At 71.0% G+C, this 57,671-nt stretch carries 49 protein-coding genes and 1 pseudogene (2 of these 50 only partly in view); 21 read left to right on the top strand and 29 right to left on the bottom strand.

What is annotated here, in order from left to right; genetic code table 11:
- From ACFYW8_RS20585 to ACFYW8_RS20575, 3 genes are all read left to right on the top strand, one after another.
- Window positions 1–190, top strand: the end of a protein-coding gene (locus tag ACFYW8_RS20585; RefSeq protein ID WP_365870680.1) for a purine-nucleoside phosphorylase. Its footprint begins 635 nt before the window's first position; the window shows 190 of its 825 coding nt (coding positions 636–825); the start codon falls outside the window, past its left edge; it ends in the stop codon at window positions 188–190.
- Window positions 191–273: 83 nt separating this feature from the next.
- Entirely contained in the window at window positions 274–1,905 is a 1,632-nt protein-coding gene (locus ACFYW8_RS20580; protein WP_389077204.1) for a phospho-sugar mutase, read from the top strand.
- Window positions 1,906–2,075: 170 nt separating this feature from the next.
- The gene (locus tag ACFYW8_RS20575) at window positions 2,076–3,296 is read left to right on the top strand and encodes a hypothetical protein (protein WP_389077199.1); all 1,221 of its coding nucleotides are present in this window, start codon (window positions 2,076–2,078) and stop codon (window positions 3,294–3,296) included.
- Between the two features lie 203 nt (window positions 3,297–3,499).
- On the opposite strand, the gene ACFYW8_RS20570 is transcribed toward ACFYW8_RS20575, so the two are convergent.
- Window positions 3,500–4,177 carry a PH domain-containing protein gene (locus ACFYW8_RS20570; RefSeq protein ID WP_365870682.1) on the bottom strand — a complete coding sequence of 226 codons (678 nt, stop codon included), beginning with the start codon at window positions 4,175–4,177 and terminating at the stop codon, window positions 3,500–3,502.
- Between the two features lie 344 nt (window positions 4,178–4,521).
- Between ACFYW8_RS20570 and ACFYW8_RS20565 the strand changes: the two genes are divergently transcribed.
- From ACFYW8_RS20565 to ACFYW8_RS20550, 4 genes are all read left to right on the top strand, one after another.
- Window positions 4,522–5,421 carry a class I SAM-dependent methyltransferase gene (locus ACFYW8_RS20565; protein WP_389077196.1) on the top strand — a complete coding sequence of 300 codons (900 nt, stop codon included), beginning with the start codon at window positions 4,522–4,524 and terminating at the stop codon, window positions 5,419–5,421.
- 115 nt (window positions 5,422–5,536) lie between these two features.
- Window positions 5,537–6,493, top strand: a complete 957-nt coding sequence (gene deoC / locus ACFYW8_RS20560) for a deoxyribose-phosphate aldolase (RefSeq protein WP_365870923.1) — start codon at window positions 5,537–5,539, stop codon at window positions 6,491–6,493.
- A 6-nt stretch (window positions 6,494–6,499) separates the two neighbouring features.
- Window positions 6,500–7,957 (top strand): aldehyde dehydrogenase family protein, encoded by a 1,458-nt coding sequence (locus tag ACFYW8_RS20555; protein ID WP_389077193.1) that lies wholly within the window; start codon window positions 6,500–6,502, stop codon window positions 7,955–7,957.
- The gene (locus tag ACFYW8_RS20550) at window positions 7,958–8,863 is read left to right on the top strand and encodes an aldehyde dehydrogenase family protein (protein ID WP_389077189.1); all 906 of its coding nucleotides are present in this window, start codon (window positions 7,958–7,960) and stop codon (window positions 8,861–8,863) included.
- Between the two features lie 174 nt (window positions 8,864–9,037).
- Here the strand turns inward: ACFYW8_RS20550 and ACFYW8_RS20545 are convergent, their stop codons facing one another.
- Entirely contained in the window at window positions 9,038–9,445 is a 408-nt protein-coding gene (locus ACFYW8_RS20545; protein WP_365870686.1) for a hypothetical protein, read from the bottom strand.
- A gap of 227 nt (window positions 9,446–9,672) precedes the next feature.
- Here ACFYW8_RS20545 and ACFYW8_RS20540 point away from each other — a divergent pair, with 227 nt between their 5' ends.
- Complete coding sequence (locus tag ACFYW8_RS20540) at window positions 9,673–10,311, top strand: uridine kinase (protein WP_389077181.1); 639 nt, start codon at window positions 9,673–9,675, stop codon at window positions 10,309–10,311.
- A 373-nt stretch (window positions 10,312–10,684) separates the two neighbouring features.
- Here ACFYW8_RS20540 and ACFYW8_RS20535 read toward each other — a convergent pair whose 3' ends face one another.
- Window positions 10,685–11,479 (bottom strand): SigE family RNA polymerase sigma factor, encoded by a 795-nt coding sequence (locus tag ACFYW8_RS20535; protein WP_365870688.1) that lies wholly within the window; start codon window positions 11,477–11,479, stop codon window positions 10,685–10,687.
- 296 nt (window positions 11,480–11,775) lie between these two features.
- Here ACFYW8_RS20535 and afsQ1 point away from each other — a divergent pair, with 296 nt between their 5' ends.
- From afsQ1 to ACFYW8_RS20510, 5 genes are all read left to right on the top strand, one after another.
- On the top strand, window positions 11,776–12,453 hold the full coding sequence (gene afsQ1, locus ACFYW8_RS20530; RefSeq protein ID WP_037625670.1) for a two-component system response regulator AfsQ1: 678 nt from the start codon (window positions 11,776–11,778) through the stop codon (window positions 12,451–12,453).
- Complete coding sequence (locus ACFYW8_RS20525) at window positions 12,450–14,033, top strand: HAMP domain-containing sensor histidine kinase (protein ID WP_365870689.1); 1,584 nt, start codon at window positions 12,450–12,452, stop codon at window positions 14,031–14,033. Before afsQ1 ends, ACFYW8_RS20525 begins: the two co-directional genes overlap by 4 nt.
- Window positions 14,034–14,347: 314 nt before the next feature.
- Window positions 14,348–14,932: a hypothetical protein gene (locus ACFYW8_RS20520; RefSeq protein WP_365870924.1), complete on the top strand. Its 585-nt coding sequence runs from the start codon at window positions 14,348–14,350 to the stop codon at window positions 14,930–14,932.
- Window positions 14,933–14,995: 63 nt separating this feature from the next.
- Window positions 14,996–15,547, top strand: coding sequence for a VanZ family protein (locus tag ACFYW8_RS20515; RefSeq protein WP_365870690.1), 552 nt, complete (start codon window positions 14,996–14,998; stop codon window positions 15,545–15,547).
- Window positions 15,548–15,660: 113 nt separating this feature from the next.
- Window positions 15,661–15,864, top strand: coding sequence for a PspC domain-containing protein (locus tag ACFYW8_RS20510; protein ID WP_365870691.1), 204 nt, complete (start codon window positions 15,661–15,663; stop codon window positions 15,862–15,864).
- Window positions 15,865–16,050: 186 nt separating this feature from the next.
- Here the strand turns inward: ACFYW8_RS20510 and ACFYW8_RS20505 are convergent, their stop codons facing one another.
- Entirely contained in the window at window positions 16,051–16,404 is a 354-nt protein-coding gene (locus ACFYW8_RS20505) for an ATP-binding protein (RefSeq protein ID WP_389077165.1), read from the bottom strand.
- Window positions 16,405–16,547: 143 nt separating this feature from the next.
- Window positions 16,548–17,702 carry an adenosine deaminase gene (locus ACFYW8_RS20500; RefSeq protein WP_389077160.1) on the bottom strand — a complete coding sequence of 385 codons (1,155 nt, stop codon included), beginning with the start codon at window positions 17,700–17,702 and terminating at the stop codon, window positions 16,548–16,550.
- 294 nt (window positions 17,703–17,996) lie between these two features.
- Between ACFYW8_RS20500 and ACFYW8_RS20495 the strand changes: the two genes are divergently transcribed.
- On the top strand, window positions 17,997–18,758 hold the full coding sequence (locus tag ACFYW8_RS20495) for an alpha/beta hydrolase (RefSeq protein ID WP_389077155.1): 762 nt from the start codon (window positions 17,997–17,999) through the stop codon (window positions 18,756–18,758).
- Window positions 18,759–18,822: 64 nt separating this feature from the next.
- On the opposite strand, the gene ACFYW8_RS20490 is transcribed toward ACFYW8_RS20495, so the two are convergent.
- Entirely contained in the window at window positions 18,823–19,785 is a 963-nt protein-coding gene (locus ACFYW8_RS20490) for a LysR substrate-binding domain-containing protein (protein WP_365870695.1), read from the bottom strand.
- A 62-nt stretch (window positions 19,786–19,847) separates the two neighbouring features.
- On the opposite strand from ACFYW8_RS20490, the gene ACFYW8_RS20485 reads away from it, so the two are divergent.
- Window positions 19,848–21,200 carry an MFS transporter gene (locus tag ACFYW8_RS20485; protein WP_389077148.1) on the top strand — a complete coding sequence of 451 codons (1,353 nt, stop codon included), beginning with the start codon at window positions 19,848–19,850 and terminating at the stop codon, window positions 21,198–21,200.
- Window positions 21,201–21,343: 143 nt separating this feature from the next.
- Window positions 21,344–22,420: a sigma-70 family RNA polymerase sigma factor gene (locus tag ACFYW8_RS20480; RefSeq protein ID WP_365870697.1), complete on the top strand. Its 1,077-nt coding sequence runs from the start codon at window positions 21,344–21,346 to the stop codon at window positions 22,418–22,420.
- Between the two features lie 39 nt (window positions 22,421–22,459).
- On the opposite strand, the pseudogene ACFYW8_RS20475 reads toward ACFYW8_RS20480, so the two are convergent.
- The 20 genes and pseudogenes from ACFYW8_RS20475 to ACFYW8_RS20380 all read right to left on the bottom strand — a co-directional run.
- Window positions 22,460–22,636, bottom strand: a pseudogene (locus ACFYW8_RS20475) (STAS domain-containing protein); the annotation flags it as partial.
- Between the two features lie 169 nt (window positions 22,637–22,805).
- A complete protein-coding gene (locus ACFYW8_RS20470) occupies window positions 22,806–24,089 on the bottom strand; it encodes a thymidine phosphorylase (RefSeq protein ID WP_365870698.1) in 1,284 nt (427 codons plus the stop codon).
- A gap of 67 nt (window positions 24,090–24,156) precedes the next feature.
- Complete coding sequence (locus ACFYW8_RS20465; RefSeq protein ID WP_389077139.1) at window positions 24,157–24,570, bottom strand: cytidine deaminase; 414 nt, start codon at window positions 24,568–24,570, stop codon at window positions 24,157–24,159.
- Window positions 24,567–25,832: an ABC transporter permease gene (locus ACFYW8_RS20460; protein WP_389077134.1), complete on the bottom strand. Its 1,266-nt coding sequence runs from the start codon at window positions 25,830–25,832 to the stop codon at window positions 24,567–24,569. The genes ACFYW8_RS20465 and ACFYW8_RS20460 overlap by 4 nt, the downstream gene beginning before the upstream one ends.
- Window positions 25,829–26,953, bottom strand: coding sequence for an ABC transporter permease (locus ACFYW8_RS20455; protein ID WP_389077130.1), 1,125 nt, complete (start codon window positions 26,951–26,953; stop codon window positions 25,829–25,831). Before ACFYW8_RS20455 ends, ACFYW8_RS20460 begins: the two co-directional genes overlap by 4 nt.
- Window positions 26,953–28,644, bottom strand: a complete 1,692-nt coding sequence (locus tag ACFYW8_RS20450) for an ABC transporter ATP-binding protein (RefSeq protein ID WP_365870925.1) — start codon at window positions 28,642–28,644, stop codon at window positions 26,953–26,955. Before ACFYW8_RS20450 ends, ACFYW8_RS20455 begins: the two co-directional genes overlap by 1 nt.
- 243 nt (window positions 28,645–28,887) lie before the next feature.
- Window positions 28,888–29,943 carry a BMP family protein gene (locus ACFYW8_RS20445; RefSeq protein ID WP_389077125.1) on the bottom strand — a complete coding sequence of 352 codons (1,056 nt, stop codon included), beginning with the start codon at window positions 29,941–29,943 and terminating at the stop codon, window positions 28,888–28,890.
- Window positions 29,944–30,257: 314 nt separating this feature from the next.
- A complete protein-coding gene (locus ACFYW8_RS20440) occupies window positions 30,258–31,313 on the bottom strand; it encodes a BMP family protein (RefSeq protein ID WP_389077121.1) in 1,056 nt (351 codons plus the stop codon).
- A 370-nt stretch (window positions 31,314–31,683) separates the two neighbouring features.
- Window positions 31,684–32,904 (bottom strand): M20 family metallopeptidase, encoded by a 1,221-nt coding sequence (locus tag ACFYW8_RS20435; protein ID WP_389077293.1) that lies wholly within the window; start codon window positions 32,902–32,904, stop codon window positions 31,684–31,686.
- A 457-nt stretch (window positions 32,905–33,361) separates the two neighbouring features.
- Window positions 33,362–34,186 carry a phosphate ABC transporter ATP-binding protein PstB gene (gene pstB, locus ACFYW8_RS20430; RefSeq protein WP_389077288.1) on the bottom strand — a complete coding sequence of 275 codons (825 nt, stop codon included), beginning with the start codon at window positions 34,184–34,186 and terminating at the stop codon, window positions 33,362–33,364.
- Window positions 34,187–34,446: 260 nt separating this feature from the next.
- A complete protein-coding gene (locus ACFYW8_RS20425; RefSeq protein WP_389077117.1) occupies window positions 34,447–35,355 on the bottom strand; it encodes a sortase in 909 nt (302 codons plus the stop codon).
- 120 nt (window positions 35,356–35,475) lie between these two features.
- Complete coding sequence (locus ACFYW8_RS20420; protein WP_389077113.1) at window positions 35,476–37,470, bottom strand: Ig-like domain repeat protein; 1,995 nt, start codon at window positions 37,468–37,470, stop codon at window positions 35,476–35,478.
- Between the two features lie 138 nt (window positions 37,471–37,608).
- The gene (locus ACFYW8_RS20415; RefSeq protein WP_389077110.1) at window positions 37,609–40,278 is read right to left on the bottom strand and encodes a hypothetical protein; all 2,670 of its coding nucleotides are present in this window, start codon (window positions 40,276–40,278) and stop codon (window positions 37,609–37,611) included.
- A 77-nt stretch (window positions 40,279–40,355) separates the two neighbouring features.
- Window positions 40,356–42,125, bottom strand: a complete 1,770-nt coding sequence (gene pstS, locus ACFYW8_RS20410; RefSeq protein ID WP_389077106.1) for a phosphate ABC transporter substrate-binding protein PstS — start codon at window positions 42,123–42,125, stop codon at window positions 40,356–40,358.
- Window positions 42,125–43,426, bottom strand: a complete 1,302-nt coding sequence (gene pstA, locus ACFYW8_RS20405; protein WP_389077102.1) for a phosphate ABC transporter permease PstA — start codon at window positions 43,424–43,426, stop codon at window positions 42,125–42,127. Before pstA ends, pstS begins: the two co-directional genes overlap by 1 nt.
- A 1-nt stretch (window position 43,427) precedes the next feature.
- On the bottom strand, window positions 43,428–44,657 hold the full coding sequence (gene pstC / locus ACFYW8_RS20400; protein WP_389077097.1) for a phosphate ABC transporter permease subunit PstC: 1,230 nt from the start codon (window positions 44,655–44,657) through the stop codon (window positions 43,428–43,430).
- A 261-nt stretch (window positions 44,658–44,918) separates the two neighbouring features.
- The gene (locus ACFYW8_RS20395; RefSeq protein WP_365870704.1) at window positions 44,919–45,998 is read right to left on the bottom strand and encodes a hypothetical protein; all 1,080 of its coding nucleotides are present in this window, start codon (window positions 45,996–45,998) and stop codon (window positions 44,919–44,921) included.
- Window positions 45,999–46,036: 38 nt separating this feature from the next.
- Window positions 46,037–46,975: an N-acetylneuraminate synthase family protein gene (locus ACFYW8_RS20390; RefSeq protein WP_389077091.1), complete on the bottom strand. Its 939-nt coding sequence runs from the start codon at window positions 46,973–46,975 to the stop codon at window positions 46,037–46,039.
- Between the two features lie 14 nt (window positions 46,976–46,989).
- Window positions 46,990–48,297, bottom strand: coding sequence for a cytidylyltransferase domain-containing protein (locus tag ACFYW8_RS20385; RefSeq protein WP_389077086.1), 1,308 nt, complete (start codon window positions 48,295–48,297; stop codon window positions 46,990–46,992).
- 76 nt (window positions 48,298–48,373) lie between these two features.
- Window positions 48,374–49,711: a DUF6716 putative glycosyltransferase gene (locus ACFYW8_RS20380; protein WP_389077081.1), complete on the bottom strand. Its 1,338-nt coding sequence runs from the start codon at window positions 49,709–49,711 to the stop codon at window positions 48,374–48,376.
- Window positions 49,712–49,909: 198 nt separating this feature from the next.
- Between ACFYW8_RS20380 and ACFYW8_RS20375 the strand changes: the two genes are divergently transcribed.
- The 5 genes from ACFYW8_RS20375 (at window position 49,910) to ACFYW8_RS20355 (ending at window position 55,936) form a co-directional block, all read left to right on the top strand.
- Window positions 49,910–50,887, top strand: a complete 978-nt coding sequence (locus tag ACFYW8_RS20375; RefSeq protein ID WP_365870708.1) for a glycosyltransferase family 2 protein — start codon at window positions 49,910–49,912, stop codon at window positions 50,885–50,887.
- Window positions 50,884–52,197 (top strand): alpha-2,8-polysialyltransferase family protein, encoded by a 1,314-nt coding sequence (locus ACFYW8_RS20370; protein ID WP_389077073.1) that lies wholly within the window; start codon window positions 50,884–50,886, stop codon window positions 52,195–52,197. The genes ACFYW8_RS20375 and ACFYW8_RS20370 overlap by 4 nt, the downstream gene beginning before the upstream one ends.
- 126 nt (window positions 52,198–52,323) lie before the next feature.
- A complete protein-coding gene (locus ACFYW8_RS20365) occupies window positions 52,324–53,307 on the top strand; it encodes a glycosyltransferase family 2 protein (protein WP_389077068.1) in 984 nt (327 codons plus the stop codon).
- A complete protein-coding gene (locus ACFYW8_RS20360; RefSeq protein WP_389077064.1) occupies window positions 53,304–54,665 on the top strand; it encodes an alpha-2,8-polysialyltransferase family protein in 1,362 nt (453 codons plus the stop codon). Before ACFYW8_RS20365 ends, ACFYW8_RS20360 begins: the two co-directional genes overlap by 4 nt.
- A 107-nt stretch (window positions 54,666–54,772) precedes the next feature.
- Complete coding sequence (locus tag ACFYW8_RS20355) at window positions 54,773–55,936, top strand: acyltransferase (protein ID WP_365870712.1); 1,164 nt, start codon at window positions 54,773–54,775, stop codon at window positions 55,934–55,936.
- A gap of 148 nt (window positions 55,937–56,084) precedes the next feature.
- On the opposite strand, the gene leuE is transcribed toward ACFYW8_RS20355, so the two are convergent.
- The 3 genes from leuE to ACFYW8_RS20340 form a co-directional block, all read right to left on the bottom strand.
- On the bottom strand, window positions 56,085–56,735 hold the full coding sequence (leuE, locus tag ACFYW8_RS20350) for a leucine efflux protein LeuE (protein WP_389077057.1): 651 nt from the start codon (window positions 56,733–56,735) through the stop codon (window positions 56,085–56,087).
- 51 nt (window positions 56,736–56,786) lie between these two features.
- Window positions 56,787–57,365, bottom strand: a complete 579-nt coding sequence (locus ACFYW8_RS20345; protein WP_389077052.1) for a Uma2 family endonuclease — start codon at window positions 57,363–57,365, stop codon at window positions 56,787–56,789.
- 92 nt (window positions 57,366–57,457) lie between these two features.
- A protein-coding gene (locus ACFYW8_RS20340; RefSeq protein ID WP_389077049.1) for a methylmalonyl-CoA mutase crosses the window boundary here: on the bottom strand, window positions 57,458–57,671 show its final stretch. 1,367 nt of this gene lie beyond the right edge of the window; 214 of the gene's 1,581 nt are visible here — the last part of the coding sequence; its start codon lies beyond the right edge, outside the window — the gene reads right to left on this strand; it ends in the stop codon at window positions 57,458–57,460.

Below are 57,671 nucleotides of genomic sequence, written 5' to 3'. Positions count from 1 at the left end.
CATGTCGACGACGCTCGAAGCCATCGCCGCGCGCGAGGCGGGCGCCGAGGTGCTCGGCATCTCCCTCGTCACCAACCTCGCCGCCGGTATGACGGGCGAGCCCCTCAACCACGAGGAAGTCCTCCAGGCGGGCCGCGACTCGGCCGCGCGCATGGGCGAACTTCTGACCCGGGTACTGGATCGTCTGTAGGCGACAGGGTGTTCACCCCCGGTGCCGGGGCGGAACGACCCGGGGTACACGGAACCGTACGACCGAAGAGAGGTGCACCCGAGGTGCAGGACGAACTCATCGCGCGGGCCAAGGCGTGGCTGGCCGAGGACCCCGACGCGGAGACCCGTGACGAACTCGCCAAGCTCGTCGAAGCGGAGGACGTCACCGAGCTGGCCGACCGTTTCGCCGGCACGCTCCAGTTCGGCACCGCGGGCCTGCGCGGTGAACTCGGTGCGGGACCCATGCGGATGAACCGCTCGGTGGTCATCCGGGCCGCGGCCGGACTCGCCGCGTACCTGAACGCCAAGGGCGAGAGCGGCGGACTCGTCGTGATCGGCTACGACGCCCGCCACAAGTCCGCGGACTTCGCCCGGGACACCGCGGCCGTGATGACGGGCGCGGGTCTGCGCGCCGCCGTCCTGCCCCGGCCGCTGCCCACTCCCGTCCTCGCCTACGCCATACGGCACCTCGGCGCGGTCGCGGGCGTGGAGGTCACCGCCAGCCACAACCCGCCCCGCGACAACGGCTACAAGGTCTACCTCGGCGACGGTTCGCAGATCGTCCCGCCGGCGGACGCGGAGATCGCCGCCGAGATCGACGCGGTCCGCGCGCTCGCCGACGTGCCCCGCCCCGACTCCGGCTGGGAGACCCTCGACGAGGGCGTCCTGGACGCCTATCTGGCCCGTACGGACGCCGTACTGGCCGAGGGCTCGCCGCGCGGCGCCCGCACCGTCTACACGGCCATGCACGGCGTCGGCAAGGACGTGCTGCTCGCCGCCTTCGCGCGGGCCGGGTTCCCCGAGCCGGTGCTCGTCGCCGAACAGGCCGAGCCCGACCCGGACTTCCCGACCGTGGCCTTCCCCAACCCGGAGGAGCCCGGCGCGATGGACCTCGCCTTCGCGGCGGCCCGCGTGGCGGAACCCGACCTGATCATCGCCAACGACCCGGACGCCGACCGGTGCGCCGTGGCCGTGAGGTCCGGCGCCGACTGGCGGATGCTGCGCGGCGACGAGGTCGGCGCGCTGCTCGCCGAGCACCTGGTGCGCCGGGGCGCGCGCGGCGTCTTCGCCGAGTCGATCGTCTCCTCCTCGCTGCTCGGCCGGATCGCCGAGGGCGCGGGCCTGCCGTACGAGGAGACGCTCACCGGCTTCAAGTGGATCGCCCGCGTGGAGGGTCTGCGGTACGGGTACGAGGAGGCGCTCGGCTACTGCGTCGACCCCGACGGCGTACGCGACAAGGACGGAATCACCGCCGCCCTCCTCATCACCGAACTGGCCTCCGGGCTCAAGGAGCGGGGCCGGACCCTGCTCGATCTCCTCGACGACATCGCGGTCGCGTACGGGCTGCACGCCACCGACCAGCTCTCGGTACGGGTGGAGGACCTCTCGGTCATCGCGAACGCCATGCGCCGGCTGCGCGAGCAGCCGCCCACGGAGCTCGCGGGCCTGGCCATCACGAAGGCCGAGGACCTGAACCGGGGAACGGACAAGCTCCCGCCCACGGACGGCCTGCGCTACACGCTGGACGGCGCCCGGGTCATCGTCCGGCCGAGCGGCACCGAGCCCAAGCTGAAGTGCTACCTGGAGGTCGTGGTGCCCGTCGGCGGCCACGCCGATCTCCCGGCGGCCCACGCGAAGGCCGCCGAGCTGCTGACGGCGATCAAGCGCGACCTGTCGGCCGCGGCCGGCATCTGAGCCCCCGCCCGGCGGAAGGCGGCCCTCCCGCCGCCTCCGCCGGGTCCTGCACGCACACCCACCCTCTTACGGGTGATTTCCGCGTGGCAGTTGACGCAGCGCTCCCGTGCGCCATCGGACGACCGAGGAACGGTACCCGTAGCGCACCGTCGAGTCCCAGGAGCTGCCGCGTGCCCTCGACCGATTCCCGGCCGACGTCCGCCCCGCCCTACGGCGCCCCGGGCGGGAGCACCCCCGGCGTTCCGGCCGCCCGGCGTGCGCCGGGCGCCTCAGGTCTCCTCGCCGCGGTCGGCGCCTCCCTGCGGCACGCGGCCCCCGCCCTCCTCGCCTACGCGGCCGTCCGCCTCACCGGCCTGATCGCGCTCGCGCTCTGGGCGCACCGCAGGCACCACGGCGTCTGGCCGATCCTCGCGGCGCAGTGGGACGCGCACTGGTACCTCGGCATCGCCGACCACGGCTACGCGCACCACCTCGGCCACGCGTACGACGCGAACAACCTGGCCTTCTTCCCGCTCTACCCGGTCCTGGTCAAGGCGGTCGCGGTCCTGACACCCGGCTCGCGCGCTACGACCGGGCTGGCGATCGCGGTCGGCTGCTCGTTCCTCGCCGCGTGGGGCGTCCACGCGGTGGGCAGTCACCTGCACGGCCGCCGGGTGGGCGTGCTGCTGACCGTGCTGTGGGCGGCCCTGCCGGTGGGTCTGGTCGAGTGGATGGGCTACACGGAGTCGCTGTTCACGGCGTTCGCCGCGTGGGCGCTGTACGCGGTACTGACCGGCCGCCCGGTGTGGGCGGCCTCGCTGGCGGCGCCGGCCGGGCTGACCCGGCCCACGGGGATCGCGGTGGCCGGCGCCGTCGCGCTGACCGCGCTGCTGTCGCTGCGCCGGGGCTTCTCGGTCCGGGCGCTCGCGGCCGCCGCCCTGGCCCCGGCCGGCTGGCTCGCGTACGTCGGCTGGGTGGGCCTGCGGGTGGGCCGCTGGGACGGCTACTTCGCCGTGCAGCGTCTGTGGCACAACGAGTGGGACGGCGGCGCGGAGACCGTACGCCGGCTGCGGGAGGTCCTGGCACAGAACTCGTCGCCCGAGCTGTTCCTGATCATGGTGACGGTGACCCTGCTTGCGGCGGCGGTGCTGTACGGGCTCTGTGCGGGGGACCGCCAGCCGCTCCCCCTCCTGGTCTTCACCGGGATCCTGCTGCTGATCGTCCTCGGCAGCGGCGGCGTCTACTTCCCGCGCGCCCGCTTCCTGCTTCCCGGCTTCCCGCTGCTGCTCCCCCTCGCCCTGCACCTGGCCCGCGCCTCCCGCCGCTTCCGGACCCTGTTCCTCACGGCCGCGGTGCTCGGTTCGGCGTACTGCGGCGCGTACATGGTCCTGGTGTGGCCGAGCGCGCCCTAGAGGCCCTCGGCCGGCGGCTCGCTGTCGCCGGGGTGAAGACAGGAGGGCAGCCGGCCGCCGGCGGACGGGGCGGCCTCGACGTTCAGGTGCCGGCGGGGTGAAGGAATGCCGGCTCCGGCACCCGACAGCGGGGCCGACCCTGCGCCCCGCTGTCGGCCGGTGAAGGACAGTCGGCTCCCCGCAGCCATGGGGGAGCCGGCAGGTCAGCCCGTGACCAGCAGGATCGCGAGCACGACGGCACCGGCGAGCGCGGGACCCATCACCTCGTACGCCCAGCGCACCGTGACCTCGCCCTGGGCACCGCTCGCGGCGGCCCTGGACTCGGCCAGCTCGCGCAGCTCGTTCATGATCTGGTCGGCCTCGGGGCGGGTCGGCGCGTCCGTGACGGCACCCCGGCCGAGGACGGACGGACGACCCAGCGACGACGGACGGCCCTCGCCTCCACGCCCGGCCCCACCCTGCGCCGACGGCCTGGCCGCCTTCTTGCGCGCGCGCAGCGACACGGGCACCGCCCACAGCTGGTACTTCGTGCCGGAGGTGTCGACCACCTCGTTCGAGTAGTGCGAGCGCAGCGAGGCGACCTTGCCCCAGGGGAGCACGATCACGCGGAACGGGTTACGGATGCGCAGCCGGTCCTCGTTCGCGTAGACCGCGGGGCGCAGCGTGAAGGCGGCCACCACGGGGACGACGAGGATCAGCCCGGCGAGCGCCAGCCAGGGGGTGCGGCCGTGTCCGGAGATCAGCGCGTCGATGCCGAGCCAGCCCACGATGAGCAGCAGCAGGACGCCGCCCGCGATACCGGCGGGCGACCGGTAGATCCGGTCCCGGGCCTCGGGTCGCGAGGCGTCCGGAAGGGGTGACTGGTGGTCGGGGGTGGTCATGGTTCCGATTGTGCACGACGCGCGCGACGGACTTGAGCTCGGCGGGGTCTCACTACGGTCGCGAAGACCCTCGCGACACCCTCTTCCCCGGCACCGCCACCACGCCGGACGCGACCGCAGGACCCGCGCCACCCGCCCCGCCACATGACGGGGACGGGGACGGGGCGGGCAGATGACGCGACCCTGCCGCGCCCACGGCAGGCAGAAACAGGAAGCCGTACTCAAGCCGACTCAAGCCGAAGCACTCGCACTCTGGTGACGAGACGGACCTTTCGGTCCGAAACGCCCGGATCGCCGAGGCCTCACTACAGTCTCGGCAACGGCAGGCAAGCACAGGAGGCGGCATGGAACCCACCGGCAGGGCGGCCGACAGGACGGACCGCGAGGCGGCCGGCAAGACGATCGGCAAGGCGGGCGACGAGCAGGCCGCGCGCTGGAACGGCCCGGCCGGGAACGCCTGGGTCGAGGCCCAGGACATGGTGGACGCGTTGTTCGCACCACTGGAGGAACTGCTCGTCGAAGCGGTTCCGGCCGGGCAGGGGGGCCGAGTGCTGGACGTCGGCTGCGGCACGGGCGGCACCACGGTGGCCCTCGCGCGGCGGCTCGGCGCCGAGGGCGAGTGTGTCGGCGTCGACGTCTCCGGGCCGATGGTGGAGGCCGCCCGAGCCCGTGCGGCGCGGGAGGACGCGCGGGCCTCCTTCGTCCGGGCCGACGCGCAGGACCACGTCTTCGAACCCGCGGTCTTCGACGCGGTCGTCTCACGCTTCGGCGTCATGTTCTTCGAGGATCCGGTACGGGCCTTCACCAACCTGCGGCGGGCCGCGAAGGAGAACGCCGGACTGCGCTTCATCGTCTGGCGCGACATCGCGGAGAACACGTTCATGACGACGGCCGAACGCGCCGCGGCACCGCTCCTGCCGGACCTCCCGGAGCGCCGGCCGGACGCACCGGGTCAGTTCGCCCTGGCGGACGCGGACAGGGTGCGCCGGCTGCTGGAGGAGAGCGGCTGGGCCGGGATCGAGCTCCGGCCGGTGGACGCGGCCTGCGTCCTGCCCGAGACGGAGCTGATCCCGTACTTCAGCCGGTTCGGCCCGGTCGGCATCGCCCTGCGCGAGACGGACGAACGGACGCTGCGCCGGGTCGTCGAAACGGTCCGCGCCGCGTTCGACCCGTTCGTACACGGCGCGGAGGTCCGCTTCACAGCGGCCTGCTGGCAGATCGACGCGAGCGCCTCCGGCGGGTGAGCGGGGTTCGGGTGGGGTCCGGTGGGGCAGACGGCCCGCCCCCGGCGGGAAAAACCCTCGGCCGCCCCCGGGGCTGTACAGCCGCTACGCGCGTAGATATGCTCGTCTGGTGACCATGCCCACCTCTGCATCTGCTGCAAACGCACTCGGCGACGTAACCGCGTCCGACAGCACGCTGCGCCGCTTCCTCCACGGGCTGCCCGGCGTCGACGCGGTCGGCCTGGAGGCGCGCGCCGCCTCGCTCGGCACCCGTTCCATCAAGACCACCGCGAAGGCCTACGCCATCGACCTCGCCATCTCGATGGTCGACCTGACGACCCTGGAAGGCGCGGACACCCCGGGCAAGGTCCGGGCACTCGGCGCCAAGGCGGTGCTCCCGGACCCGACCGACCGCACGGCGCCCACCACGGCGGCGGTCTGCGTCTATCCCGACATGGTGGCCGTCGCGAAGGAGGCCGTCGCCGGTTCCGGGGTGAAGGTCGCCTCGGTCGCGACCGCCTTCCCGGCGGGCCGCGCCGCGCTCCCCGTGAAGCTGGCCGACGTGCGCGACGCGGTCGCCGCGGGCGCCGACGAGATCGACATGGTCATCGACCGCGGGGCGTTCCTCTCGGGCAGATACTTGAAGGTGTACGACGAGATCGTCGCCGTGAAGGAGGCCTCGGGCGCCGCCCGCCTGAAGGTCATCTTCGAGACCGGCGAGCTGTCGACGTACGACAACATCCGGCGGGCGAGCTGGCTCGGCATGCTGGCCGGGGCCGACTTCATCAAGACCTCCACCGGCAAGGTGGCCGTGAACGCGACGCCCGCGAACACGCTGCTGATGCTGGAGGCCGTCCGCGACTTCCGCGCCCAGACCGGCGTGCAGGTCGGCGTGAAGCCGGCCGGCGGCATCCGCACCACCAAGGACGCCATCAAGTTCCTGGTCGTGGTGAACGAGACGGCGGGCGAGGACTGGCTGGACAACCACTGGTTCCGCTTCGGCGCGTCCTCGCTCCTGAACGACCTGCTGATGCAGCGTCAGAAGCTGGCCACCGGCCGCTACTCCGGCCCCGACTACGTGACGGTGGACTGATCCATCATGGCTTCCGCATTCGAATACGCACCGGCGCCCGAGTCCCGCTCCGTCGTCGACATCGCGCCCTCCTACGGCCTGTTCATCGACGGTGAGTTCACCGAGGCCGCCGAGGGCAAGGTCTTCAAGACCGTCTCCCCCTCCACCGAAGAGGTCCTCTCCGAGATCGCCCAGGCGGGCGAGGCGGACGTCGACCGCGCGGTGAAGGCCGCCCGCAAGGCCTTCGCGAAGTGGTCCGCGCTGCCGGGCTCCGAGCGTGCCAAGTACCTGTTCCGCATCGCGCGGATCATCCAGGAGCGCAGCCGCGAGCTGGCCGTCCTGGAGACGCTGGACAACGGCAAGCCGATCAAGGAGACCCGCGACGCGGACCTCCCCCTGGTCGCCGCGCACTTCTTCTACTACGCGGGCTGGGCCGACAAGCTCGACCACGCGGGCTTCGGCGCGAACCCGCGCCCGCTGGGTGTCGCGGGCCAGGTCATCCCGTGGAACTTCCCGCTTCTGATGCTGGCGTGGAAGATCGCGCCGGCCCTCGCGACCGGCAACACGGTCGTCCTGAAGCCCGCCGAGACCACGCCCCTGACGGCGCTGTTCTTCGCGGACATCTGCCGCCAGGCGGGCCTGCCCAGGGGTGTCGTCAACATCCTTCCCGGGTACGGCGACGCGGGCGCGGCCCTCGTCGCGCACCCGGACGTGGACAAGGTGGCCTTCACCGGCTCCACCTCCGTCGGCAAGGCCATCGCCCGCCAGATCGCGGGCTCGCACAAGAAGGTCACGCTCGAACTGGGCGGCAAGGGCGCGAACATCGTCTTCGACGACGCCCCGATCGACCAGGCCGTCGAGGGCATCGTCAGCGGCATCTTCTTCAACCAGGGCCAGGTCTGCTGCGCGGGTTCGCGCCTGCTGGTCCAGGAGTCGATCCACGACGAGCTGCTCGACTCGCTCAAGCGCCGCCTGTCGACGCTGCGCCTCGGCGACCCGCTCGACAAGAACACGGACATCGGCGCGATCAACTCCGCCGAGCAGCTCTCGCGCATCACCACGCTCGTCGAGCAGGGCGAGGCCGAGGGTGCCGAGCGCTGGTCCCCGGCCTGTGAACTCCCGTCCTCCGGTTACTGGTTCGCCCCGACGCTCTTCACGAACGTCACCCAGGCGCACACCATCGCCCGCGACGAGATCTTCGGACCCGTGCTGTCCGTCCTCACGTTCCGCACCCCGGACGAGGCGGTCGCCAAGGCCAACAACTCCCCGTACGGCCTCTCGGCGGGCATCTGGACCGAGAAGGGCTCCCGCATCCTCGCCGTCGCGAGCAAGCTCCGCGCGGGTGTCGTCTGGTCCAACACGTTCAACAAGTTCGACCCGACCTCGCCGTTCGGCGGGTACAAGGAGTCGGGCTTCGGCCGCGAGGGCGGTCGTCACGGCCTGGAGGCGTACCTCGCCCCGTCGAGCCCGGAGGGCGAGCGATAAATGAGTGCAGCCGAGAAGTCCGAGCAGCAGCGTCTGAGTGTCTTCAAGACCTACAAGCTGTACGTGGGCGGCAAGTTCCCGCGTTCCGAGAGCGGCCGGGTGTACGAGGTGAGCGACTCCAAGGGCAAGTGGCTGGCGAACGCCCCGCAGTCGAGCCGCAAGGACGCCCGTGACGCGGTCGTCGCCGCGCGCAAGGCGTTCGGCGGCTGGTCCGGCGCCACGGCGTACAACCGCGGGCAGGTCCTGTACCGCGTCGCCGAGATGCTGGAGGGCCGCAAGGAGCAGTTCGTCCGCGAAGTGGCCGACGCGGAGGGCCTGTCGAAGGCCAAGGCGGCGGCCGTCGTCGACGCGGCGATCGACCGCTGGGTCTGGTACGCGGGCTGGACCGACAAGATCGCCCAGGTCGTGGGCGGCGGGAACCCGGTCGCGGGCCCGTTCTTCAACCTGTCCTCCCCGGAGCCGACCGGTGTCGTCACCGTGCTCGCCCCGCAGGAGTCGTCGTTCCTGGGCCTGGTCTCGGTGATCGCCCCGGTGATCGCCACCGGCAACACGGTGATCGTGATCGCCAGCGAGAAGTCCCCGCTCCCGGCGCTGTCGCTGGGCGAGGTGCTGGCCACCTCCGACGTGCCCGGCGGTGTCGTGAACATCCTGTCCGGCCGGACCGCGGAGATCGCGGCGCCGCTGGCCGCGCACCAGGACGTCAACGCGATCGACCTGGCCGGCGCGGACGAGGTGCTGGCCAAGGAGCTGGAGATCGCGGCCGCGGACAACCTCAAGCGCGTTCTTCGTCCACAGCCTGTGGATTACGCGCGGACTCCCGGGACCGAGCGCCTCACGGCCTTCCTGGAGACGAAGACGGTCTGGCACCCGACGGGCTCCCTGGGAGCCTCGGGCTCGTCCTACTGAGCCGCGCCCACCCGCCTCTCGGCGTGCTGACGCGCTGACACGCCGACGCGCTGAGACGCCGGGGCCCCGATCCGTGTCCCCGGGGCCCCGGACATGAGAGAGCCGCGCTTCCCCTCCGTCCAGGGGAAGCGCGGCTCTCTCATGTCCGGGGGCCGTCGACGGCCCGCGCGGGAGTCAGTGCAGGAACCCTGTCACCTGCCCCAGCACCGGCATGTCACCGATCGACTCCGCCTCCGCCACCGGCCCCGTCAGGGCCTGCGAGGACATCGGCTTGAAGTCGGCGACCTGGGTGCCCACGCCGTTGTCGAGCGGGTCCACGCCGGTGCCGGCCAGCGGGTTGGGCTTGAGCGCCGTGACGGGGCCCGTGACATACCCCACGGTGCCGGTCAGGGCCTGGAGGCCCGCTTGCGGGTCGACGTCGCCGAGCGAGGCGGGCCGGGTGCGCAGAGCGTCCACCACGGGGGCCGTGGCCGCGAAGGCCGGAGAGGCCACGGCCGCACCGGCAGCGACCACACCGGCCGCCACGGCGATCCGCGCGGTCGTGCGGGCCAGGGTGTTCTGCTGGGCTGCGTGTCGCGCCATCAGGTTTTCCTCTTTGACTAGCGGAGAGCGGAAAGCGGAGTGCAAGTGAAGCGACACGCAGAGTAGTTGACGGGGATCGCGTCCGGGGCGGTACTGGCGACGGATTCGCCCCTGCGGGTCAACAGGCATATCAGCGCCAGTCGGTCCGAGCGCCGGAGCCGGGGATAATGGCCGGGAGCCGCGCCGACGCGCGGCGCCGCCGAACCCGTCACAGAAGGTACAGACCATTGGGTTCCCCTCCCCCGATACCCGCCCGCGTGGTGCTGCTCTGCGGCCCCTCCGGCTCCGGGAAGTCCCTTCTCGCCGCCGACTCCAGGCTCCCCGTGCTCCGCCTCGACGACTTCTACAAGGAGGGCACGGATCCGACACTGCCCCAGGTCGAGGGCAGCGAGGACATCGACTGGGACCACCCGTTGTCCTGGGACGCGGACACCGCCGTCGCCGCGATCGAGGAGCTGTGCCGTACGGGACGCACGACCATCCCCGTCTACGACATCTCGCTCAGCGCCCGCACCGGGGCCGAGGCCCTCAGCATCGAGCGGACACCGCTGTTCATCGCGGAGGGGATCTTCGCGGCCGAGATCGTCGAGCGCTGCCGTGAACTCGGCGTGCTCGCCGACGCGCTGTGCCTTTCCCGGGGCGCTGTCACCACGTTCCGGCGGCGCTTCGTGCGGGATCTGAGGGAGGGCCGCAAGTCGGTGCCCTTCCTGCTGCGGCGGGGCTGGCGGCTGATGCGTGCCGAGCGCTCCATCGTGGCCCGCCAGGCGGCCCTGGGCGCCCACCCCTGCGACAGGGACGAGGCACTCGGCCGGCTGACGGCCGCCGCGGCCGGACGACAGGCGTCCACCCGCGCGACAGTCGCGTAGCGCGGGCCCCCACCCGGCGAACACCGCTCCGGCGGGAACCCGCGGTCCCGGCTCCCGGCTCCCGGCGAACACCGCTCCGGCGGGAACCCGCGGTCCCGGCTCCCGGCTCCCGGCGGACACCGCCCGGGACCCGAACACAGGGGCCCGACTCCCTTCGGGACCGCGCCCGCCGGCTCCCGGGCAACGAAAAGAGGTCCAGGCGAAACCCCCGTCCGCCTGGACCTTCTTCCGTTTCCCCCGTGCTTTCCCCCGTGGTCCCCCGTGACACGGTTGGCTCCCCGTGACCCGTTTCCCCGTGACCCCGTCGTGCGTCGGCTCCCCCCGGAACCGATTTCCCCCGTCACCGGCTCCCCCCGGAACCGGCCCCAGACCTTCAGGCGACAAGCTCCCCGAAGGACTCCTCCTCGTCACGGCCGAAGCTGAGGACCTCGTCCTCGCGCATCCGGCGGAGCGACCGCCAGATGCTGGACTTCACCGTGCCGACACTGATGTCGAGGATCTCCGCGATCTCCGGGTCGGTGCGGCCCTCGTAGTAACGAAGGACCAGCATCGTGCGCTGGAGTTCGGGCAGCCGGGCCAGCGCCTGCCACAGGACCGCGCGCAGTTCGGTGCCGCGCATCGCGTCCGTGCCACCGGCCGTCTCCGGCAGTTCCTCGGTCGGGTACTCGTTCAGCTTGCGGCGGCGCCACGCGCTGATGTGCAGATTGGTCATGGTGCGGCGGAGGTAGCCCCCGACCGCGGCCTTGTCGCTGATCCGGTCCCAGGCCCGGTACGTCGAGAACAGCGCGCTCTGCAGCAGGTCCTCGGCCTCGAACCGGTCACCGGTCAGGTGGTAGGCGGTTGCGTACAGGGAGGCGCGACGCTCCTGGACGTAGGCGGTGAACGCCGCTTCCGCGTCCACCGTCCCCGCCTCGGAGTGACGCTCCCCCGTGACCTCCCCGTACGCGGCTCCCCCGTGAGCCTTCCCCCCGGCCGTACCCACAGCGGCTGTCGCCGCCGTGCTCTCCCCCGTGCAGGCGTCAACCACCGTCATGTACGCGGTGTGCTGACGCCCGGCGCCGCGATCGCACCCCCGCCCGATCACGGCGCCGGACTTCTCCGTGGCCCGGTTGACGTCATGGAGCCGCGTGACAACTGCGCCAGTGCTGGTGCTGTGCAGCGTGTTCATCTCGCGCCCCCCGTCGTGGAGTCCCGGTTCTTCGGTTCGTTCCGTCGTGCGTCCTGCCTTGTGTCGAAAAGCTTGCCGGGCCCACTTCATGGCCGTGTCCGTCGACTGTCACAGACCTGTCACAGGGGCCGTTCCCGGGCGCGCCACAGCGCGATCACAGAGAAGAGCGGCACGACTACGCAGATGACCAGTTGGGCCGCCATCACCGTCCACGGGGCCCTTCGTTGCACGCGGGAGACGAGTGGGAGCGCTCCAACGGTCGATACCCGAGCATGACATGGGCCAGAATGACGTCCGTGCCTTCCCTGTTGCTGATCGAGGACGACGACGCCATCCGTACGGCCCTGGAGCTCTCTTTGACGCGCCAGGGACACCGCGTGGCCACCGCTGCCACCGGCGAGGACGGTCTGAAGCTTCTGCGCGAGCAGCGGCCGGACCTGATCGTGCTGGATGTGATGCTGCCCGGCATCGACGGATTCGAGGTGTGCCGGCGCATCCGGCGCACGGACCAGCTGCCGATCATTCTGCTGACCGCGCGCAGTGACGACATCGACGTCGTGGTCGGGCTGGAGTCCGGCGCCGACGACTATGTCGTCAAGCCGGTGCAGGGCCGGGTGCTCGACGCCCGGATCCGTGCCGTGCTGCGCCGCGGCGAGCGGGAGGCGAACGACTCGGCGTCGTTCGGCTCGCTGGTCATCGACCGTGCCGCGATGACGGTCACGAAGAACGGCGAGGATCTGCAACTGACACCCACCGAGCTGCGGTTGCTCCTGGAGCTGAGCCGCCGGCCCGGACAGGCCCTGTCCCGCCAGCAGTTGCTGCGTCTGGTGTGGGAGCACGACTACCTGGGCGACTCGCGCTTGGTCGACGCCTGTGTGCAGCGACTGCGCGCCAAGGTGGAGGACGTGCCGTCCTCGCCCACCCTGATCCGTACCGTGCGCGGCGTCGGCTATCGGCTGGACAACCCTCAGTGACCAAACCGCAGGACAAGCTCCGCGGCTGGGCCGCGGCGCGCAAGGCGTTGCTGTCCGGTCTGCGCTTCACCAGCCTGCGGCTGCGCCTGGTCGTGGTGTTCGGGCTCGTCGCGCTCACCGCCGCCGTGTCCGCGTCGGGCATCGCGTACTGGCTCAACCGCGAGGCCGTGCTGACGCGCACCCAGGACGCGGTGCTGCGCGACTTCCAGCAGGAGATGCGCAACCACGCGAGCATGCTGCCGGTGCACCCCGCGCAGGACGAACTCCAGCGCACCGCGGGGCAGATGGCGAACAGCAGCCAGCGTTTCAGTGTGCTGCTGACCGCGGAGGACGCGAGCGGCAGGACGATCACGGGCAACTCCGAGCTGGACACCTTCACGCTGGAGGACGTGCCCAAGTCCCTCCAGAAGGCGGTGAACAAGCAGCAGCCGCTGTCCTCGAGCAACACGTCCGCGTACCACCTGTACTGGCAGCGGATCACCGAGCACGACAAGCCCTATCTCGTGGGCGGCGCGCGGGTGATCGACGGCAGCACGACCGGTTACATGCTCAAGTCCCTGGAGCCGGAGGCCAAGGACCTCAACTCCCTGGCCTGGTCACTGGGGATCGCGACGGGGCTGGCGCTGATCGGTTCGGCGCTGCTCGCGCAGGCCGCCGCGACCACGGTCCTCAAGCCGGTCCACCGGCTGGGCATCGCGGCCCGCCGGCTCGGCGAGGGCAAGCTGGACACCCGGCTGCGGGTCTCGGGCACGGACGAACTCGCCGATCTGTCACGGACGTTCAACCGGACGGCGGAAGCCCTGGAGAAGCGGGTCGCGGACATGAGCGCGCGGGACGAGGCGTCCCGCCGATTCGTCGCCGACATGTCCCACGAACTCCGTACACCGCTCACCGCGATCACCGCCGTCACCGAGATCCTCGAAGAGGAGCTGGACGCGGAGACCGGCAGCGTCGACCCGATGATCGAGCCGGCCGTACGGCTGGTCGTCAGCGAGACCCGGCGCCTGGGCGACCTCGTCGAGAACCTCATGGAGGTGACCCGCTTCGACGCGGGCACCGCCCGGCTCATCCTCGACGACGTGGACATCGCCGACCAGATCACCGCGTGCATCGACGCGCGCGCCTGGCTGGACGCGGTCGACCTGGACGCCGAGCGCGGCAGGACGGCCCGGCTCGACCCGCGCCGTCTCGACGTGATCCTCGCGAACCTGATCGGCAACGCGCTCAAGCACGGCGGTTCGCCGGTCCGGGTGTCGGTGCGCCTGGAGGGCGAGGAACTGGTCATCGAGGTGCAGGACCACGGCCCCGGTATCCCCGAGGACGTCCTGCCGCACGTCTTCGACCGTTTCTACAAGGCCAGCGCGTCCCGCCCGCGTTCCGAGGGCAGCGGGCTCGGCCTCTCCATCGCCCTGGAGAACGCGCACATCCACGGTGGCGAGATCATCGCGGCGAACGCGCCCGAGGGCGGGGCGGTGTTCACGCTGCGCCTGCCCCAGGACGCCTCGGAACTGCTCGCCGACGACCCGCGGGGCCGTAACGGCTCCGCACACGGGAACGGCACGGAAGGCACCGCCGGATGACCACCGCACACCCCACCGGCGCACGCGCCACCCCCTCCCCGGAACCCTCCGGCGCAGGGGCCACCCCCTCCCCGGGACCCTCCGGCGCAGGGGCCACCCGGTCGACGCGGGCCACCGGCTCCCCGCACCCGCGGACAATCCCTGCCCGCGCCACCGACCTGCCGGAGACCGTCCGCTTGCAGGCCACCGAACTGCCGGAGACCGTCCGCCCGCAGGCCACCGGCTCCCCGCAGGCCGCGCGTCCCCGGGTGACGGACTCGGCGACGCCCGGCCGCCCGTCCCGGCGGCCGCGGCCGCGGTGGACGGGGGCCTGGCTGGCCGTTCCGTTGCTCGCCGTGCTGGTCACGGGGTGCGGCATCCGGTCCACACAGGTGCCCACCGACTTCGGTCCGGCGCCCTCGCGGGTACCGTGCGCCCTCTCCGCCCCCGACATCTCCACCCAGTCCTCGCACGGGGTGCCGGTCCAGGTCTTCCTGCTCTGCTCGGCACAGCTGGTGACCGTCGACCGGTCGGTGCGCATCGCGGACGGTACGGCGGAGGCGAAGCGCCGGGTCCTGGTGGCGCAGGCGCTGCTCGACGAGCTCGCGGAGGCACCCTCGACGCCCGAGGAGCAGGCCGGGTACACGACGGACGTACGCGGCGGCATGACGGTCGGCGGGCCCCACGACGGGGACCCCGAGGACACTCTCCGGCTGAGCACCCGGCCGGAGGACCTCACCTCGACGGCGCTCGCCCAGATCGTCTGCACCTTCTCGGACTCGGCCGCGGCACGGGACGACGGCAGCGTCGTCCTGGGCGGTCCCGCACCCGCTCCCCTGCGCAGTTACGAGTGCACCCCCGAGGCGCGTGCCGCCCCGAGCGACACGTCCCCGGCGTCGACGGCGGTCCAGGGCTCCTGACGTGACAGGGGCGAAAACCCGCGCCACGGAACCGATCGTGCCGGACCTCGCGTCTTGGGGGGCGTGCAGCGTCAAGGTTCAGACGGCGGCAGCGCCGTCACCCGCGTCCGTGTGACAGGAGGTGTCCTCCTTGTCGCACACCTGGCGCTCGTCGCCTGGATCACGCTGCGTCCGCTGGACGTCCCCTGGGTGAGCGCCGCCAACCTGCGGCCCTTCGCGGGTATCAGAGCCGACCTCGCGCTGGGCCCCGAGGTGGCGGCCCGCCGTATCGCCGCGGGCCTCGGACTGCTCGCCCCGCTGGGCGTCCTGCTCCCGGCGGCGGGAGGCAGACTCGCCGTCTCCCCGCTCGGTTCCCTCCTGCGGACGACCGCGGCCGGGGCGTTGCTGTCGCTGGGCATAGAGCTGCTCCAGACCGGTGTCCCGGGCCAGGTCGTGGACATCGACTCGATCATGCTGAACACCCTCGGCGTGGCCCTCGCGCACCTCGCGATGGTGCCCGCCGCCAGGGCCCGGTTCCGTCGCCGGGCGGAGACACGGCGGCGCGCGGCCGTCCTTCGGGAGGACCCCGCTCAGGGTCGGACCCCGACGATTCCCAGGGTCGGGATCGCTCCGTAGAGCGACGCTTCGCCCGCTTCGTCCACGTAGCGTCGAAGACATCGGTGAAGGCACCGATGAGGATGACGGAGCCGGCCTGCCGGCACTCGACGACGGTTCGCGAAGGAGCCACCATGACCGCCCTTGCCCGCCCCACGAACGGCCGCATGATCGGCGGAGTGTGTGCTGCGCTGGCGCGGCGCTTCGGCACCTCCGCGACGACGATGCGTGTCGTCTTCGTCCTGTCCTGCCTGCTTCCCGGCCCGCAGTTCCTGCTCTACATAGCGCTGTGGATCCTCTTCCCCTCCGAGGACAAGGCTTCCCGCGCCGCCTGGTGACCCGGGCGGACACCCGGAGAGCACGCGACGAACGCCGGTGGGGCGCACCCGACGAGGATGCGCCCCACCGGCGTTCGTACAGCCGGAGCGTTCGTTCCCCGCTGCGGGCGGGCCCCGAGCTCGGACAGACAGGGGACCCGCGTCCGATGGAGAGCGGGGAGCGAGGAGCGGAGAGGGCGGAGAGCGTCAGCCCAGCGGAATCCCGTTCACCGGCAGACCGTGCGTGGGCAGCCCCTGCAGCGGCAGCCCACCGAGCAGTCCGGCCATGGGCGCGGCAGGCCTGTCGGCGAGCACGCGCGCGGCGGCGGGCTGCGAGGCGGCCACGCCGGTACCGAGGGCGCTCTGGCTCTGGGCGAGCGCCTGACCGGCAGCCGGCAGCGCCGAGGCGACGGTCTCGGCGGGCAGCGTCCTGGTGACGGTGTCCAGGGCCGCGGAGGTGTCCGGCACGGCCGGGGCGGCGTTCGCGGCGCCCGCGCCGACAGCGGCGAAAGCGGCGCCGAGAGCGGCGACACCGAGGGTCTTGGCAGCAGACTGCTTCATCGTGAGTGCGTCCTTGGGATGGGTGAGGCGGGGATGTGAGCGGTCCAAAACCGTAAACACGCAAACCCGCCTTCCGCAAACACGGAAAAGCGGCCGAGTCATGGAGAAGGAGTGAAGACCCGGCCAATTACCGCCCGCTCCGGTCAGGCCTGATCCTCCACAGAACCGCTGGTCGAAGCGGTCTGCTGGAACAGCCATTCGGACTTGAGTTCTGCATATCCAGGCTTGATCACGTCATTGATCATGGCGAGTCGTTCATCGAAAGGAATGAACGCCGATTTCATCGCATTGACCGAGAACCACTGAATGTCGTCGAGTGAATAACCGAACGCTTCGACAAGGTGCTCGAATTCCTGGCTCATGCTCGTACCCGACATCAATCGGTTGTCGGTATTGACAGTGGCACGGAAGTGAAGGCGCCGCAGCAGCCCGATGGGGTGGGCCGCGTACGAGTCGGCGGCACCGGTCTGGAGATTGGAACTGGGGCACAGCTCCAGGGGGATGCGCTTGTCGCGGACGTACGACGCGAGCCGCCCGAGCTGCACCGAGCCGTCCTCGCGCACCTGGATGTCGTCGATGATGCGGACGCCGTGCCCGAGCCGGTCGGCGCCGCACCACTGCAGGGCCTGCCAGATGGACGGCAGACCGAAGGCCTCGCCGGCGTGGATCGTGAAGTGGTTGTTCTCTCGCTTCAGGTATTCGAAGGCGTCGAGGTGCCGGGTGGGCGGGAAGCCGGCCTCGGCGCCCGCGATGTCGAAGCCGACGACGCCCAAGTCGCGGTAGCGGTTCGCGAGTTCGGCGATCTCCAGGGCGCGGGCCGCGTGCCGCATCGCGGTCAGCAGGGCGCCGACGCGGATGCGGTGGCCGTTCTCCCGGGCCAGCCTTTCCCCTTCCCGGAAGCCCTCGTTGACGGCCTCGACGACCGCTTCGAGGCTGAGCCCGCCCTCCAGGTGCTGCTCGGGCGCGTACCGCACCTCGGCATAGACGACCCCGTCCTCGGCGAGGTCCTCGGCGCACTCGGCGGCGACCCGCACCAGGGCCTCCCGGGTCTGCATGACCGCGCAGGTGTGGGCGAAGGTCTCCAGATACCGTTCCAGCGAACCGGAGTCGGCGGCCTCACGGAACCAGAGCCCGAGCTTGCCGGGGTCGGTCTCGGGGAGGTCGGAGTAGCCCGTCTCCCGGGCGAGTTCGACGATCGTGCCGGGGCGCAGTCCCCCGTCGAGATGATCGTGCAGCAGGACCTTGGGCGCCCGGCGGATCTGCTCCGAGCTCGGGGTGTTCCGGATCTGGCTCGTCATTTTCGCACTCTAGACCCTACGCGCGTAGATCTCCTGTTGTACGAATCCGTCGATACGTAACGGTGACCGTGCGGACGGGTGGCGTACACCCTTGCTTCTGACACTGTTCTGTCGTGACTCCTCCCCCTCGCGAAGGAGGGGGCTTCTCACTCGACTCCAAGGAGTCTCATGACGGCCAAGCCCTGACCGCTGCCGAAGGCAGACGCCAAGCGTACTACGCCACGTAGCGTCTCCGGCACGCACGGTGCGTTTCCCGCCCGGGCCTAAGGGCCGGAATCCCACGCAAGGAGAGAGATGGCACAGCAAGCGACGCCGGTTCGCAGGGCCCGGCTGGGGAGGGCGCTCGGCCCCGAGCCGACGGCGGTCAGCGGAGTTGTTCTGTTGCTGCCGGGCGGCGACGAGACCTCGGCCCGAAGACCCTCCCCCATGATGGCGACCGCCTCCGTACGCGCGTTGGGGCGCCGGCTGACCCGCGCCGGACGCGCGGAAGGCCTGGTCACCCACGTGGTGCACTACCGCGTCCGCGGCTGGAACGGCAGCGAGGCCCATCTCGCGGCCGACGCGTCCTGGGCCGCGGACGAGGTCGTCCGCCGCTACGGCGACGTCCCCGTATGCCTGGCCGGTATCGACATGGGCGGCCGGGCGGCGCTGCGCGCGGGCGGGCATCCGGCCGTCAACTCCGTGCTGGCGCTGGCACCCTGGCTGCCCGAGGACGACGTCGCCGCGCCATCCGAACCGGTGAAGCACCTGGCCGGCCGGCGCGTGCTGATCGTGCACGGCACCAACGACCAGCGCACCGATCCCGAGTTGTCGTTCCGGTTCGCGGCGCGCGCGAAGAAGGCCAACCGCGGCATCTGCCGCTTCGAGGTCCACTCGGACGGGCACGCGCTGCACCAGCACCGGCACGAAGTCCTCTCCCTCGCGGAGGACTTCGTACTGGGCACGCTGTTCGGACACGCCTTCTCGCGCCCCGTCGAGGACGCCTTCGCCGCACCGCCGCCGCTTGGCCTGCGGATGCCCCTCGCGGCGGGCTTCGGGCAGTCGCTGCGCCGGTAGCCCGGAAGCGGAGTGGCCCGGAAGCGAGACAGCGGAGTCACTCGTCGAGGAGTCGCCCGGCGGTTCAGTCGGGCAGCAGGCGGCCGCGGCGGGACAGCAGGAACTTCTTGAAGGCGGCCACCGGCGGGGTGTCCGGGTGGCCGTCGAGCCAGGCGACCCCGATCTCCCGCACGGCGCGCGGGGCGGTGACCGTGAGCTCGGCGACTCCCGGGCGGGCGACGGCCGGTGGCGGCAGGAGGGCGACGCCGAGTCCGGCGGCGACAAGGCCCCGGAGCGTCTCCGCCTCCTCCCCCTCGAAGGCGATGCGCGGCCGGAACCCCGCCTCCTGGCAGAGGTCGTCGGTGATACGCCGCATCCCGTAGCCGGGTTCCAGGGTCACGAAGGTCTCGTCGGCCGCCTCGGCGAGACGGATGCGTCTGCGGGAGGCCAGCGGATGGTCGGCGGGCACGACCAGGCGGAGCTTCTGCTCGTCGAGCCGGCGGCCCACCAGGTCGGGCGCGTCCGGCACCGGCGAGGTGAGACACAGGTCCAGCTCGCCCGAACGCAGCCGCTCCAGCATCGCCTCCCCGTAGTTCTGCACGAGGCTGAAGCGGACGCGCGGATGGTCGGCGCGGAACGCGCGGATCAGCCCCGGCACCGTCTCCGAGCCCATCGTGTGCAGAAAGCCGAACGCGACCTTGCCGGTTGCCGGGTCGGCGTCCGCGCGCACCTCGTCGGCGGCGCGCTCGACCTCGGCGAGGGCGCGCTCCACGGAGGAGAGGAAGGTACGGCCGGCGGGGGTCAGCGACACCGTCCGGCCGCGCCGCGCGAACAGGTCTACGCCCAGGTCCTGTTCGAGCCGGACCATGGCCCTGGACAGGGTCGACTGCGGGACCCCCATCTGCTCCGCGGCCCGGGTGACGTGCTCGGTGCGGGCGACACCGGCGAAGTACGCGAGGCGTGGGGCGAGCAGCCTCGAAAAGTGCGCGCCGTCTTCTGTGTCACTGAACGGTGACAGGTGAGCCTCTGACCTCTGCTGATGCCCCATGGGAACGATTATGGCGATTCCATGCATTGGACGGATGAACGACGGGTCCCTAGGTTCGAGGCATGCCTTCCGCCAGTACCGGGGCGCCCACCACCGTGGGCGCCACCGCCTCCGCTCCCGGCCCCGCCGCCACCTCCGTCCCCGCCCCCGCACCGGCCCCGGCCCCGGCCGTCCCCGTTGCCGACTCCCGCATGGCCCCCGGTGGGCCCGGCTACCGCCGGATGAGCTTCGCGCTCTTCCTCGCGGGCGTCGCGACCTTCGCGCTCCTCTACTCCACGCAGGCCCTGCTCCCGCTGGTCTCCGCGGACTTCGGGGTGAGCGCGAGCGAGGCGAGCTGGACGGTGTCGGCCGCGACGGGCGGGCTGGCGCTGTTCGTCCTCCCGATGAGCGCGCTGTCGGAACGTTTCGGGCGGCGTACGTTGATGACGGCGTCCCTGACGGTGGCGGTCACCGTCGGCCTCCTGGTCCCCTTCGCGCCGTCGATCGGCGCGCTGGTGGCCCTTCGGGCGGTGCAGGGCGCGGCCCTCGCGGGACTCCCGGCGTCGGCGACGGCCTACCTGGCGGAGGAGGTCCGCCCCAAGGCGCTGATCACCGCGATCGGTCTGTTCGTCGCGGGCAACAGCGTGGGCGGTATGAGCGGACGGGTCATCACCGGCTGGGTCGCGCAGGAGTGGGGCTGGCGGGCGGCCGTCGGCACGATCGGGCTGATCGCCGTGGTCTGCGCGGCGGCCTTCCGGCTGCTGCTTCCGCCGCCCCGGCACTTCGCGCCAGGGTCGCTGCGGCCCCGGGTGCTGGCCCGCACGGTGCGCGACCATCTCGCGAACCCGCTGCTGTGCCGCCTGTACGCGATCGGCGCGCTGTTCATGATGGTGTTCGGCGGGGTCTACACGGTCATCGGCTACCGGCTCAGCGAGGCGCCCTTCTCGCTCCCCCAGGGCGTCGTCGGCTCGGTCTTCCTGGTCTACCTCGTCGGTACGGTGTCGGCGTCGACGGCTGGCCGGCTGGCAGACCGCCTCGGCCGCCGCGGCTCCCTCTACCTGGCCGGCGGCACCACGACCGCGGGTCTGCTCCTGACTCTCGGCGACTCCGTGGCACTGGTTCTGCCCGGCCTGGTCCTGATCACCGCGGGCTTCTTCGCGGGCCACGCGGTGGCGTCGTCGTCGGTGAGCCACACCGCGAAGAAGGGGCGGGCGCAGGCGTCGGCCCTCTACCAGTCCGCGTACTACATCGGCTCCAGCGCCGGCAGCACGCTCGGAGCGGTCGCCTTCCGCGCGGGGGGCTGGGCGGGCACGGTGGCCATGGGGCTGTTCGCGGTGCTGGGTGTCGTCTCCATCACCGTGTTCGGCTCCCACGCGGCCCGCACCGCCTCCCGCCGCCAGTCGGCACCGGCACCGGCACCGGCACCGGCCCGCTGAGCAACCCGGAGCGCTCTCCGGAACACCCCCTGTGACCTGCTGTTTTCCCCGCTCCGCACGCCATTGTCAGTGGGCTGCGGTAGCTTCCGAAGTGCCGGCGCAATGACGCGCTGAACGGAAACAGCCACAGGGTGGGGTTGGCCATGAGCGAGGGTACGGCGACGACCGCGGACCTGGACGTCCGGCTGGAGAAGCACCGGGTCGAGCTGACCGGGTACTGCTACCGGATGCTCGGCTCGTCCTTCGAGGCCGAGGACGCGGTGCAGGACACGATGGTCCGGGCCTGGCGCAGTTACGACAAGTTCGAGGGCCGCTCCTCGATGCGGTCCTGGCTGTACCGGATCGCGACGAACGTATGCCTGGACATGCTCAACGCGGGCAACCGAAGGGCTCGTCCGATGGATCTCACGGCTCCCTCCCCCCTCGCCCAGGCCGCGCTCACCCCGCGCCCGGACAACACCTGGCTGGAGCCGGTGCCGGACGCCCGCGTGCTGCCCACGGCCGGTGATCCGGCGGAGGCGGCGGTCGCCAAGGAGTCGGTGCGGCTCGCCTTCATGGCGGCCCTGCAGCACCTGCCGCCCAAGCAGCGCGCGGTCCTCATCCTGCGCGAGGTCCTCGCGTGGAAGGCGAGCGAGGTCGCCGAGCTGCTCGGCACCACGGTCGCGTCGGTCAACAGCGCGCTCCAGCGGGCCCGTGCCACCCTCGCCGAGAACGACGGGGCGGGCGCGGACGCCGCCACCTCCGACCCGCTCGACGAGGAGCAGCGGAGACTCCTGGAGCGCTATGTGGCGGCGTTCGAGGGGTACGACATGACGGCTCTGACGGCGCTCCTCCACGAGGACGCGATCATGACGATGCCGCCGTTCGACCTGTGGCTGCGCGGCACCGAGGACATCACCGGCTTCATGACGACGCTGGGCGCGGCCTGCGCCGGCTCGCTCCTGATCCCGGTCGACGTGAACGGCCTGCCGGGCTTCGCCCAGTACAAGCCGGACGAGGAGGCGGGCGGCTTCACGCCCTGGGCGGTGCAGGCGCTGGAGATCTCAAAGGGGCGCATCACCGGGTTCCACTGCTTCCTGGACACGGCCCGCTGGTTCCCGCTCTTCGGACTCCCCCTGCGCCTCGACGGACCCGAAGAGGCCGAGGCTCTCAGGGCCCGGGGAACCGGTGGACACGGAGCTGTCGGAGGTCTCGAAGCGGAGGCCGACCAGGTCGAGTAGGGCGCGCAGCGCCGGGTCCGGGCCGCGCAGACGTATCCGGCCTCCTGCCCGGCGGGCCGTCAGCTCCATGCGCGCCAGCGCGTCGACGGCGGCGAGGCCGGGCGGTCCGAGGCCGGTGACATCGCAGACCACGACCCCGCCGCCGGTCACCCCGAGGAGCGCTCGGACGGCCTCGCAGAGCCGGGGTACCTCGTCCCGGGTGACGAGTCCTGGCATCACGAGTACGGCCGGTGTCGCGGAATCCACAGTCAGTAGACCGTCGAGGGGAGCGGAACTCATCGCGGGCGGCTCGGCGGATCACATCGGTGCCTCGCCGAGTACGGCATGCCGAACGGGACCGGTGGAGGTCCACCGGTCCCGTTCATCGGAATGAGGAAACCGCAGGTCAGGCGATACGGTCCAGCACGATCGGGGTGGGCTTGAAGTCCGTGCCCGCCGCGGCGATGTCGTACGAGCCCTCGACCCCCTGGAGCGCGTATTCGAAGCGGTCCGGGGTGTCCGTGTGGAGGGTCATGAGGGGCTGGCCCGCCGTCACCGTGTCGCCCGGCTTGGCGTGCAGCTCGACACCCGCGCCGGCCTGCACCGGGTCCTCCTTGCGGGCGCGTCCGGCGCCGAGGCGCCAGGCGGCGATCCCGATGTCGTACGCGTCGAGACGGGTCAGCACGCCGGAGGCCGGGGCGGTCACGACGTGCTGCTCGCGGGCGACGGGCAGCGCGGCGTCCGGGTCACCGCCCTGCGCGGCGATCATGCGGCGCCACACGTCCATCGCGGAGCCGTCGGCGAGCGCCTTCGCCGGGTCGGCGTCCTTGATTCCGGCCGCGTCGAGCATCTCGCGCGCCAGGGCGATGGTGAGCTCGACGACGTCGGCGGGGCCGCCGCCGGCGAGGACCTCGACCGATTCGCGGACCTCCAGCGCGTTGCCCGCGGTCAGGCCGAGCGGCGTCGACATGTCGGTGAGGAGCGCGACCGTCTTCACGCCGTGGTCGGTGCCGAGGCCCACCATCGTGGAGGCCAGCTCGCGGGCGTCCTCGATGGTCTTCATGAAGGCGCCGGAGCCGACCTTCACGTCGAGGACGAGCGAGCCGGTGCCCTCGGCGATCTTCTTGGACATGATGGAGGAGGCGATGAGCGGGATGGCCTCGACCGTGCCGGTGACGTCGCGGAGCGCGTAGAGCTTCTTGTCGGCCGGGGCGAGGCCGTCGCCGGCCGCGCAGATGACCGCGCCCGTGGTGTCGAGGACGTGCAGCATCTCCTCGTTGGACAGCAGCGCGCGCCAGCCGGGGATCGACTCCAGCTTGTCCAGGGTGCCGCCGGTGTGGCCGAGGCCGCGCCCGGAGAGCTGCGGCACCGCGGCGCCGCAGGCGGCGACCAGCGGGGCCAGCGGGAGGGTGATCTTGTCACCGACACCGCCCGTGGAGTGCTTGTCCGCGGTCGGGCGGGACAGGGACGAGAACTCCATGCGCTCGCCCGAGGCGATCATCGCGGCCGTCCAGCGGGCGATCTCACGGCGGTTCATGCCGTTGAGCAGGATCGCCATGTTGAGGGCGGCCATCTGGTAGTCGGCGACCTCGCCGCGGGTGTACGCGTCGATGACCCAGTCGATCTGCGGATCGCTGAGTTCGGCGCGGTCCCGCTTGGTGCGGATGACGGAGACGGCGTCCATGGCCATGGCGTTCCTTCCGAAAAGATGAGCGGCCCCTCCCCGGGATCGGTCGATCGGGAGGGGCCGCGGGGCATTACTTGGTGAGATGTCCGGGGCCGAAGGCCTGCGGCAGCATCTCGGAGAGGGACACGAGCCCGTCCGGCGTCTCCAGGACGAGGTCGCCCCCGCCGAACTCGAACAGCAGCTGCCGGCAGCGTCCGCACGGGACGAGGATCTCGCCCCGCCCGTCGACACACGTGAAGTGCGTCAGCCGGCCGCCACCGGTGGTGTGCAGCTCGGAGACCAGACCGCACTCGGCACACAGGCCGAGGCCGTAGGAGGCGTTCTCGACGTTGCAGCCGGAGATGATCCGGCCGTCGTCGACGCGGGCGGCGGCGCCGACCGGGTACTCCGAGTAGGGGGCGTACGCGCGGGTCATCGCCGTACGGGCCGCCTCCCGCAGCTCCTCCCAGTCGAGGTCCGCGGACTCCACGCCGGCGGGGGTCACTTCCCCTGTCCCTTCCGGTACGGCAGGCCGTCGGCCTTCGGCATGCGCAGCCGCTGCGCCGAGAGCGAGAGGACGAGCAGGGTGATGACGTACGGCGTGGCGGAGACGATCTGGCTGGGCACCTCGTTGGTCGTGGCGTACCAGAGGTACACGAGGACGCCGACGACCAGGGTGATGACGGCGGACACGTACTTCTTCTTGACCGCGAGCCAGATGGCGCCGATGACGAGCAGGATGGCGCCGAGCAGCAGCAGGGCGTGGACGTTCTCCGAGCCGCCGCGCAGGTTGAGGCTGTCGGTGTAGCCGAACAGGACCGCGCCCAGGGCGAGACCGCCGGGCATCCAGTTGCCGAAGATCATCGCGGCGAGACCGATGTAGCCGCGGCCGGCGGTCTGGCCCTCCAGGTAGAAGGGGTTGGCGACGATGGAGAGGAAGACACCGCCGAGGCCGGCCAGACCACCGGAGATGATCACGGCGATGTACTTGTACTTGTAGACGTTCACGCCGAGCGACTCGGCCGCGATCGGGTTCTCACCGCAGGACCGCAGGCGCAGGCCGAACGGGGTGCGCCACAGGATCCACCAGGTGGCGGGGATCAGCGCGACGGCGATCAGGGTCAGCCAGGAGACGTCGGTGACCAGGCCGCCGAGCAGACCCGCGACGTCCGAGACGAAGAACCAGCCCTTGGAGTTCAGGGTGGTGAGCCAGTCGGAGAGCCCTGGCACGGTGAACTGGCCGAGCGATTCGACCGGCGGGGACTGCTTGGCCGAGCCGCCCGGGACGCCCTCGAAGGCGAGCGGGGAGAGATAGCGGGTGGCACCGAGCGCCAGGATGTTGATGGCCACACCGGAGACGATGTGGTTGACGTTGAAGGTGACCGTCATGATCGCGTGCAGCAGACCGCCGACGGCGCCGCCGATGACGCCGACCAGGATGCCGGTCCACGGGCCCCACTGGTAGCCGGCCCAGGCGCCGAACCAGGTGCCGAGGATCATCATGCCTTCGAGGCCGATGTTGACGACGCCCGAGCGCTCGGCCCACAGACCACCGAGACCGGCGAGACCGATCGGGACGGCCAGCTCCAGCGCGGTGGACATCTGGCTGACGTTCGTGATGCCGTCGGCGCCGGTGATGATGCGGACGATCGAGGTCAGCGCCAGGCCGCCCGCGATCACCAGCAGGAGGACGGGGAGCGACATCCGGCGGCCGCTGGGAGCCGCGGGCTGCTGCGTGGGCTGGTTGACGTCGGTTGCGGTGGTCACTGGCCAGCCACCTCCTTCTGGGTGTTGTCGGTGGCGCCGAGGACGTTGCCCGCGGCGAGTTCCGCGCCGACGCGGCGCTGCTGGCGGCGCAGACCCCACTCGCGGACGGCCTCGTACGAGACCACGACCGCGATCACGATCAGGCCCTGCATGATGACCGCGATTTCCTTGTCGTACCCGTGGAAGTCCAGCTCGGGCGAGGCCTTGTCCAGCCAGGCCCACAGCAGGGCCGCGAAGGCGATGCCCACGGGGCTGTTGCGGCCGAGCAGGGCGATGCCGATACCGAGGAAGCCGATACCGACCGGGAAGTTCAGGCTGTACGTGTGGGTGTCGCCGAGCAGGATCGGCAGACCCGCGAGACCGGCGATGCCGCCGGAGAGCAGCATCGCGGTGAGCACCATGCGCTTGGGGTCGACACCACTGGCCGCGGCGGCGGACTCGGAGGCGCCGGAGGCGCGCAGGTCGAAGCCGAAGCGGGTGCGGTTGAGGACGATCCAGTAGCCGATGCCGAGGACCACCGCGAGGATGACCAGACCGTAGATCTCGCCCGCGTCACCCATGCTGAAACCGGGGACCCAGCCGGACTTGTGCATCTCGCCGGTGGTGTTGTTGTTGCCGAGCTTGACGCCGAAGACGTCGGGCAGCCACAGGTAGGCGATGACGGAGGTCGCGATCGCGTTCAGCATGATCGTCGCGACGACCTCGCTGACCCCACGGGTGACCTTGAGGACACCGGCGATACCGGCCCAGAACGCGCCGGTGCAGATGGCGGTCACCATCAGCAGCGGGACCTGGAGCACGGCCGGCAGCGCGACGTGCGCGCCGACGATCGCGGCCGCCATGGCGGCGAGCTGGTACTGGCCGTCCACACCGATGTTGAACAGGTTCATCCGGAAGCCGATGGCCACCGCCAGCGCCGCGATGTAGTACAGCGAGGCCTGGTTGATGATCAGGACCTGGATGTCGGAGTACGTCGCCTGCTGGAACATGATCGTGTACGGCTCGATCGGGCTCTTGCCCGAGGCGAGCAGCACGACCGAGGTCAGCGCCACGGCGACGACGAGCGCGATGACCGGTCCGGCCACCCCGAGGAGCAGACGCTCCTTGTCGAACTTCTTCATCAGCGGGCCTCGTCTTCCGGGGCGTCCGCCGGGTTCTCGGCGGGCTCTTCGAGCTCGGCCGCTTCGGCGAGCTCCTCGTTCTCCAGGTGTCCGGAAGCGGCACCGGTCATGGCCGAGCCGAGTTCCTCCGGGGTGATGGTGGCCGGGTCCGCGTCCGCGACCAGCTTGCCGTTGTAGATCACCCGGAGCGTGTCGGACAGGCCGATCAGCTCGTCCAGGTCCGCGGAGATCAGCAGGACGGCGAGTCCTTCGCGGCGCGCCGCGCGGATCTGGTCCCAGATCTGCGCCTGCGCGCCGACGTCCACACCGCGGGTGGGGTGGGCGGCGATCAGGAACTTCGGCTTGTGGCTCATCTCGCGGCCGACGATCAGCTTCTGCTGGTTGCCGCCGGACAGGGAGGCCGCGGTGACGTCGATGCCGGGGGTGCGCACGTCGTACTCCTCGACGATGCGGCGGGTGTCCTGCTGGGCGCCCTTGATGTCGATCCAGATGCCCTTGGCGTTGGGCTTCTCGGTGACATGGCCGAGGATGCGGTTCTCCCAGAGGGGCGCTTCCAGGAGCAGGCCGTGGCGGTGGCGGTCCTCGGGGATGTAGCCGATGCCGCTCTCGCGGCGCTTGCGCGTCGAGAGGCCGGTGATGTCCTCGCCCGCGAAGCGGATGACACCGGAGTCGGCGCCCTTGAGGCCGATGAGCGCGTCGATGAGTTCGGTCTGGCCGTTGCCCTCGACACCCGCGATACCCATCACCTCACCGGCGTGGATGGTGAAGGAGACATGGTCGAGCACGAGCCGTACTTCGCCGCGCTCCACCTGGTCCATGAGCAGGGCCGCCGAGCCCTTGCCCATCGACACCGAGCCCTTGGCGAAGACCGTCAGGTCCTCGACCTCGATCACCGCCCGGTCGGTGACCGTGGACTCGGAGGTCTCCGGCGTCGGCAGTTCGCTGCCGACCATCAGTTCGGCGAGCTGACGCGGGGTCGTCTCGGAGGGCACTGCGGTGCCGACCGTCGTACCGCGCCGGATGACCGTGATGTCGTCGGCGACCGAGAGGACCTCGCCCAGCTTGTGCGAGATGAAGATGACCGACAGTCCCTCGGCCTTGAGTTCGCGCAGGTTGTCGAAGAGAGCGTTGACCTCCTGCGGCACCAGGACGGCGGTGGGCTCGTCCAGGATCAGGATGCGGGCGCCGCGGTAGAGGACCTTGAGGATCTCCACGCGCTGCCGGTCGGCCACGCCGAGCTCCTCGACCAGGACGTCCGGGCGGACCCCGAGGCCGTAGCGCTCGGAGAGCTCCACGATCTTTCGACGGGCCTTGCCGCCGATGCCGTACAGCTTCTCGCTGCCCAGGGCGACGTTCTCCAGGACGGTGAGGTTGTCGGCCAGCATGAAGTGCTGGTGGACCATGCCGATGCCGCGGCCGATGGCGTCCGCGGGCGACGAGAAGGTGACCTGCTCGCCGTCGACGGCGATGGTGCCCTCGTCCGGCTTCTGCATGCCGTAGAGGATCTTCATCAGCGTCGACTTGCCGGCGCCGTTCTCGCCGACGAGGGCGTGCACGGTGCCCTTGCGGACGCTGAGGTGGATGTCGTGGTTGGCCACGACGCCAGGGAATCGCTTCGTGATCCCGGCGAGTTCGACAGCGGTCGCCTGACCGTTGACCGCGCCGGCCGGAGGGCTGCTTGACGCGTTGATGGCGCACTCTCCTGAGGGAAAGGGGGTCGTCTACGCGCGTAGCGCCCCTACGGCAACGAAAGGGGCCACGCGCCGCGAGAACGGGATACGGGGAGCAAGACTCCTCGTATCCCGTTGAGCGGACGTAACCCCGCGGTTACCAAGCGGCTCCGGGGCAGAACTGGCTCCTCCCCGTGCCGGACGGCACAGAGACGTACCCGAACTTCCCCGGGACCGCATTGGCTGCTCCTGAGGTACTGCTCGTCAGCTGGTCTTGACCTTGATCGCACCGCTGATGATCTTCTCCTGGGCGGCCTTGACGGCGTCCTGGATCGCGGTGTTGCTCTTGAACGCCGGGTTGGAATCGGCCAGGCCGACCTCACCGGACTTCAGATCGCCCCGAACGATACCGCTCTCGGGCTTGCCGTCCTCGACCGACTTCGCCAGGTTGTACACCGCCTTGGCGACGTCCTTCGTGGCGGAGGTCAGGATCGAGTCCTTGTACTTGGCCAGCGCCTGCTGCAGGTACTGGTCGGAGTCGACACCGATGGCCAGGACCTTCTTGGCGGAAGCGGCCTCGATGACACCCTGACCGGACAGACCGGCCGCGGCGTAGACGACGTCGGCCTTCTTCTCGATCTGGCCCTCGGCGGCCGTCTTGCCCTTGTCGGGGCTGGCGAAGCCACCCTCCTGGGCGGTCTGCGTCAGGTACTGCGAGAGGACCTTGACGCCGGGCTTGGTGTCCTTGACACCCTGCTCGAAGCCCGCCTCGAACTTGTGGATCAGCGGAACGTCCACGCCGCCCACGAAGCCGACGGTGCCGGTCTTGGTGGACAGGGCGGCGGTGACGCCGGCGAGGTACGAGGCCTCCTGCTCGGAGAAGACCAGGTCCGCGACGTTCTTCGCCGTGACGGTGGAGTCGTCGACGATGCCGAAGGTGGTGTTCGGGAGCTTCGCCGCGGCGGCCTTGACGGCCGGGCCGTAGGAGTAGCCGATGCCGATGACCGGGTTGTAGCCCTGCTTGGCCAGCGAGACCAGACGCTGCGTCTTGTCCGCGTCCGTCTCGCCGTCGGTGGGCTCGACGTCGGCGGTGGCGTACTTGAACTCGCTCTTCGCCTTCTTCAGACCCTCGAACGCGGCGTCGTTGAAGGACTGGTCGCCCTTGCCGCCGACGTCGTACGCGATGGCGAGGCCCTTGTGACCGCCCTTGGAGTCCGAGGAGGACGAGGCGGAGGTCGAGGTGCCGCCACAGGCGGACAGAGCGAGGGCGAGAGAGGCGGTCGCAGTACCTGCGAGCGCGATGCGGGTAACCCGGCGCATTACTTGTGCTCCTGTCGTTCAGCGCCTGACGGTTCAGCTTCGGCGCTGGCTTCGCCGCAGATTAACGCGCGTAGACCAACTAGAAAACCCCTTCTGTCCACCTTGTTATCCGGCTGTGCCCGACGCCACTTGCCCGAGGGCCGGAGACTTGCCGATCGCAAAGGGAATGTGGCGGTGGGTGACCCCGGAAACGGACAGCGGAACGGGCGGGCACCTGGGGTGCCCGCCCGTTCCGCTGCGCTTCGACCGTGTTCGCCCGTCCGGCGGGGAGGTGGCGGGACCGGCCCGCCGCGATCACCCGCCGCTCGCGGCGACTAGCTGGTCTTGACCTTGATGCTGCCGTCGACGATGGCCGCCTTGGCCTTGGCCACGGCGTCGGTGAGACCGGCGATCTGCGCCATCTTCGGGTTGCTGTCGGCGAGGCCGACACCGTTGACCTTGAGGTCGAAGGTCTGCGTGCCGGTCAGCGGCTTGCCGTCGTGGACCGACTTGGACAGCGTGTAGACCGCGCCGCCGACGTCCTTGAGCGCGGAGGTCAGGATGTGGTCCTTGTACTGGGCCAGCGCCTGCTGCTTGTACTGGTCGGAGTCGACACCGATCGCCCACACGTTCGCCTTGGCGGCGGCCTCGATGACACCCTGGCCGGACAGACCGGCCGCGGCGTAGAGGACGTCGGCGCCCTTCTCGATCTGACCCTCGGCGGCGGCCTTGCCCTTGTCGGGGCTGGAGAAGCCACCCTCCGCCGCGGTCTGCGTCAGGTACTGCGAGAGGACCTTCACGCCGGGCTTGGTGTCCTTGACGCCCTGGGTGTAGCCGGCCTCGAACTTGTGGATCAGCGGAACGTCCACGCCGCCCACGAAGCCCACGGTGTTGCTCTTGGTGGCCTTGGCGGCCGCGACACCGGCGAGGTACGAGGACTCCTGCTCGGCGAAGACCAGGGAGGCCACGTTCTTGCCCGGTACGACCGAGTCCACGATGCCGAAGTTGGTCTTCGGGAACTTCGCGGCGGCCTTCTCCAGCGCGGGACCGTAGGCGAAGCCGATGCCGATGACCGGGTTGTAGCCCTGCCTGGCCAGCGACTCCAGACGCTGCTGCTTGTCGGCGTCCGTCTCGTTGTCGGTGGGCTCGACGTCGGCCGTCTGGTAGCCGAACTCCTTCTTCGCCTTCTCCAGTCCGGCGAACGCGGCGTCGTTGAAGGACTGGTCGCCCTTGCCGCCGACGTCGTACGCGATGGCGAGGCCCTTGGCGCCGCCACTCGCGCTGCTGTTGCTGCTGGTGCTGGTGCTGCTGGTGCTGCCGCAGGCCGTGGCGGCGAGTGCGAGCGACGCGACCCCCACCGCGACGCGGGTCAGGCTGGCTATCCGACGCATCTGAAGCTCCCCATTCTCCAAAGCCCCGCAGTGGGTGCTGAGTTCGGCGCACATTAACGCGCGTAGACCGTCCAGGGAACGGGGTTTCGCCTGGCCGTTATCCATTCGTGCCGATGGCCGGTTACGTCCTTGTGAACCACGGGATCGAAAGGCGCGTTTGGGGATGCAGCACCCTCCACGACCATCACCCGGTGTGTCCGGAAAACGGAGCCCGGGTGACGGAGCGAATGGTTCCTGCTCCACGGAGTGACATTGACGATGACTTGGACCACGCTACTGCGGGGGCTCCGGGGGCGCGACCGGAGTCACCGGCCGTGCCCGGCGCCCTTCGCCGCCGGACCCGTCCGGGCGGGTCCTGGTCCCGGAGGCGTCAGTTCCGCTCGTCCAGGAGCGCCGCCGCGGTGAACATCTCGACGCCGACGGTGATCGCGTACTCGTCCGCGTCGAAGTCGCCCCGGTGCAGATCGCGGACGGCGCGGTCGCCCGGCGGGCGCACCCCGAGCCGGGCCATCGCGCCGGGCACGTGCTCCAGGTACCAGGAGAAGTCCTCGCCGCCGAGGCTCTGCTCGGTGTCCTCGACGGATTGGGCGCCGCGTCGGGCGGTCATCGCGTCACGGAGCAGCTCGGTGACCGCCGGGTCGTTCACGACCGGCGGGACGCCCCGGATGTAGTTGATCTCGGACTTGGCACGGTAGAGGTTCGCGATCTCGTCGATGGCCGCGTGGACGAGGTCCGGCGCGGCCCGCCAGGCGTCGAGATCCAGGCAGCGGATCGTCCCGGACAGTTCGGCGTGCTGCGGGATCACGTTGCAGGCGTGACCCGACTCGATGCGTCCCCAGGTGACCGCGAGCCCGCTGCGGGCGTCCACGCGCCGGGCGACGAGCGCCGGCACGTCGGTCACGACACGCGCGGCGGCGGTGACGAGGTCGGTGGTGAGGTGGGGGCGCGCGGTGTGACCGCCCGCGCCGTCCAGGGACACTTCCAGCCGGTCGCACGCCGAGGTGATGGCGCCGTGCCGCAGTCCGATGCGCCCCGCGTCGACCCTCGGGTCGCAGTGCACGCCGACGATCCGCCCGACTCCTTCGAGCACGCCCGACTCGATCGCGTCCGGCGCGCCGCCGGGGAGCACCTCCTCCGCGGGCTGGAAGATCAGCCGGACGCGCCGGGGCAGCAGCCCCTGCGCGTGCAGGTCCGCGAGGACGAGACCGGCGCCGAGCACGACCGCCGTATGGACGTCGTGGCCGCAGGCGTGGGCCCGGTCGGGCACGGTCGAGCGGTACGCGCACTCACTCTTCGTGTCCGGGATGGGCAGCGCGTCGATGTCGGCGCGCAGCGCCAGCATGGGGCGTACGTCGTCCACGTCCCCGATGTCGCAGATGAGGCCGGTCCCGATGGCGAGGACGCGCGGCTTCAGGCCCGCCCGCTCCAGGCGCGCCTTGATCGCCGCGGTCGTACGGAACTCCTGATTGCCGAGTTCCGGGTGCATGTGCAAGTCGCGACGGAACGCCACGAGTTCGGCGCGCAGTGCCTCGGGCAGCGCGCCGGGGAGCAGCGGCTCCCCGGGGAGATCGGCCTCGGACTCTCGGGACATCAGTTGGTTCACCCTTTGAAGGGTAGGACGATCGGGCGGCCAACTAACCCACGATCAACAAAAGTTCAGCCCGTTAGGGGAAGAAAATCTGACCGCGCGGCGCATGGTCGGCGACGAGGATGGGTAGACTCGCCCGGCTCTTCGGGCGTTTGGATCTTGAACGGACGCGGGTGACCGGCTCTGATCCGGGTCGGCCGGGGATCGCCCGCCGATGTGCACGAGGGAACGCCCGTCATACCCGAGCGCATTCCCTCGTCCGGCCTCCACAGTCTCACAACACCGCAACCGGATTCCGTAATCGTCACCACCGCGCGACGGTCGCGTCACCTTCCGTGATCCGCGGGTGGGCGGGGCGCGGGAGCGGGGGCGGCGGGGACGAGCGGGCCGGGCACGCGCGCCCGGCGCGGGCGGGCCGGGCCGGGCGGGAGCGGTCCGGCGCGGGCGGCCGGGTGGCGGCTCAGCCGAAGCGGCCCGCCACGTAGTCCGCCGTGCGCTGGTCCTTGGGGGTGCCGAAGATGTCGGCGGTGGGGCCGTGCTCGACGATGCCGCCCGGGGTGCCCTGCTCGGCGAGGAAGAAGGCGCACTGCTGGGAGACGCGGGCCGCCTGCTGCATGTTGTGGGTGACGATCACGACGGTCACCTCGTCGGCGAGTTCGTGGATGGTCTCCTCGACGCGACGCGTGGACGTCGGGTCGAGAGCCGAGCACGGCTCGTCCATCAGCAGCACCCGGGGCCGTACGGCCAGAGCGCGGGCGATGCACAGACGCTGCTGCTGACCGCCGGAGAGCGCGCCGCCGGGCTGCCGCAGCCGGTCCCGGACCTCTTTCCACAGACCGGCCCGGGTCAGGCTCTCCTCGACCAGCTCGTCCTTCTCACGGCGGCCCGTTCGCGTGCCGGTCAGGCGCAGTCCCGCGACCACGTTGTCGTAGATCGACATGGCCGGGAACGGGTTCGGCTTCTGGAAGACCATGCCGATCCGGCGCCGGGCCTCGGTCAGCCGTCGCTCGGGGGCGTAGATGTCCTCGCCGTCGAAGAGCACCTCGCCGGCCATCGCGGCGGAGGGGATCAGCTCGTGCATCCGGTTGAGGGTGCGCAGGAAGGTCGACTTGCCGCAGCCGGAGGGGCCGATGAGGGCGGTGACCTGTCCGGCGGGCATGGTGAGGGAGACGCGCTCCAGCACCAGGTGGCTGCCGAACCAGGCCGACACCTCGCGCGCGTCGAGCTCCGCGGGGGCTTCCGCCGGCCGGGCCCGGAGGGTCCCGTCCGACGGGACGGGCGGCAGCGCGACGGTGTCGGCCGCGGCGGTCGCCGGGTCGATGACGGCGGTGGCGGGGCCGGTCCCGGCGGTGGCGGCCGGCACGCTGTCGGTCGGGGCGGTCTCGGTCGCGGCGCTGTCACGCGCGGCGGTCGCATCGGTCACGTCGGGCACCTCATGGCGGGATCGGGTCGGGCACGGCTGGGTCACGGGGTCGGTCGGGCTGGGCCGGGTCGCGGGTCGGGGCGGGCTCGGCCGGGTCACGGGGGTGGGGCCGGTGGGCGGTGTCACATCAGGTTCGGCAGCAGTTCGGTGGCGCGGGTCGCGACCTGGAGGCCGAGGACGGCGACGACCGGCGCGAACACGATCCAGGTCTGGTGACGGCCCCAGCGGTGCCAGGCCCACACCGCGCCGACCGCCACGGCCACCAGAGCCTGGAGCCACATCACGAGCGGCCAGGGCGTTCCGCCGGGCCGGGCCAGCGGCTGTTCGGCCTCGGGAAGCGTGCCGGAGCGGATGACCGCGGCCGGGGTCTGCGCGGGCGCGGAGACCAGCTCGGCGTCGACGCGCAGCACTCCGCCGGGCATGAAGTCCGGTCCGGTGGCCGTGAGGAGGACCATGCGGCCCTTGCCCGCGTCGAGCGGTGCGGGCGCCGGGTCACCGGCGCGCCGGATGCCGAAGACCTGGTACTTCGCCTTGCCCTGGCCGGTGGTCACACTGAACGTGTCGCCTGCGGCGAGGTCGCCGAGGCGCTCGAAGGGACCCCCGTAGGCGGCGGCGCGGCCCATCAGAACGCTGGTGCCGGCCTGCCCCGGCATCGGGGTGTCCCGGCGGTGGCCCGGGCCGTCGGTCATGACGCCGGAGTCGGTGCCTTCGAGGACCACCTGGTGGACGTGGAGGGCGGGGATGTCGATGAGCGCGACCGGAGTTCCGGGGGCGAGCAGCGCGCCCTCCTGGTCGGTCTGCGCCACCGGGGCGGTGCCCAGGGCCAGTTGGGCCCGCAGGGAGTCGTAGGCGGCGTGCTGCGCCGCTCGTTCCTGGAAGCCGCTGAGGAACAGCAGCTGCGCGGTGAGGCCGAGCAGCAGGGCCGCGAGGGTGAGCAGGCCGCCGCGGGCGAGGTGCCGGACGGCGGTGACGCTCCGAACGCCCGGCCACGGCGCGGGCGTTGCGAGCGTGGTCTGTACGGCGACCGTCACGGCGGCACGCCTCCTTCACTCAACTCATGGAACGGGTGGGGCGGAAAGCGGAAAGGGGCCCCGCCGGGGAGCGCCCTGCTGGGCGCCCCCCGGCGAGAGGGTGGTTCAACAGACCACGGATCAGGTGGACTTGATCTTGAAAGTGGTGCCGTTCTTCGAGTTCACCGTGGTGGAACCCGCGTACCAGGCGTGCAGGGTGTGCGTGGCGCGGGACAGCTTGGGCAGTTTGATGGTCACCTTGCCGCCGCTCAGGGTGCCGGTGGCGATGACGCGCGAACCTTCGTAGATGCGGACCGTGCCGGTCGGCGTCGTTCCGGTCGCGGAGAGCTTGACGGTGACCTTGGCCTGCGAGAGGTGACTGATCGAGGCGGGCGCCGAGGTGCTGACGCTCGGGGTCGCCTTCGAGACGGTCAGCGAGACGGTTCCGGCGGACGTCAGGAGCTTGCTGTTGCCCGCGTAGGACACCGTGAGGCTGTGCTTGGCGACCTTCAGGTGGCTGGACAGGCTGATGGAGACCTTGCCCGTGCGGTCCAGGGTGCCCGTGCCGAGGGTGGTGGTGCCCTCCTTCACGGTGACCGTGCCGGTCGCGACGACGCCGTGCGTGTCGGCGACGGCGACGGCGACCTTCGGGGCCTTGCCGTACGCGGTCGTCGCGGTGGTCGCCTTCGTGGTGGTCGTGTACTTGATGTCGCCGGTCCAGGAGGCGACGGCGCCGCTGCCGTTGAGGTTGGCGGCGGAGACTTCGGCCGTGTAGTGGCCGAGGGCCAGACCGCTGAAGGTGTACGACCTGGTGGTGGCCGGGAGGTCCTTGACGGCCACGACGGCGCCGTCCGAACCGGTCAGGGTCACGCGGTAGTCGGTGACCGGGAGGCCGGTGGCGGACGGAGCGGTCCAGTTGAACTTGACGCTCCCGTCGCCGCGGGTGCCGCTCAGGGCCGGCGCGGCCGGCGTGGACGCGTCGACACCGGACTCCTCCAGGCCGCCGAGCCTGGCGTGCTTGGTGGGGTTGACCGAGCCGTTGTAGGACTCGTTCACGAAGCCGAACTTGGCGATGACGCCCTCGGCGGCGTCGGAGGCGAGGGCCGCCTCGTGGGTGCCGCTGGTGACGAAGACGTCGTAGAGGTCCTTGTCGAAGAAGATGCCGGTCGGGTCGATCGCCCGGGACGGAACGACGTTGTAGACGTCGCGGCCGAAGGTGGCGTTCTCGTAGTAGGCGCCGACCGGGGCGAGCTTGCCGTTCACGGTGGTGACCGGGGTGGTGGCACCGGTGTCGCCGGGCAGCTGTACGGCGGCCAGGTGGGCGCCGGCGGTGGCCGCGGTGGTGCTGAAGTCCGGGGAGATGCCGTTGTTCTGGGCGATCCAGCTGCCCACCGAGAAGGGCACGAGCGAGCCGTCGGCGTCGAGGGCTCCGTCGGCCTGGTTCTCCTGGACGGTACCGACGTTCAGGGAGAGCGTGGCGTCGGTGAGGCCGATGGCGCCGAGGAAGAACTTGCGGGTGCCCGAGCCGCTCTGCGGGATCTTCGGGTGCACGGTCTGGCCGTTCACCTCGGTCAGCGTGCCCGAGTAGATGTCGTGCAGCTGGTCGACGGTCAGCGTGTTCAGGGCCGAGCCGCGGACCGCCACACCGACCGCGTCACGGGCGAACGGGATGTAGGTGAAGGCGGTTCCGGAGGTGCTCGGGCCGCTGGAGGAGCGGGCGAAGTCGACCTGGCCCTTGATGGAGACACCCAGGCCGTCGGGGTACTTGTCGCCGGTCAGCGACATGCTGAGGGCGAGGCGGCCCTTGCCGGAGCCGTTGGGGCGCAGGAAGGACGGGCCACCCGTGCGGGTGGTGATGTTCGAGGAGGTGGAGCCGGTGACGGGCTCGATCGCGTCGTAGGAGGCGACACCCGCGCCGCTCGCCGACTTCACGGCGGTGGAGGCGTAGCTGTTGTTGTTGACGGTGTCGCCGGCCAGGGCGTTGAGCACGTCCTGGGTGGTGTCGGAGCCCACGCCGACCAGCTTGCGGAAGGTGCTGGCGGGGGTGGGGTCGGCGGACGCCGGGCTCGCCAGAGCCAGCGTGCCGGACACCACGGCGGCGGCGACCATGGCCGCCGAAAGGCGCATCGTGCGCATTGAGAGTCTCCAGAGGGTGTGCGACGTGACGTCGGGAGGATCTGGCAGGGTGGTACGGGCCGTCCGCCCCGACTGCCTTTCGGGGCGGGCGGCCGTCTGTGGGGAGCGCGGGCCCGGCCGGGCCCGCGCTCCACGAGCTCAGCTCCGGCCGGCGGACAGCAGCTTGCGCAGCCACTCGGGCGGGGTGAACGCGGGGACGGTCACTCCACGGCCGCCGGGCAGCGGGACACGCAGCGGAAGCCGGAGCCTGCCGCCGCCGGCGAACGGCGCGCCGATGCCGGCGAAGGCGCCGAGCGCGGCACCGACCGGGACGGCGTACCGCAGGGAGTTGGCCGGGTCGTCGGGCGTGGTGCCCAGCGCGGTGGTCTGTACGGCCTTGCCGCCGTCGTAGGACGGTGCGGCGCTCGGCCCGGCGCTCGCGTCGGCACTCGGCGTGGCGCTGTTGCCGCCGCTGCCGCCACCGGTGTCGCCGCCGCCGGTGGAGCCACCGGAGCCGGTGCCGCCCGATCCTCCGCCGGAGCCCGCGGAGTCGCTGCCGCCCGTGGAGCCGCCGCTCGATCCGCCGGCCGGGCCCGAACCGCCGCCCGAGGGCGTCGAGCTGGGTCCGGTGTAGTGGACGAGGGCGTCGGCCGCCTTGGTCGCCTTGGTTCGCAGGGCGGCCGGGAGCGGGGCGTAGCCGCCCGGGAGCAGGCCCGGGTCGGCGCCGCTCGTCTGTCCGTCACCCGCGGCGTACCGCAGCAGGGCCGCGTAGTCCTTGCGGGCGGCCGTGTCGATCGCGGCCGGGCGAACGGCCGCGTAGACCAGCTGGGCGAGCGGGTAGGCGCCCTCCGCGTCGGCCGTGGCCGGGGTGATCTCGGGGGCTCCGGTGCCGGTGGCGCCGGTGGCCGCGGCGGTCAGGGACGACGCGGAGGGGCCCACGAACTTACCGGCGGTGTTGCGCAGCCGGGCGGTCTGCAGGCCGTAGCGGGTGGCGGAGGCCGCGTCGGTGACGGTGATCACGAAGCGGGAGCCGACGGTCTGGGGTCCTGGGCTCTTGAAGGCCGGCGGGTTGGCGAGCGCGTCCCAGCTGGACTTCCAGAGGGTGTCGGCACGCCGCGTGTGCAGGGCGCCGGAGTGCATGTCCTCCACGTAGGGGTGGTAGTCGGTCATGCACTGCTTGACCGTGGCGTCGGTGCCCGGCGGGATCGCGCACCAGGGGTCGCTCTTGGGGTAGTCGTCGGAGCTCGCGGGATCGAAGGCGATGCCGGACGGGTTCAGGTCCGCGTCGGTGCTGTAGTACGGGTTGACCCGGGTGCCCCAGCTGTCGGCGGCACCGGCCAGGAAGCCGCGGGCGTCCTTGTCGGAGAGGATCCACTGCCACAGCGCGCGGGCGGAGTCGCTGTGCCCGAGCGCGGTGATCAGGTCGGTGTCGGTGGACGGGGTCTCGGAGACCGACAGGTCCGCGAACTCGGGGTTGAGGGAGATGAATTCGGGGTCGCTCGCCAGACCCGCGGGGTTCGTCCTCGCCCAGCCGTAGCCGGTGGCCGTGTTGTCGCCGAGCACCGCTCCCCAGGGCGAGTTGCGGTACGACTCGGTGAGCAGTTTGGCGACCAGGCGCGGGGTGAGGTCGACGGATTCGACCTTGGTGCCCGCGAGTTCGCGGACGGAGTCCGGCGCGCCCGCCTTGGGTCTGCGTTCGACGGTGAAGCCGATGACCGTTCCGGAGAGGGCGACGGGCGCGTACACGGTCGGGTCGGAGGGTGCCGTGGTCCCGGCGTCGGCTCCGAGGGCGCGGGTGGTGAAGGCGAGGCCGGAGGAGCCGTCGCCGGTGAGGCGGGCGCGGGTGTCCGGCTCGCCCAGCTCGGTGTAGCCGTACACCGTGCCGGTCGGGCACAGGGCCGCCTGCCAGCTGGTCATCGCGTCGGCGGCGAGCTCGCTGCCGGTGGTGGCGCGCTCCTTCGCGCCGAGCGCGCAGTTGGTGCCGACCGAGTTGAAGCCGAGCGGGATCGCGACCCGGTTCTGCCAGTTGGTGGAGGAGACCGGGGAACCGGCGTTGACCTGGCTGTGGTCGGCGTACGGCTTGCCGTCCAGGTCGAGGTGGCCCTGCGGGACGATGACCAGCCAGCAGGAGCGCGGCTTGGTGCCGCCGTTGGCGGTGACCGGCAGACCGCAGCCCAGCTGCGGGGCCTCGTTGGCGGTCTGGACCTCGAAGTACTCCTTGCCGGAGCCGTCGGCGCCGGTGCGGGCGAAGTCGACCTCGTTGGTGGTGTTGCGGTTGAAGAGGGCGTTGTTCTGGGTACCGGAGGTGATCACCGTGCCGTCGACGGACTTGAAGGGCACCTCGCCCGGGGCGTTGGGGTTGGCCGCCCCGTACCGGTTGTCCTGGCCGTAGTTGGTGGGATCGGCGCTGTAGAACACCTTGCGGGTGTCGTCGTAGTCGTTGCCCGGCCAGCCGCCGCGGTCGGTGGTCGGCGAGGCGCCGTACTGGCACTGGGTGCGCGCGGGGCCCGGGTTGGAAGGCACGGTGCCGTCGTCGTCGCCCCAGCACTGCATGATCTGCACGAAGTCGGTGTTGAACGACGTGCCGGCGAAGGTGGACGAGGTACCGCCGGACCAGGAGACCGTGACCGCCTGACTGGTCAGATGGGTGGTCTGGTCGACGGTGAACCTCATGTCCTTGAACTCGCCGCGGCCGGAGACCGTGACGGCCGCGGAGGTGGTGGCCACGGTGCCCGCCGCGGACGCGGGGGCGGCGGCCTGGGCCACGCCGAGTCCGGCGAGGGCGCCCACAGCGGCTCCGGCGACGACGCGCAGGAGCAGCCGTCGCATGCGGAGCACCGCTCTCCCGCGCGTGCGCGGGCTGGTGGCCACGGGTCTCGCCCCGCGTGTTCCTCTGCTGCGGGAGCTCATCGCTTCTGCCCCTCTCCGGCGTCCTTGCCGGTGCCGCGCCCGGCGATCGCCCGGGACACCACGGAGGGCAGCAGGACGAGTCCGAGGACGAGGAAGGCCGCGATCAGCATCAGCGTCTGGGTGCTGGTCCAGCCCTGGGTGCCGGCCACGGAGACCGGCTGGGCGAGCGAGATGGTGTCGTTCACCGCGCCGGTGCCGCCGGTGCCTCCACCGCTGCCGCCCGGGGAACCGGTCCCCGAGCCGCCGCCCGTGCCGGGCGAGAGCGTCTGGCCGGTGTCCGGGTCGACCACCGGGGCGGAGCCGCCGCCGGTCCCGCCTCCCGCGGCTGTTCCGCCGCCGCCCGAACTCCCGCCGTTGGTACCGCCGTTCGCGCTTCCGCCGGTGGAACCGCCCGAGGTCGAACCGCCGCTCGTGCCGCCCGTGGAGCCCGAACCGCCCGAGCTGCCGCCCGCCTTGGCGCCACCGCTGCCGGTGGTGCAGGCGGGGGCGCCCTTCTTGTCACAGGCGGCCGGGTAGGGTGCCGTGTCGGCGAGCTTGTTGTGGCCGTCGCTGGAGAAGGTCGGGTTGTTGCAGCCCTTGAGGTTGATGCTCTGGGCCTGCACGCCCGGGATGCGGCGGATCTGGTCGAAGCCCGCCTTCACCAGGTTGATCGGCAGGGGCGAGTAGCCGAGCGAGGGCGCCTGCTGCTGGCCCTGGCACATGAAGTAGTACGAGAACGCGCCGAGCGTCTTGCCCTTGGTCTTGGTGAAGGTGCCCTGCACCTTCAGGGGCAGGATCATGTACGAGTAGCTGGACAGCGGGTAGTTGCGCCGGTCGGAGTCGTTGTAGACGCCGTCGAGCTTCTGGGTGAGGTAGTCCGCGGAGCTCTTGTCGGTGTTGATCTTCGCCTTGAGCAGCGAGACGGCGACGTTCTGCGGGGTCGGCTCGGTGTAGTAGCCCGCGTGGTTGAGGACCTTGGCGACCGGATAGTGCGCGTTCAGGGCGTACGAGTAGTTGACGTACCCGATCGCGCCCTCGCCGTAGTTCTGGGCGACGTAGCCCGCGACACCGAGGTCGCCGGACTGGGCGATCATGCCGGGGACGGTCGGGTAGTACGAGGTCTGCCCGCAGGCTCCGGAGCGGCCGACCCGGTTGCAGTAGGACTGCCACAGCGACTTGTGCTGGGCGGCCATCCACATCGTGAACTGGGCCGTGGAGCCCGAGCCGTCGGAGCGTACGACGGGGACGATGGCGCGGTGCGGGAGCTGGAGCCCCGGGTTGTCGGCCTTGATGACCGGGTCGTCCCAGGTCTTGATGGCGCCGGTGAAGATCTTGGTGACCACGTCGCCTGACAGGCGCAGGTTCGTGACCCGCTTGCCGTTGACCGTCAGGTGGTACATGAAGACGGTGCCGCCGGCCACGATCGGCATGTAGGCGTACGACCCGGACCCTGGCCGTTCGGCGGCCGAGCCGTCGGTCGGGTGGGTCTGGAACGGGATGTCCGAAACGGCGAAGTCGACGGTGCCGCTGAGGAACTGCCGGCGGCCGTCGGAGGATCCGGTGCCGGCGTAGCTGATCCGCATGCCGTACTGGTTGACGGCGCGGCGCCATTCGTCGACGGCGTTCTCGGCCCAGGTGGAGCCGGCGCCGGATATCGGCGTGTAGCTGTCGGCGGCGGCCGGGGCCGCCAGCGGACCGGCCAGCAGCGCGGCGATCACGCCGAGCAGCGCGCCGAGCGTCCCGAGTGCCCGAAGGCGCCCGAGGGCGGTGTGGAGGTGGCTGCGCATCAGTCGGTCTCTCCGGTGGCGGGGGCGGACAGGGCGGTTTCCGCGGGGTGCGATCCCCCGGGGCTCTCGAACAGGGACAGGCCGGGCGCGTGCAGGTCCTCGAAGCGCCGTACGTCCTGCCGTGAGGCGCGTGCGGTACGGCGGGCCTGGCGCTTGGTCTGGTGGCCGGGGCCGCGCCCGCCGATCACCCGGGCGATCACGAACAGCACCAGGACGAGGGCCATCAGGACGGCGGCGGCGCCGAAGCCGCGGGCGATCATCGTGGGCTCGGGCGACTTGACGAAGTTGAAGACCGCGAGCGGCAGCGAGACCATCGGCCCGTTCGTCGGGTCCGCGTTGAGCGCGGCCGTGAAACCGGCGGTGAGCAGGACGGGCGAGGTCTCGCCGATTCCGCGGGCGGTGCCGAGGATGACGGCGGTGGCGAGGCCCGAGCGTGCGGTGGGCAGCACGACGTGCCACACCGTGCGCCAGCGCGGCGCGCCGAGTGCTTCGGCCGCCTCGGTGAGGTTGCCGGGCACCAGCCGCAGCACCACGTCGGAGGCCCGGATCACGATCGGCAGCATCATCACGCTGATCGCGAAGCCGGCCGCGAGTCCCGACTTCTGCATGCCGAGGCCGAGGATCCAGGTGGCGTACACCATCAGGCCGGCGACGATCGAGGGCAGCGCGGTCATCGCCTCGACGATCGTGCGGACGAACCGGGAGAACCGGCCCGGGATCTGGTTCAGATAGACGGCACAGGCGAGGCCCAGCGGCACGGTGATCGCGAGGGCGATGGCGATCATGGTGAGGGTGCCGAGCATCGCGTGGGCGATGCCGCCGTGGGTGAGCGGGTCGAGCGGGCCCGAGGCCTGCATGTCCTCGGTGAAGAAGTTGCCGTGCGGCAGGGCGTCCTTGCCGCGCCAGCCGGTGAAGCCGACGACCATGAACAGACCGGAGAACAGCAGCGTGGCCGCCGTCCACAGCACGACGGTCATCACCCGGTCGCGTACCGCCTGACCGTCCTCGTCGAGCCCGGTCAGTACCGCGTAGATCGCCAGGAAGACGAGATAGGCGGTGACCGTGAAGCCCAACACACCAGAGAACGGGGCGAGTTGACCGAACAGCAGGACGGTGACGCAGAGCGCCGAGGCGGCGGCACCGCACAGGGAAAGCACCCCGGCGCGGCTGACCCCTCCGATGCGGCGCGGCCGGAGGGGCCCCGGCGCGTGGCGCGCCTGCTCCACCGCGACATCCGCGGACACGGGCTCGGGCTCGGCCTCGGTCACGCCGGACAGGGACGTTTCTTCGATGACGGTCATCTCATGCCTCGCTCTGCGCGCCGGAGCGGCTGCGGGCCACCACGGAGGAGGCGGTGAAGTTGACCGCCAGGGTGAGCAGGAACAGCGCCAGGCCCGCCGCCATCAGCGCCGACATACCGAAGGTGGAGGCGTCGCCGTAGTGCAGGGCGATCAGCGAGGAGACCGAGTTCGAGCCGGTCTGCAGGATGTGAAGCTGGATGGTGAAGACGGGCGAGATGATCATGTACACCGCGATCGTCTCGCCGAGCGCCCGGCCGAGCCCCAGCATCGTGCCGCCGATGATGCCGCCCTTGCCGTACGGCAGGACGACGCTGCGGATCATGCCCCAGCGGGTCGCGCCGAGCGCGTAGGCGCCCTCGCGTTCACCTGCCGGAGCCTGCGAGAAGACCTCGCGCATCACCGAGCACTGGATCGGCGCGACCATCAGGGCGACGACGATCCCGGCGATGAAGGTGGAGGCCGTGTACACGCTGTCGGTGGCCAGCGGCTCGCCCGGCTGGGCACCGTCCACCTTGAACAGGGGGATCCAGCCGAACCAGGTGGACAGCCAGCGCGACAGGCCGATCACGTGCTGCTGGAAGAAGAACAGCCCCCACAGCCCGTACACCACCGAGGGGACGGCCGCCATCAGGTCGACCATCGACACGAGGGTGCGGCGCAGTTTGGGCGGAGCCACGTCGGTGATGAACAGGGCGGTTCCGACGGCGAGCGGCACGGAGACCGTCACCGCGACCAACGCGATCAGGATGGTGCCGGTCATGACGGCGGCGATGCCGAAGTTGTGGACGTCCGGCTGCCATTCGGGGGTGGTGAGGAAGGCGAAGCCCCGGGCGCGCAGTGCCTGACCGGCCCTCAGGAGGAGGAAGAGTCCGACCCCCGCCATGACGGCGAGGACGGCGATACCGGCGGCCGTGAGCTGGTACCGGAAGACGCGGTCGCCGAGGCCGCGGGCGGCGTTGAGCCGGCGGGGGGTGAGCTCCCGGACCTCGGGCCGGCCGGGGACGGCCTTGCCGGCCCCCGACCCCTCGGCCCCCGACCTGCCGGACTCCGCTCCGGCCGACTCCGGCTCCTCGGTCTCCGATATCCCGGACTCCGATATCCCGGACTCCGGTATGCCGGATGCCGGTTCTCCGGACTCCGATATCCCGGACTCCGGTATGCCGGATGCCGGTTCTCCGGACTCGGATCTTCCGGACTCCGGTCTGTCGGATTCCTCTTGCGCGGACGCCACGTGCTTGTCCCCCCATTCCGGAAACGGAATCCCCGCGCGGTCCACGGCCGGTACCGCGCGCTGCGATTCAATGGCCGGATCGTGTCTCTCTCACGCGTGAACCATGGAGAACCGGTGAACAACACACGGCTGTTCGGTGCGCTCGTCGTGGAGGATCCGCGCAAAGGGACCGGATGATGCGCGTAGATCATGGTGGCGGACGAACGGGTGGAGCCCGGCGCGATACGCCGGGCTCCACCCACCGAAAAGGTATGGCTTGTTCTAGACGGTCGAAACCGCCGAGAGGCGGTGCACGTCCCGGGCCGTCCCCGTGACCCCGGACAGGAAACCCTGGGCCCTTGGCGAGGCGTTCTCGGTCAGCCAGCTCGGGTCGATGTCGCAGACCGCGACACGCACCTCGGTGCCGGCCAGGGCGAGCGGCAGCGTGTGCACGACCGTGGACGGGAAGCTCAGGATCGTCCGGCCGATGGGGCCGCGCCGGGCGATCAGTTCGAGCGGCAGGTCGGGACGGACGATTTCCAGACCGGTCTCGACGGCCAGGCGGTGCAGTTTGTCCGAGCTCTCGCGGCGGTGCGCGAAGTAGCGGGTCGCGCCGTGCGCCTTGGCCAGCGCGCGGACCGCCTCCAGATAGCGGTCAGGATCGACCACGCCCGTCTCGACGAGCGAGGTGCCGACCATGTCCGCGCTCTTGGTGATGCGTGGCGGGCCGAACCTGGCCCGGGTCCAGGAGAAGTCGTTGGCGGTGATCTCCACCCCGTCCGGTGCCGATTCGATCGGCATCGAGGAGAAGACCTCGACCGTACGGCGGTCACTGGGCGTCAGCCGGCGGCGGGCCGCGGCGGACACGGGGGCGAAGAGCACGTCCCGCGCACCGGGGCGGCCACCGCGCCGGTGCCAGCGCACCAGGCGTTCACCGCGGGCGAGCTGGGCGACGAACTCCATCGTCGCGGTGCCGTCGTCGACCACGACGAGGTCCCGCGCCCGGGTGATGGTCAGCAGAAGCTGCACATAGCGGGAGAACGGGTCCCCCATGACGATCCGCCGGGCCCGGCGGAGCAGCGGAGCCAGTCCCCCGATCGTGTGGAAGGGGGCCGTGGTGCCGCCGCGCGCCTCCTCCCAGCGGACCGCGTGGCCCTCGTCGCGGGCCAGTTCCGCCATCCGACGGAGCTGACCACGGGTCATCGGGTCGTTGGGAGACAGGACGACGAGGGTGAGCCCCGCGCCGGGCGCCGCACCGTTGTGGGCATGTGCGTGCGCCCATTCCAGCACGTTCAGGAGCTGTACCGGACTCTCGACGAAGGCGAGAGTGTGGGAGCCGGCGGAACCGGCGCGGGTGCTCATCGACGTACGACCGTCCCGTCGTAAGGAATTCAGGGCGTTCAGACCGAGACGGGCTCGCCCGCGGCCGCGGCGATCTCGGCCTCGGCGACGACGCCCGTGACGCGGCGCAGCTTCTTCATCGGGCCGAGCTCGGAGTCGTAGACCTTCTTGACGCCGTCACCGAGGGAGGCCTCGATGGTGCGGATGTCGCGGACGAGGCGGGTCAGGCCCTGCGGCTCGACGGAGGCCGCCTGGTCGGAACCCCACATCGCGCGGTCCAGGGTGATGTGACGCTCGACGAAGGTGGCGCCGAGGGCGACCGCGGCCAGCGTGGTCTGCAGGCCCGTCTCGTGACCGGAGTAGCCGATCGGAACGTTCGGGTACTCGGCCTGGAGGGTGTTGATGACGCGGAGGTTGAGCTCCTCGGCCTGCGCCGGGTAGGTCGACGTGGCGTGGCACATCAGGATGTTGTCGCTGCCGAGGACCTCGACCGCGTGGCGGATCTGCTTCGGCGTCGACATGCCGGTGGAGAGGATGACCGTGCGGCCGGTGGCGCGCAGCGAGCGGAGCAGCTCGTCGTCGGTCAGCGAGGCGGAGGCGACCTTGTGGGCCGGGACGTCGAACTTCTCCAGGAAGGCGACGGCCTCGGTGTCCCACGGGGAGGCGAACCAGTCGATGTTCCTGCTCTTGGCGTACTCGTCGATCTGGCGGTACTCGTCCTCACCGAACTCCACGCGGTGGCGGTAGTCGATGTAGGTCATGCGGCCCCAGGGGGTGTCGCGCTCGATGTCCCACTGGTCGCGCGGGGTGCAGATCTCCGGGGTGCGCTTCTGGAACTTGACGGCGTCACAGCCGGCCTCGGCGGCGGCGTCGATGAGCTTGAAGGCGTTCTCCAGCTCACCGTTGTGGTTGATGCCGATCTCGCCGACGACGTAGACGGGGTGGCCGGGGCCGGCGGTCTTCGAACCGAAGTTGCGCAGACGGGAGTTGGTGCTCATGGCGGGGAAGTTCCTTACTTGTCGAGGGAGTCGAGAGAAGGGCCGAGGATCCAGCTGGCGATCTCTCGGATCGCGCCGTCGCCACCGGAGACGGTGGTGACCGCGCGTGCGGCGCCGCGCACGACGTCGTGGGCGCTCGCGACCGCCACGGGCCAGCCCACGAGGGCGAAGCACGGGAGGTCGTTGACGTCGTTGCCGACGTAGAGCACGCGCTCGGGCGCGATGCCCTGCTCCTCGCACCACTGCTTCAGTGCGAGGTCTTTCCGGTCGATGCCGTGCAGGACCGGGATCTTGAGCTTCCGGGCCCTGGCGGCGACGACCGGGTTCTGTTCCGTGGACAGGATCAGCATCGTCAGCCCGCTCTTGCGCAGGGCGGCGATACCGAGGCCGTCCCCGCGGTGCACGGAGACGAACTCCCGTCCGTCGGAGTCGATCAGCACCCTGTCGTCGGTCTGGGTGCCGTCGAAGTCGAGGACGACCGCGTCGATGTCTTCGGCGGTCGGGAGGGAGCCGGGCCTGTTCGCGTCGAAGAGCGGCGCGAGGGCCCGGGCGCGGGCGAGGTCGTGCGGGTCGTCGATCTCCAGCACGCGGGCCGGGTCGGTGCGCACGAGTTCGGTGCGGCCGAAGAAGCGGTGTCTCGCCTCACGGAAGCCTGCGGCCTCCATGGCGTAGACGGCACCGGTCTCCAGGAGGTCCTGGGGGCGGTCCTGGCGGCGCGGGCGGAAGGACTTGTCGTGGTTGACGCCGTAGCCGCCGCTGGTGGCGGTGTCCGTGACCAGCGTGCCGGTGCCGCCGTCGACGGTCGCGCGCTCGGTCTCGACGGCCACCGCGGCGGTGGCCTCGTCGTCGCCGTCGCGCCACACGAAGCCGTGGAAGGGGGCCACGGTCAGCGCCGTGTCCGCGCCGTTCCCGACGATCGCGTTCACGACGCCGTCCACGTCCTCGCGGATGATGAACGGGCTGGTGCACTGCACGAGCAGGACCACGTCGACCGGGGAGCCGTGCAGCGCCTCATGGGTGTCCATGGCGTGCAGGACGGCGGCCTCGGAGGTGGCGGTGTCCCCGGCGATGGCGGCGGGACGCAGCACGACCTCGGCGCCGGCCTGGCGGGCGGCGGCCGCGATGGCCTGGTCGTCGGTGGAGACGACCACGTCCGTCACCAGGCGGGCGGCGCGGCACTCGCGCACCGCGCGGGCCACCAGCGGCACACCGCCGACGGGGAGGAGGTTCTTCGCGGGCACGCCCTTGGAGCCGCCGCGCGCGGGGATCACCGCGAGTACGCGGCGCACCGGCGCGGCTTGGCCCGCTTCCGAGTTGGTCATGCGCAGTTCTCCTTGACGAGGATGGCGAGGAAGGCGTGGGGGGCGACGGACCGCGGGCTGCCCGCTGCCGGGGCGCTCACAGTTCGCCCATCCGCCGGATCACCGGTGCCACGCGCTGGACGCCGTGCCGGTAGGCGCCGCGGGCGGCCCGGCGCACGATCTGCCGTACGGGGCTGGGTTCCCGGTCCGCCGCGGGGGCGCCGGGCAGCGGGGTGCCGTCCGGGCCGAGGTGGTGGCGGGCGAGGATGCCGGGCAGATAGCCGGGTGCGGTGACGGGGGTGTAGTAGGGAGCGAGGGGCGGCAGCTTGTCCGCCGCCAGCAGCCCGGTGATGCGCTGCCGGGCCGCGTCGAAGGCCGTCTCGTAGGAGCCGTCGGCCGCGACGCCCTGCCGGGCGACCCAGGCCGCGTCGGGCACCGGCCGGTACCCGGCGTCGAGCTGGTCCCAGGAGGCGAGGCAGCCGGAGCCCACGAAGTGGTGGTTGCCGAGCGCCTCGCGCACCCCGAGGTCGCTGAGGACGACGGTGGGGATACGGCGGTGCAGGGACTCCAGGGCGGCGGTGGAGCTGATGGTGACGAGCAGGTCGGTGCGGTCGAGTACCTCACCCATGTGGCCGTACACCAGCCGGAAGTTGGCCGGCGGGTCCGCCTTCTGCACCAGCTTCTGGTACGGCAGCTCCTCGATGTGCGTGGTGTGTTCGCCCGGCCTGGAGCGCAGCTTGAGCAGGACCTCGCGGTCCGGGTGTAGCCGCGCGTGCCGGATCAGCCGGTCCAGCAGGTAGGTACGGTCCTTGCGGCTCTCCGGTACGGAGGGCTGGGCGGCGAAGACGACCGTGTAGGGCCTGCCCCCTTGCTTCGCGGACGGGTCGTTCTCCGTGTACGCCGCCCCGCCGAGGAAGGGCAGCGCGACCTCGGTCACCGACCCGGCGTCGGCGCCGACCCCCTCGTACACGGCCCGGAAACGGTCCGCGTCCTGGCGGGAGTTGGCGAGGACGAGATCCGCGCCGTGCCGCAGGAGCAGCCCGTCGGCGAGCTTCTCGTAGACGACTCCGACGTAGCCGGTGACGACCAGGGGCCGCTTCGTCCGCCCGTCCCAGGCGCGGGCCAGACCGTGCAGCAGCGCCTGGACGGCACCGCCGACCAGGGCGAGGACGACCACGTCGTAGGGGCAGTCCTCCTTGCCCAGCTCGCGCAGGAACTCGACGGCCGTGACCTCGCGGAGGGAGTCCGCGCGGACGCCGACCTCTTCGAGCTGACGGGCGGTCGGGGTGGCTCGGCCGCGCAGGAGGAACCCGTCGAGGCGGATGTCCGATTCGGCCGGGGAAATGCGGTTCGCGGTGAGCGAGCCCCATTTCCACCTGGTGTCGGAATCCGCGAGGACGGCCACTCGCAGGGACTTCGTGGTACTTGCTGGCACGTCCTAGACGCTAGGAACCCAATTCGAGGAGCGGCCCAACCCGAATACAACAAACGGTTAACAGCACGTCGACGAATGGGGGATCAGCCCAGGATCGGCTGAGAAAGCGACGCGGTTCATGATTCCGCCACGCGTCGTTCACCTGAGATCTCACCAACAGTCAAGACGAATGCCGGGCGGCCGTCTACCGTCAAGCAGGTGGTCAAGCTCTCCGTCATCCTGCCATTCTTCAATGTGCAGAGATATGCCCCAGAAGCCCTGAAGAGCCTGCGCGCGAACACGCGGGACGACTTCGAATTCATACTCATCGACGACTGTTCGACCGATGGGACGCGCGAGATCGTGGAGCGCGCGGCTCGCGATCTCCCGGGCGCCGTGCACATACGGCGCACGGAGAGCGGGGTGTCCGCCGCGCGCAATACGGGAATCGACGCCGCCGGCGGTGAGTACCTGACGTTCCTCGACGGCGACGACTGGGTCGCTCCCGGCTACTTCGAAAAGTTGCTGGCCGGCATCGAGAAGCTGGGCTGCGATTTCATGCGCACCGACCACGTGCGGTGCACGGGCACCGAACGGGTGATCCACCGGGTGCCCTTCGGACTGCGGGACACCGTCGTGTCGCCGCGCGACACGATCCTGCCGGACAACCGCTCGACACCCGTCGACTACCCGTACTCCTGGGCGGGCATCTACCACCGCAGGCTCGTCGACCGCGGCCTGCTGCACTTCCCCGAGCATCTGCACACCGCCGAGGACCGGCCCTGGATCTGGCGCCTGCACCGTGAGGCGGAGTCCTTCGCCGTGGCCGGAGGGCTGCTCGGGATCTTCTACCGGCGCGGCGTGACCTCGTCCCTGACCCAGATAGGCGACGTACGCCAGCTCGATTTCATACGGGCGTTCGACCAGGTGATAGCGGAGACCGAGCAGGACCGGGATGCCGACCTCTATCTCCCGAAGGCCGTTCGCACGTACTGCGCGATCATCGCCCACCACCTCAACACGATAGAGAAGTTCGAACCGGCGGTGGCCCGCAGGTTGCGCACCCTGAGCGCGGCGGCCCTCAAGCGCCTGCCGCAGGACCTTCTCGACGACGCCCTGGATTCGATGGACTGGGAGCGCGCCTCGCGACTGCGGAGACTGCGACGCCGCCCGGTGACGGAGGCCGCTACCGCATGACCACCCAGATCTTCTGCGCCTCCACGCTCTATGGAGTCGCCACGCTCGCCGCGGCCATCGACGCCGACTGCTTCCGCCCCGCCGACCGGCGCATCCTGCTGGTCTCCAACAACGCGGGAAACCCCGAGGTCACCAGCGCGGTCGACGAGATGCCGGGCTTCGCGGCGCTGCGCGACCGCTTCGACGACGTCCTGTCGTGGAACGAGACCATCGCGCCCTTCCACCCCGGCGGCTGGTCGCCACGACCCGACGACACCCCGCTGTGGGAGCGGCATCTGCGGCTGCTGTGGGGCCTCGGGGACGACGACGTCGAGCTGGCCGTGGAGTCCATCCAGGTCAACCCCGCTCTCGCCGTCAGCCAGATCTTCTCCCTGGCGCACATCGACGTGTACGCGGACGGCCTGATGAGCTACGGCCCCACCCGCTTCAAGATCGACCCGCTGGTCGGCACCCGCGTGCGCCGTCTGCTGCACCTGGACCTGGTACCCGGCCTGAAGCCGCTGCTGCTCACCGAGTTCGGCGTGGCACCGGAGACGGTACCGACGGACGCCTTCCTGAAGGTGCTCGGCGCCATCGGCGGCACGGCGGTCGACGCGATCGAACTGCCCGACGACTCCGCCCTGCTGCTCGGCCAGTACCTGTCGGCGCTCGACATCCTCACGCCCGAGGAGGAAGAGGACCTGCACGTATTGATGCTGCGGGGCGCCGTCGCCCAGGGTCACCGTCAGGTGATCTTCAAGCCGCACCCCACCGCGCCCGCCCGTTACGGCCGGGCCCTGGAGGAGGAGGCCGAGCGGCTCGACGTCCGGCTGACCGTCCTCGACGTACCCGTGCTGGCCGAAGTGCTCTACGAACGCATCCGGCCCGCCCTCGTCGTCGGCTGCTTCTCCACCGCGCTGTTCACCGCGAAGACCTTCTACGGACTGTCCACCGCGCGTGTCGGTACCAGAATCCTGCTGGAGCGGCTCAGCCCGTACCAGAACAGCAACCGTGTCCCGGTCACGCTGGCCGACGCGCTGCTGCCCGACCTGGAGAGCGGGCGGACGGCGGAGATCGGGGAGCTGAAGGGCCTGGTCGAGACGGTCGGGTTCATGATGCAGCCACAGATCTACCCGGGTCTGCACCGGACGGCCACCGCTTACCTCACCCACCGTCCGGCCGGCACCGGCCACTACTTCAAGCGCCGCCGGCTCACCGCGCTCGACCTGCCCGGCGGGGTACCGACCCGGCTCGCCTTCATTCCGCGCAACGCCACGGTACGGCGGGTGGCGCGGCGGGTGCGCACCATCAAGCGGACGACACTCGGATAGCCGGTCGCACACCTATTCCCGACTCGGACAGAAATCAAGAGGCTTATCGAATCTTTCACGCCTCGTTAACCACATGTCCACTCCGTGTCTCACGTTTCGAGCAGGCCCCGGCCTAGCGTCGGCCGTGTGGTCAAGCTCTCCGTCATTGTGCCGTTCTACAACGTTCAGCAATTCGCTCCTGACACGCTCAGAAGTCTTCGCTCGAACACCCGCGACGATTTCGAGTTCCTGCTTGTCGACGACTGTTCGACCGATGGAACTTCCGGGATCCTCGACAGAGCGGCACAGGAGATCCCCGGGGCCATACTCCTGAGACACGGGAAGAACGGCGGCCTGGCCACCGCGCGCAACACCGGAATCGACGCGGCCCGCGGCGAGTACCTCACCTTCCTGGACGGCGACGACTGGCTCGCGCCCGGGTACCTGTCCCAACTCCTCGCTTCGGCCGAGGAGTTGGGATGCGACTTCGTGCGCACCGACCACGTTCAGTGCCAGGCGCAGGCGCGCACCCTCCACCGGGCCCCCATCGCCCCCCGGGGGGTTGCCCTGTCGCCGCGCGACGCGATCCTGCCGGCCCACCGCTCGACCTCCGTCGACTACGCGTACGCCTGGGCGGGCATCTACCACCGCCGCCTGCTGGACCGGGGCCTGCTGCACTTCACCGACGGGCTGCGCACGGCCGAGGACCGGCCGTGGATCTGGAAGCTGCACCGGGAGGCGGAGTCCTTCGCCGCGGTGGGACTGCTCGGCGTCTTCTACCGGCGCGGTGTCGCCTCCTCCCTCACCCAGATCGGGGACGTCCGCCGGCTCGACTTCCTGCGCGCGTTCGACCAGGTGGTGGCAGAGACCGGCGAGGACCAGCGCGCGGACGAATTCCTGCCCAAGGCCGTACGCACCTACTGCGCGATCATCGCCCACCATCTGGGATCCATCGAAAGGTTCGAGCCCCCGGTGGCACGGACACTCAAGTCGATGAGCGCCGCGGCCCTGCGGCACATGCCGCGGGACGTGCTCGACGAGGTCCTCGACTCGATGGACGAACAGCGCGCCACCCTCCTGCGTCGGTTGCGCCGCGGTCCCGCCCCTGTCGCCGCGGGGGTGTCCGGGTGACCACGCAGATCTTCCTCGCCTCCACGCTGTACGGCACGGCCACGCTCGCGGCGGCGTTGGACACCACGCGCTTCGCACCCGCCGACCGGCGCGTCCTGCTCGTCTCCAACAACGCGGCGACCCCCGAGACGACGCCCGCCATCACCGCGATGCCCGGCTTCGAACGGCTGCGCACCCGCTTCGACGACGTGATCTCCTGGAACGAGACCATCCGCCCCTTCCATCCGAGCGGCTGGGCCCCCAGGCTCGACGACGTACCGCTGTGGGAGCGCCAACTGCGGCTCGCCTGGGGCCTCGGCGACGACGACGTCGAGCTGGCCGTCGAGTCCATCCAGGTCAACCCGGCACTCGGCCTCGCGCAGATCTTCACGGACGCGCCCGTCACCGTCTACGCGGACGGGCTGATGAGCTACGGTCCCACCCGCAGCAAGATCGACCCGCTGGTCGGCACCCGGGTGACCCGGCTGCTCCATCTGGACCTGGTGCCGGGCCTGAAACCACTACTGCTCACCGAGTTCGATGTCGAACCGGAGACGGTGGCCACTTCCGCCTTCCTGCAGGTGCTCGCCGAACTCGCCGACTCCGTGGACTCGGCCGCCGAGTTGCCCGCGATCGACCGACCCGCCCTGCTCCTGGGCCAGTACCTGTGCGCGCTCGACATCCTCACCGCCGAGGAGGAGGAGCACCTCCATGTACGGATGCTCAGGGGCGCCGTCGCGCTCGGCCGGACCCGTGTCGTGTTCAAGCCGCACCCCACGGCCCCGGACCGCTGGTCGCGCGCCCTGGAGAAGGAGGCGGCGGAGCTCGGCGTCGACCTGACCGTGCTCGACTCACCGGTCCTCGCCGAGGTGCTGTACCAGCGGATGCGGCCCTCGCTGGTCGTCGGCTGCTTCTCCACGGCGCTGTTCACCGCGTCCGCGCTGTACGACCTGCCCGTCGCCCGCGTCGGCACCGGCATGCTGCTGGAATGCCTGACCCCGTACGAGAACAGCAACCGTGTCCCCGTCACGATCGCCGACGCGCTGCTGCCCGAGCTGACGGACCGGCAGGCGGTCACCGGGCAGCGGCCGGGCATGGACACCGCGGACCTCGCCGCGCTCGTGCGGACCGTCGGGTTCGCGATGCAGCCGAAGATCCATCCGGGCCTGCGTCCGGACGCCGTCCGCTATCTGACCGACCACCTCGACCAACGCACCTGGCGCTATTTCAAGCGGCGGCGGCTCACCGGGCTGGCCCTGCCGGGTGCCGTCCCGGCGCGGCTCGCCTTCCTGGCACGCAGTGCGACGGTCCGTCGCGTCGTGCGCCGCGTGCGTTTTCTGCGCCGGGGGAGTACGCCGCCGAAAATGACCCCCAGATGAATTCATGGCGTCGGCTGGAAAAAGCGTGCGGCCATTAGTCATACCCCCCTTGTGAATCGGACTAACGTGCTAGGGAGTTAACAGGAAGACACGTCGAGGGGTAGACCGTGAGCAACATTCCCGAGGACGTGCGCGGGACTTCCACAGACACCGTGGTCCGCGCCGTCGTCCCTTCGGCCGAAGCGCCTCCACGGCCGACGGGACGCAAACCCCGGGAGACCCGGCTACGCGCCCTGGACGGGCTGCGGCTGATCGCCGCGCTGATGGTGGCGGCCTACCACTACGGCGGCCGCGACGGCGATGTCACCAAGGCCTGGGGAAGCTCCCCCAAACAGCAGTTTCCCACGCTCCACAGCTTCTTCGCCTACGGCTGCATGGGCGTTCAGATCTTCTTCGTGATCAGCGGATTCGTCATCTGCATGAGCGGCTGGGGCCGCCCGCTGCGCTCGTTCTTCGCCTCCCGTGCCTCCCGACTGCTGCCCGCCTACTGGGCGGCGGTCGTCATCGTGACGGCCCTGTTCGCGCTGCCGATGGTCGCCTACCATCCGGTCTCGCCGAGCGATGCCCTGCTGAACCTGACCATGATGCAGCAACCCCTCGGCGCGCACCGGGTGCTGGGGGTCTGCTGGACGCTCTGGGCGGAGGTCCGCTTCTACGCGCTGTTCGCCCTGTGCATCGTGCTGCCGGGCGCGAACCGGCAGCGAGTGATCATGTTCTGCGCGGGCTGGACCCTGGCGGTGGTGATCGCGCAGGCGTCGAACGAGCCGTTCCTCAACACCGTCCTGATGCCGGAGTACGCCACGTACTTCATCGGCGGCGTCGGCCTCTACCTGGTCCATCGCGACCGGCGGGACGCGTACGCCTGGGGCATCGTCGGCGTCAGCTGGCTCATCGGCCAGCACTACGCGGTGCAGACCCTGTGGCACGCCCCGAACCCGGACGCCTTCTCGTACCGAAGCGCCTACGGCATCATCCTGATCGTCACTCTGGGGTATCTGGCGGTCGCCGCCATCGCGCTCGGCTGGCTGGACTGGGCGAACTGGCGGTGGCTGACGGTCGCGGGCGCCCTGACCTACCCTTTCTACCTGGTCCACGAACATGCGGGCTGGGTCGTCATCAAGGCCTACCACCAGTCCCTGGGCATCCCGTCGTACGCGACCTTCCTCCTCACGGCCGCCACCATGCTCGTCCTGGCGTGGCTGCTGAACCACCTCGTCGAGAACCGGCTGACTCCTCGGCTGCGCTCGGTGCTGGCGGCTCCGCGCCGCTGACACCGCGTCCGACCGCCGCCCGGAGCCGGCGACCTCGTGTGCCGAGTCGACGCCAAGGCGTTCGCCGTGGTGCACGAGGTCTCCTCGGCCGGGAAGACGGAGGGCGGCCCCGGGAGGGACCGCCCTTGAGAGTCGCCGGTACCCAGGCCTACGCGCTGGCCAGTGTCAACTTCACCGCGAAGCCGAGGAAGAGGGCGCCGGCGGCGGTCGTGGCCCCCGCGGAGAGGCGCCTGCGCCGGCGGAAGGCGGACGCCAGGCGCGTACCGCTGAAGATCAGCGCGGTCAGGTAGAGGAAGCTCGCGAGCTGGGCGAAGGCGCCGAGGACGACGAAGGACAGGGCCGGGTAGGCATACCCGGGGTCGACGAACTGCACGAAGAAGGCGACGAAGAACAGGATCGCCTTCGGGTTGAACAGGCTGATCACCAGCGCCCGCCGGAACGGCCGCTCCCCGGCCACGGCCTCGGGCTCCGCGCTCTGCTCGGCCGGCTCGCGCCGGGCCCGCCACATCGCGTGCGCGGCCCGCAGCATCCCGACCGCGAGCCAGGTCAGATAGCCCGCGCCCGCGTACTTCACGATCCCGAACAGCACGGCGTTCGCCTGCAGCAGCGACGCCACACCGGCCGCCGACAGTGTCATCAGCGCGGTGTCCCCGCACCACACTCCCGCGGCGGCGGTATAGCCCGTACGGACACCCTTGCGGGCGGCGACGGACAGCACGTACAGCGAGTTCGGTCCCGGCAACAGGACGACCAGGACGAGACCCGCGAGATAGGTGGGGAGATCGATGACACCAAGCATGAGAGCGAGTGTCGCACGCGGCTGCGACAGCGGGCAGAGGCGTCCCGCCGGTCAGTCACCGTCGAGAAGCGTGTCCACGGAGAGGTCGAGGGCGACACCGACGGACTCGGGAACCGGGACGCTCTGGCCCCGCTTGTAGCGCTCGGGGGCCGCGTACTTGCCGTCGACCGGATCCCGGTGGAGCAGGACCTCGTCGTGCTTGCGGTCGGCCACGATGTAGACGGGGACACCGGCCTCGGCGTAGCACTCGACCTTGGGGCCGAGGTCGTCGGACCAGTTCGACGAGGTGACCTCGACGACCAGGCGGAAGACGTTCGGGGCGTAGCAGTTCTTCTGGACGAGGGCGTCCCGGAAGTCCTCGTCGACGACGGAGAAGTCGGGGATCGCGAAGTCGTCGCGCAGCGTGGGCAGCCAGAGGCCGACGCCTTGGACATACCTGAGTCCGGCTTCCCGGGCCCCCGCCCTGTCGAACGCCACGACCAACCACGTCAGCGACAGCGCGTGCGAGCCGTCCGGCGGTGGTGTCACAGTGAGCCTCCCCTGGAGAATCTCCACGCGGTGCCCAGGCAGTGCACGGGAGAGCAGGTCGGCGGCTTCGCTCAACGTCAGCTCGTGTTGCAGTACGGCCACGGCATCCTCCTTTTCAGGGGTCCCTCTCCATGAGCGTAACCGGGGGCGCGCGGCTTCCGCCTCCGTTCACCCGTACGAAGGAATCGCCCAGGTCAGAAGGCATCCGTCGGTACGTAGGTGCCCCAGATCTCGCGGAGGGCGTTGCAGACCTCGCCGACCGTCGCTCGGGCGCGCAGGGCGTCCTTCATCGGGTACAGGACGTTGTCGGTGCCCTCGGCGGCCTTCTTCAGGGCGGCGAGGGCGGTGTCGACGGCCGCCTGGTCGCGCTCGGCGCGGAGGCGGGCGAGGCGTTCGGCCTGCTGGGCC

The sequence above is a fragment of the Streptomyces sp. NPDC002742 genome (assembly GCF_042888885.1).
Classification (GTDB): domain Bacteria; phylum Actinomycetota; class Actinomycetes; order Streptomycetales; family Streptomycetaceae; genus Streptomyces.
The sequence above is the reverse complement of the archived record's forward strand: the minus strand, read 5'-3'. Positions and strand labels throughout refer to the sequence as shown.

Coding starts and splice junctions, on each gene's coding strand:
- ACFYW8_RS20550 (WP_389077189.1), top strand. CDS start 7,958: ATGAGTGCAGCCGAGAAGTCCGAGCAGCAGCGTCTGAGTGTCTTCAAG.
- pstS (WP_389077106.1), bottom strand. CDS start 42,125: ATGCGCAGCCACCTCCACACCGCCCTCGGGCGCCTTCGGGCACTCGGG.
- ACFYW8_RS20455 (WP_389077130.1), bottom strand. CDS start 26,953: ATGAAGAAGTTCGACAAGGAGCGTCTGCTCCTCGGGGTGGCCGGACCG.
- ACFYW8_RS20495 (WP_389077155.1), top strand. CDS start 17,997: ATGGCACAGCAAGCGACGCCGGTTCGCAGGGCCCGGCTGGGGAGGGCG.
- ACFYW8_RS20485 (WP_389077148.1), top strand. CDS start 19,848: ATGCCTTCCGCCAGTACCGGGGCGCCCACCACCGTGGGCGCCACCGCC.
- leuE (WP_389077057.1), bottom strand. CDS start 56,735: ATGCTTGGTGTCATCGATCTCCCCACCTATCTCGCGGGTCTCGTCCTG.
- ACFYW8_RS20555 (WP_389077193.1), top strand. CDS start 6,500: ATGGCTTCCGCATTCGAATACGCACCGGCGCCCGAGTCCCGCTCCGTC.
- ACFYW8_RS20565 (WP_389077196.1), top strand. CDS start 4,522: ATGGAACCCACCGGCAGGGCGGCCGACAGGACGGACCGCGAGGCGGCC.
- ACFYW8_RS20385 (WP_389077086.1), bottom strand. CDS start 48,297: ATGACCAACTCGGAAGCGGGCCAAGCCGCGCCGGTGCGCCGCGTACTC.
- ACFYW8_RS20480 (WP_365870697.1), top strand. CDS start 21,344: ATGAGCGAGGGTACGGCGACGACCGCGGACCTGGACGTCCGGCTGGAG.
- ACFYW8_RS20490 (WP_365870695.1), bottom strand. CDS start 19,785: ATGGGGCATCAGCAGAGGTCAGAGGCTCACCTGTCACCGTTCAGTGAC.
- ACFYW8_RS20470 (WP_365870698.1), bottom strand. CDS start 24,089: ATGGCCATGGACGCCGTCTCCGTCATCCGCACCAAGCGGGACCGCGCC.
- deoC (WP_365870923.1), top strand. CDS start 5,537: ATGCCCACCTCTGCATCTGCTGCAAACGCACTCGGCGACGTAACCGCG.
- ACFYW8_RS20445 (WP_389077125.1), bottom strand. CDS start 29,943: ATGCGCCGGGTTACCCGCATCGCGCTCGCAGGTACTGCGACCGCCTCT.
- ACFYW8_RS20545 (WP_365870686.1), bottom strand. CDS start 9,445: ATGGCGCGACACGCAGCCCAGCAGAACACCCTGGCCCGCACGACCGCG.
- ACFYW8_RS20440 (WP_389077121.1), bottom strand. CDS start 31,313: ATGCGTCGGATAGCCAGCCTGACCCGCGTCGCGGTGGGGGTCGCGTCG.
- ACFYW8_RS20420 (WP_389077113.1), bottom strand. CDS start 37,470: ATGCGCACGATGCGCCTTTCGGCGGCCATGGTCGCCGCCGCCGTGGTG.
- ACFYW8_RS20415 (WP_389077110.1), bottom strand. CDS start 40,278: ATGCGACGGCTGCTCCTGCGCGTCGTCGCCGGAGCCGCTGTGGGCGCC.
- ACFYW8_RS20510 (WP_365870691.1), top strand. CDS start 15,661: ATGACCGCCCTTGCCCGCCCCACGAACGGCCGCATGATCGGCGGAGTG.
- ACFYW8_RS20435 (WP_389077293.1), bottom strand. CDS start 32,904: ATGTCCCGAGAGTCCGAGGCCGATCTCCCCGGGGAGCCGCTGCTCCCC.
- ACFYW8_RS20370 (WP_389077073.1), top strand. CDS start 50,884: ATGACCACCCAGATCTTCTGCGCCTCCACGCTCTATGGAGTCGCCACG.
- ACFYW8_RS20570 (WP_365870682.1), bottom strand. CDS start 4,177: ATGACCACCCCCGACCACCAGTCACCCCTTCCGGACGCCTCGCGACCC.
- ACFYW8_RS20390 (WP_389077091.1), bottom strand. CDS start 46,975: ATGAGCACCAACTCCCGTCTGCGCAACTTCGGTTCGAAGACCGCCGGC.
- ACFYW8_RS20505 (WP_389077165.1), bottom strand. CDS start 16,404: ATGAAGCAGTCTGCTGCCAAGACCCTCGGTGTCGCCGCTCTCGGCGCC.
- pstA (WP_389077102.1), bottom strand. CDS start 43,426: ATGACCGTCATCGAAGAAACGTCCCTGTCCGGCGTGACCGAGGCCGAG.
- ACFYW8_RS20500 (WP_389077160.1), bottom strand. CDS start 17,702: ATGACGAGCCAGATCCGGAACACCCCGAGCTCGGAGCAGATCCGCCGG.
- ACFYW8_RS20395 (WP_365870704.1), bottom strand. CDS start 45,998: ATGAGCACCCGCGCCGGTTCCGCCGGCTCCCACACTCTCGCCTTCGTC.
- ACFYW8_RS20535 (WP_365870688.1), bottom strand. CDS start 11,479: ATGAACACGCTGCACAGCACCAGCACTGGCGCAGTTGTCACGCGGCTC.